Here is a 44,753-nt window from a genome sequence, read left to right on the forward strand (position 1 = left end):
AATCCTGGTCAGCGGCTTTGTCCTGTGGCCCGTCACGCCTCGCGACCTGGGGGTCGGCAACCAGATGCAGCAGGCCAACATCTACCGTCACTGGCAAGGGGGCGAAGTGATAGTCCTGGTCCGCCATGCCGAGCGTTGTGACCGCTCCGCCAACCCATGCCTGGGGCCCGCCGATGGCATTACCCAGCTCGGAAGCCACAGCGCCAGCGACCTGGGACGAGCCTTTCGCACCCTGGGCATGGCCGCCACCGATGTCATCAGCAGCCCCGCAACCCGTACCCGGCAAACGACGGAATTCATGTTCAACGGTGCGGCGCAGACCCAGGACTGGCTGGCCACCTGTGACGAGCATTTCCAGCAGACGATCAAGGCGCACAAATCACTCAAGCGCAATCTGATCCTGATAACCCACAGCGACTGCATCAGCAGCCTGGAACGCCAGCTGGGCTACCCGCACGCCCTGGCCAGCGAATACACCAGCTCGCTGTTTATCACCCTGGATCCGCAAGGCCACATGCAAGTACTGGGAACCCTGGATGCGGGCAGCTGGAAGCACGTACTTGATCAACCCCTTGAGTAACTTGTAACTATTTTTAACAACATGCCAACAGACTTTATTAGGGGAAGCGACACACTTGCCGGCTAATTAATTGACTTAACAAGTTTCTGTACTAATAAGAAACGGACAGCCGCATTTATGAAAAAACTTCTCAAACAAATGAATGCTGCCCGCTGAAACTTCGCGAACTTGGGAAAGCCAGCAGTTCCACAAAATTGACGCTTTGTCAGCAACCCCCAGCAAATAACGAAATCGCTATCGGCCAATGACTTCGAGGATACAAATGCACCGCACTTCGCCGCCTCCCGCTTATGGAACAAGCGCCCCGCCGTCCGGCTTTACCCTCGGCGCAAGTACAACCAGCACTCTCCAGCGCTGGGCACTTCCTCTGTTGCTCGTGGCCTTCGGCCTGTTCTACCTGCTACCTCTGACCAGCCACGGCCTGTGGATTCCCGACGAGACCCGCTACGCCCAGATCAGCCAGGAAATGCTGCTCAGTGGCGACTGGGTGGCGCCACACTTCATGGGCATCCGCTACTTCGAGAAGCCCATCGCCGGCTATTGGTTGATCGCCATCGGCCAGGCGGTCTTTGGCGACAACCTGTTCGGCGTGCGCATTGCCTCGGCCCTGAGCACCGGCCTGAGCGTACTGCTGGCCTACCTGATCACCCGCCGCATGTGGAACGACCCGCGCAAGAGCTTCGCCGCCGCCCTGCTTTATATGAGCTTCGGCCTGATTGCCGGGCAAGCTGGGTACTCCAACCTTGATCCGCAGTTCACCTTGTGGGTCAACCTGAGCCTGGTAGCCCTGTGGTTCGCCCTGGACGGCCGGAGCACTCGCGAACGCCTGCTGGCATGGGCCGGGCTGGGCGTCGCCTGTGGCATGGGCTTCATGACCAAGGGTTTCCTGGCCTGGCTGTTGCCCGTACTCATCGCCCTGCCCTACATGATCTGGCAACGCCGTCTGGGCGAACTGCTGCGCTACGGGCTGGTGGCCGTGCTGGTAGCGATCGGCATCAGCCTGCCCTGGGTACTGAGCATTCACGCCCACGAGCCCGACTTCTGGCGCTTCTTCTTCTGGCACGAGCACATTCGCCGCTTCGCCGCCGACAACGCCCAACATACCCGCCCCTGGTGGTTCTACCTGCCGCTGCTGGTGGCCTCCAGCCTGCCCTGGGCAGCCCTGTTGCCGGGCACATTCATGCAAGCCTGGAAAGACAAGCGTCAGGCCCCGACCGGTTTCCTGCTGCTGTGGTTCCTGCTGCCCCTGGCGTTCTTCAGCCTGAGCCGCGGCAAGCTGCCAACCTACATCATGCCGTGCCTGCTGCCGCTGGCCGTGCTCATGGGCAGCGCCCTGATCGACCGTATCAACGCCAGCCAGGGCCGGAGCATCCGCATCAACAGCCTGCTCAACCTGCTGATCGGCGTGGCGGCCATGGTGGCGCTGCTGTACATCCAGCTCACCCGGCCGGTCTACGGCCACAACGAGATGCTCGGCCTGTCCCTGGTGTTCATCATGCTGATGGGCTGGATCATCGCCAACCTGCTGCCGGCCGCCCGGCCGCTGCAGTACTGGGCGGCCCCGGCCCTGGGCATCTGGTTGCTGGTGGCCCTGCTGCCGGCGGGCATGCCGGGGTTCATCGTGCATAACCAGATGCCGGACCAGTTCATCAAGGAACATATCGAGGAGCTCAGGCAGACCAAGACGCTGCTGAGCAATGACCTGGGCGCCGCCTCGGCCCTGGCCTGGCGCCTGCAACGCCCGGAGGTGACGCTGTACAACACCGAGGGCGAATTGAAATATGGCCTGGCTTATGCTGATTCGGCGCAGCGCAAGGTAAGCATGGCCGAGGTCGGGCAGTGGGTCAGCGAGGCCCGCAAACAGGGTTCGGTGGGTGTGGTGATGCGGGTCAAGGACGTGGTGGAAAGCGAGGAAGTGGCGCTGCTGCCGCCCGGAGGCAAGCGCTATGAGGAAGGCAATATGCTGGTCCTGATCCTGCCACAAAGCCAACCCTGACCCTGGGTACCCTTGTAACGACAGCGCCGACCACGGTTGGCGCTGGCTTTTCTTCACGCTTCGATGCCCTGGATGGCTGCGACTTTTCCCACCGCCGCTCTGGAAATCCATCTATGAATCTGTTTCGCAGCGAACGCGGGGCCCTGGCCCTGCTGCTCGGCGTGTCTGCATTGATCCTGCTGCTGAGCCTGGGCTCCCGTGAACTCTGGGGGCCGGAGACCCGCTGGGCCAACATCGCCTTGCAGATGTTGCAGAGTGGCGACTATTTCGACCCTTACCTCAAGGGCGCTCCCTACTACGACAAGCCCCTGCCCTCCTATTGGCTGATTACCGCCAGCGCCTGGCTGATGGGGGGCCTGGGGCACTGGTCACTGCGCCTGTCCTCGGTGATCGCCGCATGGCTGAGCATCTGGCTGGTTTACCTGATCGGCGAGCGGCTGTTCCACAAAGGCACTGGGCTGATCGCCGGCTGGATGCTGGCCACTACCTTCTATTTCGCCTTCTGGGCGCGGGTGGCCACGGCCGACATCCTGACCGTCTGTGGCGTATTGGCTGCAGTGTGGTGGTACTGGCGCGGCCCGGAAGATACCCGCCTGGGCCGCTATACGGTGTTCTTCCTGATACTGGCGGCGACCTCGCTGCTCAAGGGGCTGATCGGCTTCGTCCTGCCGGGGCTGATCCTGTTGCCACACCTGCTGAGCCAGGGGCGCTGGAAACGCCACCTGAACCTGCGCCTGTTGCTGGCCTTGAGCATCGCCGCGCTGTTCTACATGGTGCCCTTCGTTCTCTCGCACCTGTACGGCGCTCCCAGCTACGGGGAAAGCGGCCTGAGCCTGGTGTTTCGCGAGAATGTGGTGCGTTTCTTCAACCCCTTCGACCATGTCGGGCCGATCTACACCTACCTGATCTACCTGCCGGCCTATACCTTGCCCTGGGCGCCCTGCTGGATCCTCGGCCTATGGCTGGCGGCCCGGCACTGGCGCCAGTTGCAACCCAATGAACGCTGGCTGGTGTGGGCCCTCGGGCTGCTGTTCCTGTTCTTCACCGCCAGTGGCAGCCGGCGCAGCTATTACGTTCTGCCCCTGGTGCCCTTCGCTCAGTTGCTCGGTGCCTGGTGGCTCAACCGTCGGCTGCAGCTACGCCAGGCCGCCGGCAAACCCCTTTCCCGTGGCTGGCCCATCGGCTTCTCCTGCGCGGCCCTGGTCATGCTGCTGGTGCTGGGGGTTGCCTACCCCTGGAGCAACAGCGGCGGGGGGGTGATGCAGTTCAGCGCCGATACCCGGGCCGCCGCGAGCCGGATCGCTCCCTGGAATCAATGGCGGATGGTCATGGTGGAAATCGATAACAAACTGCCGATGTACCTGCAGAACCAGGGCGCGCCCTTCTACTACGTGGCAGAAACCGCGGATTTCCCGCGTAACGGCAGCAGCGCGGACTTCATGGCCTGGCTGGACAAGACCAGTGGCCAGCACTGGGACCCACAGCGCACCCTGATCTTCGTCCAGCAGAAGCACGATGAGCCGCTGATGCTGGGGTATCTGGGCGAGGATCATCAACTGGTCCGCACCACCCCGACCAACGGTGAGCGCCTGGCCAAGAAACCGGCGCAAGGCAGCGTGGCCTTCATTCCCCGCATGCCGGGGAGCTGAATGACTGGGCTGCGCAAGCGCAGCACGGATTCACCAGGATCGGATCAGAGGTTCACCACATTGACGAAACGCGGCGTGGCGCTGTCGTCGATGCGCAGGCTGGTGAAGTCGAACAGATTGCGGTCCGCCAGTTGCGAGGGGATCACGTTCTGCAGGCCGCGGAAGATGCTTTCGGTACGCCCTGGAGTCTTGCGCTCCCATTCCTGAAGCATCTCCTTGACCACCTGGCGTTGCAGGTTCTCCTGGGAACCGCAGAGGTTGCACGGGATGATCGGGAACTGCTTGAGGTCGGAATAGGCCTGGATATCCTTCTCGCTGCAGTAGGCCAGCGGGCGGATTACCACGTTGCGCCCGTCATCGGCCAGCAGCTTGGGCGGCATGGCCTTGAGCGAGCCGTTGTAGAACATGTTGAGGAAGAAGGTCTCGACGATATCGTCGCGGTGGTGACCCAAGGCCATCTTGGTGGCGCCTATTTCGTCGGCGAAGGTGTACAGGGTGCCGCGACGCAGGCGCGAGCACAGCGAGCAGGTGGTCTTGCCTTCCGGGATCAGCTCCTTGACCACCGAATAGGTGTCCTTCTCGACAATGTGGTACTCGATCCCCAGCTCCTTGAGGTAGGCCGGCAGCACGTGCTCGGGAAAGCCTGGCTGTTTCTGGTCCATGTTCACCGCGACGATCTCGAACTTGATCGGCGCCACCTTCTGCAGGTGCAGCAGCACGTCGAGCATGGTGTAGCTGTCCTTGCCGCCGGACAGGCAGACCATGACCTTGTCGCCCTCTTCGATCATGTTGAAATCGGCGACCGCCTCGCCCGCCTGGCGGCGAAGACGTTTCTGCAGTTTGTTCTGGTTGACCGTAAGAGTGCCCATGGCTCTTGAAATCCGCGAGGTATGTGACGAAAAGCCGGACATTTTACGCAAAAACCCCAGCCCCGTGAAAGCGCCGCAGAGCAGCGGTGCCGGGGCTGCAATGACAGATGCAGCAGCGATTAGCCCGGGGGTTTACAGCGCAATTTGCTCTAAAGGTGCGCACATCTGCGGAAAACTCCTCCCTATACTGCGACATAAGGTCGCATGCACATATAGACCTATACTGACTGTGCCACTTGGCTGTAAGCGCTCCGTTGGGGGGCGATGGCAACAATAAAGGAGTGACTGACCATGATTCATCATGTCGTAGGACTCTTCACCCACCCCGATCAGGAATGGCGAGACATCCGTGGCGATGCCGAGGAAAGCATCAGCCACATGTACCTCACCCATACGCTGATCCTCGCGGCAATCCCCGCCATTTCGGCTTTTATCGGCACCACCCAGGTCGGCTGGGTCATCGGCAATCGCGCGCCGGTGATGCTGACCATGGAAAGCGCCCTGTGGATGACCATCATGTCGTACCTGGCCATGCTCGGCGGCGTGGCGGTGATGGGCGCGTTCATCCACTGGATGGCCCGGACCTATGACGCCAGCCCGAGCCTGGCACGCTGCGTGGCCTTTGCCACCTACACCGCCACACCGCTGTTCGTCGGTGGCCTGGCGGCGCTGTACCCGCACATGTGGCTGGGCATGATCGTCGGCACTGCCGCCATCTGCTACACGGTCTACCTGCTGTATGTCGGGCTGCCGACCTTCATGAATATCCCGTCGGACGAGGGGTTCCTGTTTTCCAGCTCGGTGCTGGCAGTAGGCCTGGTGGTACTGGTCGCGATCATGGCCTTCACCGTGATTGTCTGGGGCCTGGGCGTCGGCCCCGTGTACACCAACTGACGCCGCACCAATAATAATCCTCTGTCTGCCAGCACAGGCCGCCGCAAGGCGGCCTTCTTATGGGCGCGGGGTGGATGACCATTCGGCGCCTGGGCGATTCGGAATCCCCCCTGTTTGCGGCATACTCACTCCCTCTGGAGAGCCGTTAAGCATGCCCGAGCAACTCAATACCCGCGTCGAAGATTGTTTCCAACTCGCTGAATCCTTTTTCAAACGTCCTTTCAAACGCCCGGTGGTCAGCCTCAAGTTGCGTGGCCAGAAAGCCGGTGTCGCCCATTTGCACGAGAACCTGCTGCGCTTCAACCCGCAGCTGTACCGGGAAAACACCGAGGACTTCCTCAAGCAGACCGTGGCCCACGAAGTGGCACACCTGATCGCCCACCAACTGTTTGGCGAACGTATCCAGCCCCACGGTGAAGAGTGGCAACTGATCATGCGCGGGGTGTACGAACTGCCGCCCAATCGTTGTCATACCTACGACGTCAAGCGTCGTAGCGTGACCCGCTATATCTACCGCTGCCCCTGCGCCGAGAGCGATTTCCCGTTCTCCGCCCAACGCCACAAACTGGTGGCCCAGGGGCGTCGCTATCTGTGCCGGCGTTGTCGGCAAACCCTGGTCTACAGCGGGGAAACCAGGGTCGAGTGACAGTTTTAAAACACTGCCTCGGCAAACCCGCAGCTACGCGATGACCCGCTCGCGCCGCAGTGCCTCGATGCGCTCGGCGCTGTAGCCCAGTTCCTCCAGCACCTGATCGGAATGCGCCCCCAACCTGGCGCCAATATGCCGCGGCTCTGGCAGCCCCTCGGAAAACTTCAACGGGCAGGCCATCTGCGCCTGCCGGCTGCCGTCTTCACGGGGCACCTGGCTGACCAGTTGCCTGGCCTGCAACTGCGGATGTTCCAGGGCCTCGCCCAGGCTCAGCACCGGCTCGACGCAGGCATCGAAACCAGCGAACAGCTGGCACAACTCGGCGAAATCGTGTTTCTCGAATTCGACCTGCAAGGCCTGCTTCAGTGCCTGTTGCTGTTCGGGCAAGGGAGACAGCCCCTGGGCCGCCAGTTCCGGGCGGCCCAGGGCCTGACACAACTGCTGCATGAACACCGGTTCCAGACTGCCCACCGACAGCCAGCGCCCGTCTCGGCTGCGGTAGTAGTCATAAAAGCTGCCACCATTGAGCACCTGCTGCTCCATTCCGGGCTCGACCCCACAGGCCAGGTAGCCGGCACCGGCCATGGCGTTCAGGCTGAACACGCAGTCGGTCATGCTCACGTCCAGGTACTGTCCCTGGCCGCTGTGCTGGCGCGCGATCACCGCCGCCAACAGGCCGATCACCCCATGCAGCGAGCCCCCCGCGATATCCGCGGCCTGGATGCCCAGGGGTAATGGTCCCTGATCGCGGCGGCCGGTCTGGCTGGCCAGCCCGGCCAGGGCCAGGTAGTTGATGTCATGCCCGGCGCGGTCCCGGTAGGGGCCGGTCTGGCCATAGCCGGTAATGGAGACGTAGATCAGCCGCGGGTTGATCGCCTTCAAGGCCTGGTAACCCAGCCCCAGGCGCTCCATCACGCCCGGGCGGAACTGTTCGAGAACAATGTCGTAGTCCTGCACCAGTTGCCGCACCACCTCCAGCGCTTCGGGACGCTTGAGGTCCAGGGCCAGGCTGCGCTTGTTGCGGTTGAGATAAGCGTGGCTGGCGGAAACCCCGGCATCGTGGGGCGGCAACACCCGCAACAGATCCATGCGGGTCGGCGACTCGATGCGCAGGACCTCGGCGCCCATGTCCGCCAGCAGCAACGAGGCGAAGGGCCCCGGCAGCAGGGTGGAGAAATCCAGTACCTTGAGTGACGCCAACGGCCCTTGCATAGCCCTCTCCTCTTGATCGGCAGCCCACAGAGTAGGCAGCCGCGACGCCCGCAACAATCACCGCAACAGTCAGCCGGGCTGACCGTTGCGCTCAATCGCCAGCCAATAAAAAACCCGCCGAAGCGGGTTCCTTATCTAGCTCAAGGCTTACTTGATGCTCGGTGCCGGGCCTTCGGCCACACCCAGGTCATCGGTTTCACGGGTGTCGGTAATCGGCCGGCCACCGGAAGCCAGCTCGGATTGCAGCTTGTCTTCGTCCAGCTCCTTGACCCACTTGGCAACCACTACGGTAGCCACGGCGTTGCCCACCAGGTTGGTCAGGGCGCGAGCTTCGGACATGAAGCGGTCGATACCCAGGATCAGCGCCAGGCCGGCCACCGGCAGGTGACCCACGGCCGACAGGGTCGCGGCCAGGACGATGAAGCCACTGCCCGTCACACCGGCAGCGCCTTTGGAAGACAGCAGCAGCACCAGCAGCAGGGTGATCTGGTGAGTGATGTCCATGTGGGTATCAGTGGCCTGGGCGATGAACACCGCAGCCATGGTCAGGTAGATCGAAGTACCGTCGAGGTTGAACGAATAACCGGTAGGGATCACTAGGCCGACCACCGACTTCTTGGCGCCCAGGCGTTCCATCTTGATCAGCATGCGCGGCAGGGCCGATTCCGAGGAGGAAGTCCCCAGCACGATCAGCAGTTCTTCACGGATGTAGCGGATCAGCTTGATCACGCTGAAGCCGTGGGCGCGACAGATTGCCCCCAGGACCACCAGCACGAACACCACGCAGGTGATGTAGAAGCAGATCATCAGTTGACCCAGTTGCACCAGGGAACCCACACCGTAGGCACCAATGGTGAACGCCATGGCGCCCAGCGCACCCAGGGGCGCGAGCTTCATGATCATGTTGATGATGTTGAACATCACATGGGCGAAACGGTCGATGAAATCCAGCACCGGCTTGCCGTAGGCGCCCAGGCGATGCAGGGCGAAACCGAACACCACGGAGAACATCAGCACCTGCAGGATATCGCCATTGGCGAAGGCGCCGACGATGGTGGCCGGGATGATGTTGAGGATGAAGCCGACGATGCTCTGGTCATTACCGGCAGTCACGTAGGCTGCAACTTTCGAGGCGTCCAGGGTCGAAGCGTCGATGTGCATGCCGGCCCCCGGCTGCACCACGTTGACCACGATCAGGCCGATCAGCAGGGCGATGGTGGAGACGATTTCGAAGTACAGCAGCGCATAGCCGCCGGTCTTGCCCACCGACTTCATGTTCTGCATGCCGGCGATACCACTCACCACGGTACAGAAAATGATCGGAGCGATGACCATCTTGATCAGTTTGATGAAGCCGTCACCCAGGGGCTTGAGAGCCACACCGGTCTGAGGGTAGAAGTGGCCGAGCAGGATGCCGATGGCGATGGCAACGATCACCTGGAAATACAGGGATTTGTACAGTGGCTGACGAGTCGTCATTGCAAGTTTCCTCAAGAGCCCCGGCATGCACTTTCCGTCGATGCATGCGGTGCCTAAAGTGCGAACCCTCCTGCGCTGGAGGGATTTGTTGTGTCGAGCTGCGTGCTGGCAGATCTTCCGGCTCTATCGCAAAGCCCGTGCCACCTTGTGAAAAAGCCTTGCAGGCCTTTAGACATCAGGGGTGCGGGCTGATCCTTGCATCCGTTGCGCAGGCTGAAGCTGGCGGATTTCCGCCCACTCACCCTCTCTCGTCCTACAATTTGGCGGATATCCGCCTTGTTCCCTTCCTGGGGGCTGGCTAAGATCCGCCACTCAATGGACGGACCTGCCTGCATGCGCGAACGCACCATCGCCAGCCACTTTGCCCGTGCCGCCCTGGGCGGAGCACGCCGGCAAGGCTATGACTACGCGCCCCTGCTGCATCAGTTGGGCATCACCCCCGAACTGCTGAACCAACCCAAGGCCCGTATCGCCCCCGAGCAATTCACCCGTCTGTTGCAGCAACTGTGGCTGGAGCTGGATGACGAGTACCTCGGGTTCGGCCATGGCCCCAGCAAGCGCGGGACCTTCGCCATGATGTGCCACGCGCTGATCCACTGCCGTACCTTGGAAAAAGCACTCAATCGCGGCTTATTATTTTATAGCCTGTTTCCGGAAGCCCCGCGTCTGAGTCTGACGCGTGAAGGAGAAATGGCCCGGCTGAGCCTGGATGATTCCGAGCTATGGGATCCCGAGCACTTTCTCAGCGAGAGCCTGCTGGTGATCTGGCATCGCCTCGGCAGTTGGTTGATCGGCCAGCGCATCCGCCTGGAGCAGGCCTGCTTCAGCTACCCCAAGCCCGATCACGGCGCGGAATACGACCTGCTTTTCCCTTGCCCGCTGCAATTCACCCAGGAGCGCAGCAGCCTGCTGTTCCACAGTCGCTACCTGGGCATGCCACTGCTGCAGGACGAACGCACCCTCAAGCACTTTCTCGAACGCTCTCCCGCCGACCTGTTGTCGCGCCCGGATGAAGGCGACAGCCTCAGCAGCCAGCTGCGCCGCCTGCTCAGTCGCGACCGCGAGCACTGGCCCGACCTGGAAAGCGTCGCCCAGCACCTGCACGTCAGCCCGCAGACCCTGCGCCGGCATCTACGCGAAGAAGGTTCGAGCTTTCAGGAGCTGAAGGATGAGCTGCGCCGCGACATTGCCATCTACCACCTCGGCCGGGCCGACCTGTCATTGCAACAGATCGCCGAACAACTGGGTTTTTCCGAGCCCTCGGCCTTTCACCGGGCGTTCAAGAAATGGACCGGCCTGACCCCGGGCGCCTACCGCGCCCGGGAACAGTAGCCCCCTACAGGGCCGGAAAGTGAATCCGGAAGGCCGCCCCCCCCAGGGCCGAATCCCCCAGGGTCAGTTGCGCGCCGTAGCTCTCGATGATGTCCTTGACCACCGCCAGGCCGATGCCCTGCCCCGGGTGCTGGCGATCCAGGCGCTCACCGCGCTGCAGAATCCGCGCCCGCTGATCGGGTGGCACGCCGGGGCCGTCGTCTTCCACACACAACTCGGAGCCTTCCAGGGTCTCACGCACGCTGATGCGCACTGAGCTCAGGCACAGGCGATAAGCGTTCTCCAACAGGTTGCCGAGCAACTCCAGCAAAGCGCCGTGCTCGATCGGCAGGTAGCAGCGTTCCGGCAAGTCGAAGGACACCCGTACCTGCTTGTCGCGATAGACCTTGTCCAGGGTGTCGCAGAGGCTTTGCAGCACCGGCCGCAGCCGCACCTGGTGGCGCACCAGGCCGCTCTTGCGCAGGCTGGCGCGCTGCAACTGGTAACTGATCTGCTGGCTCATGCGCTCGATCTGCGCCTGCAGCACCCAGGCCTGCTCACGATCCTGGGGCCGTTGCGCCATGTCCTCGCTCACGCCCTGCAACACCGTCAACGGGGTTTTCAGGCTGTGGGCCAGGTCATCCAGGGAGTCACGATAGCGGCTGCGCTGCTCACGCTCGCTTTGCAGCAGGCGGTTCAACGAGCCCGTCAGGCGCAACAGCTCGCGCGGGTGCTCCTCACTAAGGCTCTGGCGGGTGCCGCTTTCGATCTGGTCCAGCTCCTGGCTCAAGCGTCGCAAGGCTTGCAAACCCCAGGTCAGGCCGAGCCAGAGCAGTGCCAGGAGCACCAGCAAGGCCGCGCCGAACCCCAGGTAGAGGTTTTCCCGAACGCCTTCCAGGGTTTGCTGGTACTCACGCACCGGCTGCAGCGCGACGATACTGAAGGCCGCGCTCTTGCCCCCCAGCAGCTTGATCTCGACGTCGTAGACAAAGAACTCCTGGCCGTTGGCTTCGCGGATCCTGGCGAACTCATTGCCACGCCCGTCGTACCGCGGCCGGTAGTTGATGTTCTCTTCCTGGGTCGCCCGCGAGCGCCAGACCAGGTGCCCTTCACGATCGTAGATGTAGCCCAGCAGGCGGCTGTCGGCGAGGTTGAAGCGCTCGTCGGGCAATTGCGCCGGCATCTGCAGGCGGTTGTTCTCGATCCGCGCCGCACTGATCAGGGTGGTGACATCGGAAGCCAGGCGCTGCTCGATAGAGTCCTGCAACGCCAGGCTGAACGCCCCCTGCATGGCTGGCAGCAGGGCCAGCATGAACAGCACCGCCAGGGTCGTGGCGGCCAGCATCAGGCGCAGGCGCAGCGATCGAATCATCGGCAACGCTCGTTGAACAGGTAGCCCAGGCCACGCACCGTATCGATCGGCTTGAAGCCCGACGGCCCCTCAAGCTTGCGCCGCAAGCGGCCCACCAGCACTTCGATGACATTCGGATCGCGCTCGTCGTCGTCCGGGTACAACTGCTCCATGAGCCGGTCCTTGGCCACCACTTGCTGATGATGACGCATCAGGTATTCGAGAATCCGGTACTCATAGGCCGTCAGGGCCAGGGGCTGCTCATCCAGGGAGGCCTGCTTGCGGTTCAGGTCCAGCAGCAGCGGCCCGGCAATGATGGTGGACTGGGTGAAGCCACTGGAGCGCCGCAGCAGCGCATTCAGGCGCGCATCCAGCTCTTCGAACTGGAATGGCTTGACCACATAGTCGTCCGCACCGGCCGCCAGGCCCTCGACCTTGTCCTGCCAGTTGCCACGGGCCGTGAGGATGAGGATCGGGAACGTCTTGCCACGGTTGCGCAACTGGCGGATCAGGTCCAGCCCGCCCATGCCGGGCAGGCCCAGGTCGATCACCGCCAGATCGTGGTTGAACTGCTCGGTCTGATACAGCGCCTCCTCGGCGTTGGCCACGGACTCGACGACATGACCGCTGTCGGTGAGGCGGGTTTGCAAATGATGACGCAACAGCGCCTCATCTTCGACGACCAGCAACTTCATAACGCTCTCCCAGGCAAAATTCGACATCTCCAGGGGCGCCCCTGCGCCCTGATGATTAATGCGCCAACGCCGGACCGTGCCCAAGGCACGATCCGGCGCGGTCCAGGCCAGGCCGCTTATCAGAAAGCGTAGTTGGCCGACAGGTAGGTCTGGGCGCTGCTGGTAAGGCTCAGCGAACCCTGCTTGCTGCCACCGCGCTCGCTCATCTCGGTCCCGGCATTGCTGCGCAGGTAACGGTAGCCGAGCTCCACCGAGGTGTTCTGTGAAACCTGTTGCAGGACGCCGGCCTGTACGCCCACCGCGTAACCAATGTCGCTGTCACGGCTGAAGCCCGGAGACTCCTGAGTCAGCTTGGTCAGGCCGGCCGTACCGCCGCCAAAGAGTTTGGTGCTGCTGGTCACCGGCAGGAACATATCGTAGCTGCCCAGCAGATTCTGCTGGCGCAGTTTAATGCCGTTGTGGGAGCCAGACACATAATCGTAGGTAGCGTAGTAGCGACCCTGGTCATTCTGTTGACCGGCGCGTACACCCCAGGTGTTGTCCTTGCCGATCACGCCATCGGCGTTCGGATGGCCCAGGTTGCTGTTGAGCTGGCTGGACTTGTTGATCTTGTCGCTGGTCTGGCCGAAGGACAACCCAACGAAGTTGCTGTCAGCAGCTTGAGCGGCGGCGCTGGCGCCGAAGACGGTAAAGGCCAGGAACAGTTTTTTCAATGAAGTCATAGGAAGTTTCCTTTGCGCTATTGGCTTTTTGGGTACGGGGCTAGAGTAAACAGCCCGCCCTGAACTCCCCCTGAACACACCCTTAACCTCGCCTGAACCAGATCGACTAGGCTGTGCTGACACCTTTTCAACCGGAGTTCCCCTCATGCGCATGCTCGTCGCATTGGTCCTGTTAACCCTCGGCAGCCTCAGCCAGGCCGCCATCAAGACTCAGGAAATTCCCTATCGCAGCACCGACGGCACTCAGTTGATCGGCTACTACGCCTACGACGACGCCCTACAGGGCCCGCGCCCGGGCATCGTGGTGGTGCATGAATGGTGGGGCCTCAACGACTACGCCAAGCGCCGGGCCCGGGACCTTGCCGCCCTTGGCTACAGTGCCCTGGCCATCGACATGTACGGCCAGGGCAAGCACACCGAACACCCGGCGGACGCCATGGCCTTCATGCAGGCCGCGCTGAAGGACAGTGCCGCTGCCAGTGCACGTTTCAACGCCGGCCTTGAGCTGTTGAGACAGCAACCGCAGACCGATCCGCAGAAACTCGCCGCCATCGGCTACTGCTTTGGCGGCAAGATTGTCCTGGACGCCGCGCGCCAGGGCTTGCCCCTGGCCGGCGTGGTGAGTTTCCACGGTGCCCTGGCCACCGCCACACCGGCTACCCCCGGCAGCGTCAAGGCCAAGATCCTGGTGGAACATGGGGCCCAGGACAGCATGGTGACGGCGGACAACGTCACCACCTTCAAAGCGGAAATGGACAAGGCCGGCGCCGACTACCGCTTCGTCAGCCTGGAGGGAGCCAAGCATGGCTTCAGCAATCCCGATGCCGACCGCCTGAGCCATGGCGAACACGGCGGGCCGGACATCGGCTACAACAAGGCCGCCGATGAGCGTTCCTGGGCCGACATGCAGGCATTCTTCAAAAAACTGTTTGGCTAGCCGCCGTACCTGGGTTGCCGTCAGTGCGCTGCGGCAGCCCTTTGCGCTTCACCCGACTACCCTCAAACGCAGCAACCCGGCACACTAGCGGCCATGAATGCTCTCCCCCCCCTCCCCGCTTGCTGCACCCCTCTGGACGCTGCCTGGCCGCTGCCGAACGTCCTGCCCCAAGCCCTCTGGCTAAGTACCCGGTTCGATCCCGGGCAACTTGCCGCGGATGATTTTCAGCGCAGCGGCATTGAGGCACCGCCGAGCATCCAGCGTTCGGTGGCCAAGCGTCAGGCCGAATTTCTCGCTGGACGCCTGTGTGCCCGAGCCGCCTTGCAGCAACTGCAACGACTGGACTGGGTACCGCCCATTGGCGATGACCGAGCGCCGATCTGGCCCGAACACATCTGCGGTTCGATCACCCACAGCAGCGGACGCGCCGCGGCCATCGTCGCCGACAAGCAACACTGGCGTGGCCTGGGAATGGACCTGGAACACCTGCTCAGTGCAGAACGTGCGGCCAAACTGGCGGAGCAGATCCTGACCCCGGCCGAACTGCAGCGCCGCGACCAGTTGCCGGCCGAGCTGCATGCACTGGCGGTAACCCTGACCTTCTCGATCAAGGAAAGCCTGTTCAAGGCCCTGTACCCGCTGGCGCACAAACGCTTCTATTTCGAACACGCCGAAGTCCTGGAATGGTCTGCCGAAGGGCCGGTGCGGATGCGCCTGCTGACCGATCTGTCCGAGGAATGGCAGCACGGCCGCGAACTGCAAGGGCAGTTCGCCGTGCAAGACGATCATCTGCTGAGCCTGGTGGCCATCAAGGCCTGAACCGGGGCCGCCCTCAGCGGGGTTCCTGATGCCGTGGCCAGCTCAGGCTGAAGCAGGCACCGCCCAGGTTCTTGCTCTTGCTGATCAGGGCGCGGCCCTCGTGCCAATGGATGATCCGCCGCACAATCGACAGCCCCAGCCCATGCCCGCCGGAAGCCCGGGTGCGGCTGTCATCCAGGCGCAGGAATGGGGTGAAGATCTTTTCCCAGGCATGTTCCGGTACGCCGGGACCGTCATCTTCCACATCCACCCGGCAGCGCAACTGCCCTACCTGATAGCTGACCGTCACCTGGGACTCGGCATGACGCATGGCGTTGCCCACCAGGTTCTGCAAGGCCCGGTGCAGGTAGCGCGGTTCGGCCTCGACCCACGCACCGTCACACTCGGCGGCAGACAGGCACAGGCCACGCCGGACCTTGAGATTGGCCCGCAACGGCGCCAGTTCGCTGATCACCTGGTTGATCAGCGCATCCAGGTCGATACGCTGGAAATTCAGGGCCGGCGAGCCCTGCTCCAGACGGGCGTAGGTCAGCATTTCGTCCACCAGCCGGTCGAGGTCCTGAATGTCGTTGTCCATGCCGTCCAGGTACTTCTGCCGGGCCTGATCGGTGCTCGCCGAAGCAATCATCTCCAGGCCGAAACGCAGCCGCGCCACGGGTGTGCGCAACTCATGGGACACCGCACGTACCAGCTCGCGCTGAATCGCCAGCAGGCGCTGCAAGTGCTCGGCCATGCCATTGAAGGCCGCCGCCAGGCGCCCCACCGAGTCCGCGCCACGGGCCGGCACGCGGGTTTCCAGGCTGCCCTTGGCGATCCGCGTGGCCGCCGACTCCAGGCCGCTGAGGCGCCGCTCCAGCTGGCGCACCAATAGATAGACGATCAGGCCGATCAGGCTCAGGCCCAGCACGGCAATCAGCACCAGCCATTGCGGCGGATAGGGATTCATCTGATACAGCGGGCCGATCTCCAGCACCCAGGGCGTGCCCACCAGGCCGGCGAAGACCCGGATCGAATCGCCACCCTTGCCCAGGGCCATCACCGTGTCGCCCTCGGCCACCCGGCGCCGCTGATCCTCGTCCATGTCGGCGGCGTCCAGAGTCGACAACTGCATATCGAAGCCAAACCCCTTGGCTTCCTTGAGTGCAGCCAGGCGCTGGGGTTGCTCTGCCACCGGATAACGCACCAGCTCATCCGCCAGCAGGTAGATAGTGGCCCGGGCCAACTGCTCGCTGATCTGCTGGACCTCGGCACTGAGCAGCAGCTGTTCCTTCTCGCTGACCAGGCGATAGACCCGGGCGGCGAAGGGGCCGGTCTGCTCCACCAGCGCCTGGCCGCGCAGCACCCGACCGCGCTGGCTACTGTCCAGGTCGGTCTGGCTGAAGGTCTTGAGACTCAGGGGAATGCCCAGCAAGCGCTCCCACACCGCCAGCGCCCGGCGACGCTCGATCTCGCTCATCGGCTGCAGGTTGTCCGCCATCAGCGAAAAAGTGCCGTGGGCCAGCCGCTCGCGGTACTGCTCGCTGCGCACCTGGTTCAACAGATGCAGGGCCAGGACCCCAAGCAACGCCACGAGGATCAGCGCGGCGCACATACCGCCGTAGATCCGCAGGAAGATCGAGTTCACGAGCGCATGTCGGCGGCGGCTTCGGGGACGAACAGGTAACCCTTGCTGCGAATGGTCTTGATCAGCCGCGGGTGCTCCGGGTCGTCACCGATCTTCGGGCGGATGCGCGAGATCCGCACATCGATGGAGCGGTCCTGGCCGTCATAGCCGATGCCGCGCAGGGCGGTGAAAATTTCTTCCCGGGACAGGATCCGCCCGGCATTGGCCACCAGCAGCCACAGCAGGTCGAACTCGGCACTGGTCAATTCGATCCCGGCATCGCTCAGCCAGGCCTCGCGCAGGGCATTGTCCACCACCAGCGGGCCGAACTGCAGGCGGCGGGTTTTCTCCACCGCCGGCTCCGGCGCTTCGCTACGGCGCAGCAGGGCCTGGATGCGCGCCAGCAGCAACCGCGGGCGCACCGGCTTGCAGACATAGTCGTCGGCACCCAGGTCCAGGCCCATGATCTGGTCCATGTCATCGGTACGGGCGGTGAGCATGAGGATCACTCCGTCATAACGATCCCGAACCTTGCGGCAGATGCTCAGGCCGTCTTCACCGGGCAGCATCAGGTCGAGGATCACCAGATCCGGCTGCTCGGCAATGATCCTGGCCGCGGCCCGGGCACCGTTGCCCTCGATCGCCACCTGCAGGCCATTGCTTTCGAGATATTCACGGGTCAACTCAGCCAGACGCTGGTCATCCTCGACAATCAGTACCTGCCAGGCTTCCTGTTCCACGCACGACCTCTTCTTGTTCTATTGCCAGTCCACCTTGAGCAGGAAAGCCCCCGTCTTTCTGTCATGAAAAAGGCGGATAACACGCTCTGGGAAAGGTGGCTGGTTTGCCATGGGAAAGGCCGGGAAACCCCAGCCGATCGCTGCCGATTGTAGCAACCGGCACAGGCGCCGACACAAGCGGCTAAAACGACTCGGTCAGGGCGTTTTTTTGTGATAGGGTTCGCGCCCGCAAAAATCCGCCCAAGGCAATTTTCGACGGTAAAAAACAGTGACAAACGGTTCCATCCACTGGGACTGCGGGCTGCGTGAGTTTTACCCAGTCCATACACAATTTACGCACAACCTTATCCACAGGCAGTACGTTGCAATCAGCCCCCCAAACGCATTATCTTGTAGCCCGGCGGCTAAAAATCCCTATATCTAGGGTTTTGCGCAAAAAACCAAACACAATTCAGCCAAGAAACTCAAGCCCTTTTCTTGCCCCGTTTGGTGGAACCAATCGCTGTTTCAGAAGACCAAGACCGCGCGTGCGGATGGCATCGTTTTCCACCCTGTCCAGGAGAAAGCGGTACGGGTGTTGCAGCAACAAGACTGTCACCCACCAGGAATAAGGTGCCGAGCCCCGGCTCGGCACCCATGACTTCGGCATGGAAGCGGCGCCTATAGCCCCCTTCCTGAACTGTCCCGAAGTCGTTATGCCCGGCCTCTGCCGGCTGTAGTGCTTCAGGACGGAACGGTGGGCACCCAAACGGTGCCCAAACAAACATAGAGAACGTGGAGACACCCATGCAAACCGACACAACTCGCGAGAACTCGCAGGCCAATGCGCCGCAGGCCGCCGATTCCACTCAGGATCTGTCTGCTACCGCACCTGGCCAATTGCGCGTGATCAAGCGTAACGGCACTGTCGTTCCTTATACCGATGACAAGATCACCGTCGCGATCACCAAAGCGTTCCTCGCAGTTGAAGGCGGCACCGCCGCTGCCTCGTCGCGAATCCACGACACCGTGGCGCGCCTGACCGAACAGGTCACCGCAACCTTCAAGCGTCGCATGCCTTCGGGCGGCACCATCCACATCGAAGAGATCCAGGACCAGGTCGAACTGGCCCTGATGCGCGCCGGCGAGCAGAAAGTCGCCCGCGACTACGTGATCTACCGTGACTCCCGCGCCAAGGAACGGGCTACCCGCTCCACCAGCGAAGAGCCGGTACAAGCCCACCCTTCGATCCGCATCACCCGCACCGATGGCAGCTTCGCGCCCCTGGACATGGGCCGCCTGAACACCATCGTCAGCGAAGCCTGCGAAGGCCTGGAAGAAGTCGACGGCGACCTGATCCAGCGCGAAACCCTGAAGAACCTCTACGACGGCGTGGCACTCAAAGACGTCAACACCGCCCTGGTGATGACTGCCCGCACCCTGGTCGAGCGCGAGCCGAACTACTCGTTCGTGACTGCCCGCCTGCTGATGGACACCCTGCGTGCCGAAGGCCTGGGCTTCCTCGAAGTAGCCGAAAGCGCCACCCACCACGAAATGGCCGACCTGTACGCCAAGGCGCTGCCGGCCTACGTCGCCAAGGGTATCGAGTTCGAATTGCTGAACCCGGTACTGGCCGAGTTCGATCTGGAAAAACTCGGCAAGGCGATCAACCACGAGCGCGACCAGCAGTTCACCTACCTGGGCCTGCAGACCCTGTACGACCGCTACTTCATCCACAAGGATGGCGTGCGTTTCGAACTGCCACAGATCTTCTTCATGCGCGTGGCCATGGGCCTGGCAATCGAAGAGAAACAGCGTGAAGACCGCGCCATCGAGTTCTACAACCTGTTGTCGTCCTTCGACTACATGGCTTCGACCCCGACCCTGTTCAACGCCGGCACCCTGCGTCCACAGCTGTCGAGCTGCTACCTGACCACCGTTCCGGACGATCTGTCGGGCATCTACGGCGCCATCCACGACAACGCCATGCTGTCGAAATTCGCCGGCGGCCTGGGCAACGACTGGACTCCGGTACGCGCACTGGGCTCCTACATCAAGGGCACCAACGGCAAGTCCCAGGGCGTCGTGCCCTTCCTGAAAGTGGTCAACGACACCGCGGTAGCCGTGAACCAGGGTGGCAAGCGCAAGGGCGCTGTCTGTGCCTACCTGGAAACCTGGCACATGGACATCGAAGAGTTCATCGAGCTGCGCAAGAACACCGGTGATGACCGCCGTCGTACCCACGACATGAACACCGCCAACTGGATCCCCGACCTGTTCATGAAGCGCGTCTTCGACGACGGCAAGTGGACCCTGTTCTCGCCATCGGAAGTGCCTGATCTGCACGACCTGACCGGCAAGGCCTTCGAAGAGCGCTACGAGTACTACGAAGCCCTGACCGAGTACAACAAGATCAAGCTGTTCAAGACCGTCCAGGCCAAAGACCTGTGGCGCAAGATGCTGTCCATGCTCTTCGAGACCGGCCACCCATGGCTGACCTTCAAGGACCCGTGCAACCTGCGCAGCCCGCAGCAGCACGTGGGCGTGGTCCACAGCTCGAACCTGTGCACCGAGATCACCCTGAACACCAACAAGGACGAGATCGCAGTCTGCAACCTGGGCTCGATCAACCTGCCGAACCACATCGTCGACGGCAAGCTGGATACCGCCAAGCTGCAACGCACCGTGAACACTGCCGTGCGCATGCTCGACAACGTGATCGACATCAACTACTACTCGGTGCCGCAAGCGAAGAACTCCAACTTCAAGCACCGTCCGGTCGGCCTGGGCATCATGGGCTTCCAGGATGCGCTGTACCTGCAGCACATCGCCTACGGCTCCGATGCAGCCGTCGAGTTCGCCGACAAGTCCATGGAAGCGGTCAGCTACTACGCAATCCAGGCTTCCTGCGACCTGGCCGACGAGCGCGGCGCCTACGAGACCTTCCAGGGTTCGCTGTGGTCCAAGGGCATCCTGCCGCTGGATTCGCAACAGATCCTGATCGAAGCCCGTGGCCAGAAGTACATCGATGTGGACCTCAACGAATCCCTGGACTGGGCACCGGTTCGCGCCCGTGTACAGAAAGGCATTCGTAACTCCAACATCATGGCCATCGCACCGACCGCCACCATCGCCAACATCACCGGCGTGTCGCAGTCGATCGAACCGACCTATCAGAACCTCTATGTGAAATCCAACCTGTCGGGCGAATTCACCGTGATCAACCCGTACCTGGTTCGCGACCTGAAGGCTCGCGGTCTGTGGGACTCGGTCATGATCAACGACCTGAAGTACTACGACGGTTCGGTACAGCAGATCGAGCGCATCCCGCAGGAGCTCAAGGAGCTCTACGCGACTGCCTTCGAAGTGGAAACCAAGTGGATCGTCGACGCCGCCAGCCGTCGCCAGAAGTGGATCGACCAGGCTCAGTCGCTGAACCTGTACATCGCCGGCGCTTCGGGCAAGAAGCTGGACGTGACCTACCGCATGGCTTGGTACCGTGGCCTGAAAACCACCTACTACCTCCGCGCCCTGGCCGCCACCAGCACCGAGAAGTCCACAATCAACACCGGCAAGCTGAACGCTGTTTCCAGCGGCGGCAACCACGGTGACGACTCGGTCCTCGCGGCTCCAGCCGGTCCAGCTCCTGTACCTAAGGCTTGCGCCATCGACGAGCCGGATTGCGAAGCTTGCCAATAAGCTGAGCCGACAGGTGCCTGCGGGCACCTGCCCCAACCCCCGATAGACCTCCGGTTTATCGGGGGTTTTCTTTTGCCCGCAACAAAGCTGCAGGAGCCTGCCTGCCAGCGAAGAGGCCCGAAGCCTTGCACTGCACCGAGAGCGCCTTCGCTGGCAAGCCAGCCCCTGCGGCAGCGGTTCTTGCAGAGCGAACAGCACTATCGAACAGGCACAAAAAAGCCCCTCGAGGAGGGGCTTTTCGTAAAGCGTTTCAGCCAACCAGCATCAGGTCATCTGGATGATGGTCTGCATGATGGTGCTCTGGGTGGAGATGGTCTTGGCGTTCGCCTGATAGTTGCTCTGGGCCTTGATCAGGTTTACCAGTTCGTTGGTCAGGTTGACGTTGGACTCTTCCAGGGAGTTGGACTGGATCGCTCCCAGGGTGCCGGTCTTCGGTGCGTCATAACCAGGAATACCGGACGAGTAGGTCTCTTTCCACTGAGTGCCACCTACCGGCTGCAGGCCCTGCTCGTTGGTGAAGCTGGCCAGGGAGATCTGACCGATCGGCTTGGTCTGCTCGTTGCTGAAGTTGGCCAGCATCACACCGGTGCCATCGATGGTCAGGCTGCTGATCTGGCCAGTGGAGTAGCCGTTCTGCGCGATCACCGAGCGGGTGCTTTCGCCAAACACCGAACCGGTTTTGGTCATGTCGATGCTGACACCGTTAGGTGCAGGCTTGGCGCCATTGGGAGTGAACACGCCGTTAGTGACGGTACCCGGGGTCCAGGCCGCAGCCGACATGACAATGCTGTTACCGGTAATGGTATACGGCGTGGTCCCAGGCGCAGCTGGCGGGGTCATGCTGCTGAGCTTGCCCGACGAGTCGAACTTCATGGTGATCGGCGACTGGTTGGCCATGGTGAATGCAGTACCGTCCGGGTTGCGACCATCAATCAGCGTGTAGGTTTGCCACTCATTGGCGTTCGGCGTCTTGATCATGTACTGATCCATGACGTGCTTGTTGCCCTGGGTGTCATACACAGGCGTGCTGAACTGCTTGGTGTAGGTGGTGTTGTCGGTCGGATTGAACACATAGGCCGGAGTGGTCGCACCCACATCGATCGGCGTCGAATCGGAGTTCAGGTTGATCGTCGAGGAGATCGAGTCGGTTGGCTTTGGCGCCAGGTTCGAAGTATCGATCCGCAGGTCGGTCAGCACACCGTTGATGATCTTGCCGTTGGCATCGACCGCATAACCTTGCAGGCGGGCAGTGCCGTCACTGTTGGTGATGTAGCCTTCCTTGTCGGTCTTGAAGGTACCGGCGCGGGTGTAGGTCAGGGAGCCGTTGGTGCTCAGCACGAAGAAGCCCTGGCCCTGGATGCCCATGTCCAGCACATTACCGGTGTTGTTGATATCACCGTTGGTGAACTGCTGGGAAACGTTGGCCAGGCGCACACCGTTACCAATCACCTGGGTACCGCTGCCCAGCTTGGTGGCCGAATAGACGTCGGCGAATTCCGCACGGGAGGATTTGAAGCCGGTGGTAGCGACGTTGGCGATGTTGTTGCCGGTAACGTCCAGCTGTTTGTTGGCAGCGTAGAGACCGCTAAGGCCGATATTGAAAGACATATTCCACTCCTTGTGCCGGTTAGTCGGCTCTAGATACCAATGGTTTGTACTTTGGACAGGGCAATCGGGCTGCTCATGCCGGCGAGGTTCAACATCAACTCGCCGCCGGTTTGGCTAATGGTCACGCTATTGACCGTGGCCGGCAGGTAGGTGATCAGATCAGTGCCCTTGCCATCGATGGTGGTGCTGGCCTTGAAGGTGTAGTTGCCCGGATCCGCCTTGGTGCCGTCAGTCTTGGTGCCGTCCCAGACAAAGCTGGCGTTGCCGGCCTTCTGGCTGCCCATGTCGATGGTCTTGACGGTATTGCCGTCCTTGTCGGTGACGGTCACGGTGACCGAGTTCACGCTGGATGGCACGGTGACCGAACCGGTCATGCTCTTGCTGGTGTCGACCTGGGTGGTGCCGGTCTGCACGATGACCGAGCGCCCCACCAGCGACGAAGCCTGCAAGGCCTGGGAAGACTTGTAGTTACCCGTGATCGCATTCACCGAGGAGTTGAGGGTGGTGATGCCTTCCAGGGTGGAGAACTGCGCCAACTGGGCAACGAACGCACTGTTGTCCTGCGGATCCAGCGGGTTCTGGTTGTTCAGCTGGGTTACCAGCAGCTTGAGGAATGCGTCCTTGCCCAGGCTCTGTTTGCCGGTGGCGCTGTTGGTCGCCGCGGCCAGGCCGTCGGCGCTGGTATTGCTCGTCGTTTTCGACGAATTCGCCAGGATATCCTTGAGGGATGGGGCGTTGGTGGTATCAGTAACGCTCATGGTCTTCGCCCCTTATCACTGACCCAGGGTCAGGACCTTCTGCATCATGGTTTTGGCGGTGTTCATCATTTCAGCGTTGGTCTGGAACGAACGACTGGCAGAAATCATGTCGGCCATTTCTTCCACCACGTTGACGTTGGGGTAGTAGACATAACCCTTGGCATCAGCGGCGGGATGGTTCGGCTCGTAACGAGCTTCGAGGTTGCTCTGGTCTTCGACCACACCCAGTACCTGCACGCCCTGGCCGGCAGCGTCCTGGTTCTGGAACAGCGAGTCGCTGCCGCCGCTTTGCGCCCCCTGGAACATGGTGGCAAACACCGGGTGACGAGCGCGGTAGGTCTGGTCGATGCTCGACGAGACGCTCTCGGCGTTGGCGATGTTACTGGCGACGGTGTTCAGACGGGTGGTCTGGGCGCTCATGCCACTACCGGCAATATTGAAAACACTGGCGAGGGACATGGATTACTCTCCGCGCAGGGCTGCTACCAGCCCTTTGAATTTGCTGTTGAGCAGCGTGAAGCTAGCCTGGAAATCCACCGAGTTCTGCGCGTAGCTCGATTGCTCCAGCTGGGCGTCCACGGTGTTCTGGTCGATCGAAGGTTGCATCGGGGTGCGATACAGCAGCGACTCATCACCACTGCTCAAGCCCTGGGCTTCGATATGCCGGTTGTTGGTCATGTTCAACGCGAAGGTACCGTTCTGGGCCTTCTGATTCTGCTCGGCAAGCACAGCAGAGAAGTCCAGGTCCCGAGCCTTGTAGTTCGGGGTATCGGCGTTGGCGATGTTGTTGGCCAGAACTTCGGCACGCTTGGCGCGAAAGCCAAGGGCCTGTTCGTGGATACCGAGCGCTTTATCGAAGCTGATGCTCATGGCGGAAACCTTTGGGTGACCTGATTTTTCGTAACTCGGATATAGCAAGCTGCGTGCCAAGTCATCAAACCCCGTATTTCAAGGGTTTGCCGGCGACGGCAAGGCGGCAATGCCAGAAAAGCGGCAATGGATTTCCGCGAAACACCGGCAAAGCGGCAACCACCCTGCCGCTTTCAGCCGGCGCGCCAGATAATTGCAGGCACAAAAAAGGAGGCCCAATGGCCTCCTTTTTCGGTACGACGATCTGCTGGCTACTTGGCCTGGTAGATGATGCCCGGACTGCATTGCACCATCTGATAATGATCCGGCAGCCCATTGAGGGCTTCGGAAGCCCCCAGGAACAGGTAGCCGCCAGGCTTCAGGGTGCTATGAATGCGCATCAGGATGTCCTTCTTGACCTCCGCCGAGAAGTAGATCAACACATTGCGACAGAACACGATGTCGAACTTGCCGAGACTTGCGTAGCTGTCCAGCAAGTTGAACGAGCGGAACTCCACGCGGCTCTTGATCGGCGCCTTGACCACCCAGCGCCCCGGCCCCTTGGGGTCGAAGTAACGCTGCAGGCGCTCGGCCGACAGGCCACGCCCAATTGCCAGGCTGTCATATTCACCGGTCTTGCAGTTGTTCAGCATGGTCCCGGACAGATCAGTGGCAACGATCTGCACCCCCATCTTCAACTGCCCCATGTTGCTACGCTCGAACTCATCGATGGACATCGACAGCGAGTAGGGCTCCTGCCCCGACGAACAGGCCGCAGACCAGATGCGCAAGCGCTGGTTGGGACTGGCCTTGATGGCTTCGGGAAGCACCTTGTTCTTCAACACCTCGAATGGGTAGGTGTCGCGAAACCACAAGGTTTCGTTGGTCGTCATGGCATCCACGACCATCTCGCGCAAACCACTGCGGGGCTGGGTCTGAATCCGCTGGACCAGCTCACCCAAGGTTTTTATCCCTTGCTGCTCCATCAGTTTGTTGAGACGGCTCGAGACTAGATATTGCTTATTTTCCCCGAGCAAAATACCACAGGCTTTTTCCAGGAAGACCCGGAACTGTTCAAAATCCAAATTACCCGTAGACAATGCTGCCGCCTCTTAAATCTTATGTCCGCCAGGGCGAGTGCCCTTAGCTGTGATCTGCTGCTTTGATCCGGTCGACTACCCGGGATGCCAGGTCATCAGGGCGGAACTTGGCAAGGAAGTCATCGGCACCGACCTTCTTCACCATCGCCTGATTGAACACCCCTGACAACGAAGTATGCAGGATGATATGCAGCTTTTGCATGCGTGGATCATTACGTATCTCGGCCGTGAGGGTGTAACCGTCCATTTCGGGCATTTCGATGTCGGAAATCATCATGAGGAATTCCTCTTCCGGCTTCTTGCCCTCGTCCACCAGCTTGCGCAAGTAATCCAACGCTTGCCGGCCATCATTCAATGCCACTACCTCGACACCTACGGTTTGCAGGCACCGGGTGACCTGCTTGCGTGCCACCGACGAGTCATCGACGGTCAGCACCCGCAGGGAAACAGCCTTGTGCTGGGTTTCGACATCCACCACTCCTGCCGAGATCGCCTCCGAGGTCGGCGCGACTTCCGCCAGGATCTTCTCCACGTCGATGATTTCCACCAACTGGTTGTCCACCCGAGTGACCGCCGTCAGGTAGTGATCACGTCCGGTCCCCTTGGGCGGCGGATGGATCTCTTCCCAGTTCATGTTGACGATGCGCTCCACCGAGCGCACCAGGAACCCCTGGGTCTTGGTGTTGTACTCAGTGATGATGACGAACGGATTGCTCTGGTCCTGCAGGCCACCAGAACCCGTGGCCATTGCCAGATCCAGGATCGGAATGGTTGCCCCTCGTATATTCGCGACACCGCACACCACAGGACTGGATTTGGGCATCAGGGTCAGCTTAGGGCATTGCAGCACCTCGCGAACCTTGAATACGTTGATCCCGTAGAGCTGTCCACCGTCCAGACGGAACAGCAACAACTCTAGTCGATTCTGCCCAACCAATTGCGTGCGCTGGTTCACCGAATCCATTACACCAGCCATGCCCAGACTCCCCAAAGCTTTAAGATCCGACGCACGCTCATTGCTAAACGGCACGGCGCTTGCTTTTTAACTGTTATGAACGCCAAAACGACATTTTTCCGACGCCTGACATCCCGCTACCGCACTTTGCTGTGCGGGCTGTCGGCTCTGTGCATTTTAAACCCCGGCAACCCTGCCGTTGCTGATTCGGTCACCCTGCCTGATCTTCTTATCGGCGTCACTCAAGGGTTTCTTGAATTCACGGTAGAAGACTACCTGGCCACCAGTCAAACGGAAGGTCGCTATGAAATCCAGGTCAACCAGCTGGACCCGCGCATGCGCATGCCCAATTGCGACAAGGAATTGACAGCCAACCTGGAAAGTCCGGCCCAACCGCTGGGGCGGGTCACCGTCAAAGTGCGCTGCGAAGGCGCCTCGCCATGGACGGTATTCGTGCCGGCGCAGGTCAAGCTGTTTCGCGAGGTGGTCACCACTGCACGCCCGCTCAAGCGCGCCGGCATCATCGAACCGGAAGACGTGGTGCTGCGCGAACGGGACATCAGCCAGAACAATCAGGGCTACCTCACCTCAGTGGACCAAGCCATTGGTCAGAAACTTGTCCGACCAATGGTCGCCGACCAGCTCGTTACCCTGGCCCATCTGGAGCAGGCGGAAGTCGTGCGCAAGGGCGATCAAGTGGTGATATCGGCACGCAGCGGCACGTTGAATGTACGGATGCCGGGCGAGGCGCTGTCCAACGGCGGCATGAGCGAACAGATCCGGGTCAAGAATCTCAATTCGCAACGAGTGATCAAGGCCCGCATCACGGCGCCAGGGCAAGTGGAAGTGGCCATGTAGATAGCTGGCGCTCAACCCGTGCGTTCCCTAAACTGTGGCCGATAAAGGGTCGCAGATACCTGACCTGGTTTGTCGACAATCGAGCCTAAAGTTTTTCAGGGTATGGCCGAAAACATGGCAAGCGTCCAAATACCCAGAGGTTTACTTCATCATGGTCATCGACTTCAGCCGTTTAAACAGCTCCCCTTCACTGACAGGCAGTACGCGTACCAGCACCAGCAAGGAAACCGGTGATGCCGGCAAATCCACGCCGCTGACAACCGCCGCCGAGACCAGCAAAAGCGGGGAATCGGTACACCTGAGCAATGAGGCTCAACAGTTGCAGAAAGTCACTGACAAGCTGCGTGATCAGCCTGCCGTCGACAAAGCCCGGGTGGCCGAGTTGAAGCAAGCGATTGCCGATGGCAGCTATAAGGTCGACAGCAACCGCGTAGCCAGCAAACTGCTTAACTTCGAAGCCCAGCGCTAGCCCCAGGCTTGCGCCAGGCTTTTGGACGCTTAATCCCCAAGGCCAGCCATGCACGACACCAACCTACTGCAATTGATCAACGATGACCTTGCTCCAGCGCAACACTTGCTGGAGCTGCTACGCGCCGAGTCTATCGCCCTCCACGGCCGCGACATGCCGCTGCTGGAAGATATCCTGGCGCAGAAGCAAGCCTTGGTCATCTTGCTGGAACAGCATGGCCGTAAGCGCACGCAAATTCTTGCCAGCCTGAACCTGCCGACCAACCGCGAGGGGCTCGAGCAACTGGCCAGCCACTCCAGCCTGGGCGCGCAATTGCTCGAACAGAGCAATGTCCTGACCCAATTGCTTGCCGAGTGCCAAGCTGCCAACGAGCTCAATGGTCGCTCGATCCAGATCCAACAGGCCACCACCGCCAACCAGCTGAAAATCCTCAATGGTGGCGAACCTCCTGCCCTATACGACGCCCGCGGCTCTACCTCAATGCTTGCGAAGCCACGCCCACTCAGTCAGGCTTAAACCCAAAAAATGAGCGCGCGCTACCAAGCCGTGAAACATGCTGGCAAAATGCTGGCTCCTGCGTGTAGTTGTATTTTGTCTGGAGATTGATGAACCGTGTTCAACGCCTCAAATGCGGAAGATACTCCGCAGCCACCCAAGGTGCTCACCACTGCGTTGGAGATCTCTTCCAACCTGCGGTTGCTGCAAGAGAGCCATGACCCGCTGATCATCACTTTCCACGAGCGTAGCCAGCGCTTCCAAAGCTATCTGGTGGAAGTGGACCGCGATAGCAACATGATCGCCCTCGACGAAATGATTCCCCGCGACGGTGAACGCTTCCTGCTCGCAGGTGAACCGTTTCGCGTTGAAGGCTTTCATGAAGGCGTACGCATCGCCTGGGAAAGCAACGGCTTGCCCACCCTCGACGAATCCAACGGCGGCCGCTGCTATCGCACCACCCTGCCGGACGAAGTGGTCTACCACCAGCGCCGCAACGCCTTTCGTGCCGCCCTGAAGCTAGCACAACTGGTAGACATCGAACTGAGCGGCGAAAAACTCAAATCGCCCCTCAGCGGCAAGCTGCTGGACATTTCCGCCACCGGCTGCAAATTGCGTTTCGACGGCGATATTTCCTCACGCCTGCAACTGGGCCAGGTTTACGAGCGCTTTATCGCCGCCCTGCCCTTCGGCAGCATGACGGCCCCGGTGGAACTGCGTTACCTGCACCACGAAGAACGCATCGACACCACCTTTGCCGGCGTACGCTTCCACAACATGAGCGGCCTGGTACAGCGCCAGGTCGAACGCTTCGTCTATCAACTGCAGCGTGAAGCGCGGCGCTTCGATAAAGACGACCTCTGACTCAAAGGCATCAATGAAAACGGGCAGTGCCTTGCGGCAACTGCCCGTTTTTTTTGCGCCTAAGGCCTGGCCCCGCTGAGGTGTTCCCGGGCGCATTCCTCGGCAGGCGGTTCATCCGCAGCCTGCGGGGTATCCGCTGCAGGTTCATCAGGCGCAGCTTCCGGCGCGGGCGCGCTCTGCATCTGGTCCTGAACCACCTGTTCGTCAACCCGCGGGTCCAGAGCCGCCACCAACGGTGAACTGGACATGCTGTCCGGCATCGCCACGTGATGCAGTGGCGCATCGTCGACCTGATGCAGATTGGTCACGGCCTTCGGCCGAATCCGCCAGACCAGCACCAGGGCAAAGAAACTGAAGAAGGCGTAGAGCATTTGGCTACCGAACAACTTCATCAGCACCCCTGCCGCCAAAGGACCAATACTCGCACCCACGCCATAGGTCACCAGCAGCATCGCCGTCAGCGAGACCCGTCGATCCCCTTCCACATGGTCATTGGAGAACGCCACCGCCAGTGGATAGAGACAGAACTGCACCAGGGAACACAGGAAGCCCAGAACAAACAGGACCTCCAGCGGCACCGAAGGCAGGATCGCCAGGGGCAGGGCCACCACCGCCAGGAACAAGGCGAAACAGCGGATCAGCAGCGCCCGGTCATAGCGGTCGGACAGCCAGCCCAGCGGCCACTGCACCACCAGCCCGGCGAAAATGCAGCTACCCATGAACAGACCCACCTGCTCGGTGCTCAAGCCCTGTTGCGAGGCATAGAGCGGCGCCAGACCGTAGAACGAACCGACGATCAGCCCCGAACCCAGTACCGTGCTCAGCGATTGCGGTACACGCTTGATAAAGAAGCGCGGCTCCATGGGTGCAGGGCGCAAGGGTGCCGGGTGAATGCGCCGGGTCATGGCCACCGGCACCAGGCACAGGGCAAAGCACAGCGCCACCAGCATCAGCAGCTCCAGGCCCAGGGCCGGGTGCATGACCAGTATCAACTGCCCCAGCACCAGGCCCAGGTAAGAGGCAATCATGTAGCCGCTGAACACCAGCCCGCGCTGCTTGGCGTCGGCCTGCTCATTGAGCCAGCTTTCGATGACCATGTACTGGCACATCATCCCCAGGCCCACGATCATCCGCAGCACCAGCCAGGCCGGCAACCAGTCCACCAGGCCGTGGCCCAGCACCGCCGCGCCGACAATCCCGGCACAGGTGGCGTAGGCACGGATATGCCCGACCCGGGCAATCAGTCGGTGCCCCAGCTTGCCCCCCAAAACCAGGCCGAAATAGTTGGCCGCCATCAAGGCCCCCACCCATAGCCCGTCGACATGATCGGCGGCCAGGCGCAGGGCCAGATAAGTGCTGAGCAGGCCAGAGCCGATCAGCATCATCAGCGACGCGAAATAAAGCGCTCGAAAGGATTTCCAGATTTGGCGCATCGGCGTTCCGAGCGGCTCCTTGAATGAGGTACCGAGCCCCGGCAAACCAGGGCCCGACCAGCGACGGTTCGGTTATGCCTGGGCCGCTAACACACGCCGTTCCCAGGGAGTAATTTCATCAAAGAAACTGGTCAACTCCATGGTCTTCGAAGCGATGTAGCCTTCGATGAACTCGTTGCCGAACAGTTCCCTGGCCAACTGGCTACGTTTCAGACGCTCCAGGGCCGCATGCAAGGTACAGGGCAACGAAAGATTGTCCGGCACTTCGAACTCACCCTGGATGGCAGCGGTTGGCTCCAACTCGTTCTCGATGCCATGCAAACCTGCTGCCAGGCTCGCGGCGATCGCCAGATAAGGATTGGCGTCCGCCCCCGGCAGGCGATTTTCCACCCGTCGCGCCACCGGTGAACTGGCCGGAATCCGCAGGCCAGCGGCCCGGTTGTCGTGGGACCAACACGCATTGTTCGGCGAAGCGTAAGGATGACACAAGCGCTGATAGGAGTTCACATTGGGGGCGAACAAGGCGGTGAAGTCGGCGAGGCCGGCCTGCAGGCCGCCAATGAAATGCCGGAACATCGCCGTAGGTTGCCCGGCGTCGTCACTGAAAACGTTACGGCCGTTACCCATCTCCACCAGGCTCTGGTGTATATGCATCGAGCTGCCCGGCGTGTGAGCCAAGGGCTTGGCCATGCAGACCACGATCAGGCCGTGCTTGAGCGCCACCTCCTTGAGCAGGTGCTTGAACAGGAAGGTCTGGTCCGCCAACAACAGCGGGTCACCGTGCAACAGGTTGATTTCGAACTGGCTGACGCCCATCTCGTGCATGAAGGTATCGCGGGGCAGGCCCAGGGCGGCCATGCCTTCGTAGACCTCCTTGAAGAATGGTCGCAGACCATTGTTGGAACTCACGCTGAACGCCGAATAGCCTTCCTCCCGTCGCCCATCCAGACCGACCGGCGGCCGGAAGGGCTGCGCTGGATCGTCATTGGCCGCGAACACGAAGAACTCGAGTTCGGTGGCCACCACCGGCGCCAGGCCCAGGGCGGCATAACGGGCGATTACCTGCTTGAGCTGCCCACGAGTGGAGAGCCGCGAACTCTCGCCGCTGAGCTCATCGGCGTCACAGATGGCCAGCGCTCTGGGCGTTTCGCTCCAGGGCAGGCGGTGGATCTGCCGGGGGTCGGCATTGAGCGCCAGGTCGCCGTCGTCGCTGCCGTAGAAACGTGCTGGCGGATAACCGCCCATGATGCATTGCAGCAGCACCCCCCGCGCCATCTGCAAGCGCCGCCCTTCGAGGAACCCCTCGGCGGTCATTACCTTGCCCCGCGGCACGCCATTGAGATCCGCGGTGACACATTCGATCTCATCAATGCCCGTCAATCGCTCGGCGAGTGAACTGTGGCCATCGGTTGTCATGACTCAATCCTTGTTGTTATACGAGCCGCGAACGGCGACCCGTACAAAATACGCACCACCCGTTCAGGATTTCAAGCAGGCGCGAGTAAAATCCCCGGCCCTGCCCCCACTGGCGGGGCAAGCAGGCCGCCAGCCTTGTTACAGGTCCATGGTGTCCATCAATCAGGACAAGGGAGTAGGCTCGGCACGTCGCCTACGCCAACTTGAGGGAGCGCCCATGCTGGGAAGCCTTGCCGATATTGATTTGCGGATGCTGCGGGTGTTCTGCGCCATCGTTGATGCCGGCGGGTTCACCGCAGCCCAGGCACGGCTCAACACCAGCCTGTCGCGACTGAGCGTGGTGGTCCGCGACCTTGAGGAGCGCCTGGGCTACTCCCTGTGCAGGCGCGGTAGCAGCGGATTTCAGCTGACCGATCAGGGCCAGGAGCTGTTCGAGGCAGCACAGTTGCTGTTCGCCGACATCGAGCGCTTTCGCCAGCACGCCAACCGCCTCGGCCCCATCACCCGCGAGCAGTTGCAGATCGGCAGTGTCGACAGCCTGATCAGCCTGCCCTATGCCCCCCTGTCCCTGGCCCTGGGCCATCTGCGCCGGCGCCTGCCCCAGGTACGGCCGAACCTGCACCTGATGCGCCCCGACGAACTGGAACAGGCCGTGCTCGACGAACGCCTGCACCTGGCCATCGGCGCTTTCCACCATCAACTGTCGGGGTTGCACTATCAGCACCTGTTCGAGGAGGAACAGAACCTCTACTGCGCCCACGGCCATCCGCTGTTCCCGCGCACCGACGAAACACTGACCCTGGAAGAGATCTGCGCCGCCGACTATGTGAGCCGGGGCTACATGGCAGAGCACCAGCGCCCCCATGACCTGCACTTCAACCAGAGCGTCAGCGCCTACGCCATGGAGGCCATCGCCACGCTGATTTTCTCCGGCACCTACCTGGGTTACCTGCCCAGCCACTATGCGGCGGCCTGGGTGGCCAAGGGCCAACTGCGCGCCTTGCTACCCGAGCGCCTGGCCTACCGCTCGCACTTTCACTGCATCACCCGCCAGGGCCAGGAACCCAAGGTCGCACTGGCAACCTTTCTGGAATGCCTGGCCCTGGCCGGGCGGCAACTGGGCGAGGCACACCTTCAACCACTCGCGGCTCAGGGCAAGTAGAGCTTGAACAACCCGCCGCCCAATGGGCCGCCGTTGCTGATCCGGGTGTGGCCGCACACGCCATTGCGCTGATGCAATTCGGCAATGCGCCCGGCAAAGTACAGGCCCAGCCCGGTGCTGCCGCTGCTTTGATTGATGCCCTGCACATAGTCGGCCTGACGCTCGATCATCCCTTGGGGATAGCCTTCGCCATCGTCGTTGATGGACAGCACCACCTGCCCTTCCTCATCACTGACGCTGATCAGCAGGGCATGACGTGCATGGCGAATGGAATTGTTGATGCAATTGGCCAATACCGAGGCGATCAGCTCACGATCGAAGAACCCCAGGGGGCTCAGCGGATCGACTTCATAGGCGGCGGAAATGCCACGGCTCTTGAACACGTCCTGGTGGCTCACCAGTTGCGCTTCGATGAAGTCATCCAGTTCGTGGTAGGCCGGCTGCAACGGCAGCTGGTTGATCCCCAGCTTGTACAGCCCCAGCAGTTGCACCAGCATGCCGTTGAGGTGGGCGAACTGATAGTCGATCACCCCCTGCTCTGGCGCATTCTGCTGCTCGGGCAAGCGCGCCAGCCACTGGGCGTGAGCCTGCATCAGCATGGCCAGGGAGTTCTTCATGTCATGTACGGTGGAGGCGATCACCGTGGAAAAGTCGAGCGCCTGTTGCTTTTCGATCATTGGCCAAACGCCTTGCTTCGCAGCTTCTGATAGCGCGGATAACGCGCGTCGGTATCGGGCATCATGCCCACCAATTTAAGGCACGCCCGGCATTCTTCCAGGAGTGCCGCGTCCGGATTGGCGTCGGCGCCGTGCAGCAGCGACTGGGCCATGTTCAGGGCAATACTGATGTTCTTCGGTTGCATGGCCAGGGCCTTGCGGAACAACTCCCGCGCTTCCGCGAGGTTGCCGCCCTTGTAGCTGCGCACGCCCTGACGGTTGATATCGGCGGCGGCATTGGAAGAACTGAGGATAGTCGGGTCGTCGGTCAGCTTGGCGATGTTCTGCATGACCTTCGGATCATCACCATAGATCTCCGCACAGTTCTTGAGCATCGAAGCACCGGCACTGGCCTGCCCCAGCATCTGCAGTTGCTTGGCCACCAGCAGCGCCGCTTCGGGGCTCATGAACTGCTCCATGCCGTCCAGGCGCAGCAACGCCTGCTCGGTGAGTTTTTCCGCGGTCTCGGCATCATTGAGCAACAGACTCGTGGCCTTCATCAGCCGCGCGCGAATCTGCAGGCCCGGGTCAGTGGGATTCTCCTTGGCCACCGCACTCAGGGTCTGGTTGATTTCCAGCCGGGTGCGCGTGTCCAGGCCCCTCTCGCTGCCCTTGCTGATCAGGGCATGGGCCAGCCCGAGGTTGTTTTCCGGGTCCTTGAAACGCGACTGCGCGCCCTGGGACACCGCTTGGCGATAGGCCCGGGAGGCGCTGTCAAAGTCTTCGTTGGCCATGGCCAGCTTGCCCAGCAATGCCTGGCGCCGCACGGCCAGGGGAGAAAGGCGCACCGCCTCTTCCAGCACGTTCTGGGCCCGCTGGGTATCGCCTTCGGCTACCAGCACCTCTGCCAGCCCGTCGTAGAGGCCCGGCATCATCGGAAAGGCCTTCAAGGCCTTTTCATAAACCGCCTTGGCCTCGCCAACCTGCCCGCGCTTGAACAGCAGGCGCCCCAACCCGACGTAGGCCCAGGGCAGCGGCCGGTCCGCCAGGATGCTGTTGTACAGGCGCTCCAGGGCCTCGTTCTGATGCATGTCGCGCAGGGCATCGGCGCGGTAGCGCAGGCACAACGGCGCATAACGCGGGTCCTGCTTGCACAGGGCGATGCAGGCGTTGAGCACCTCCACCGGCTTGCCCCGGTCAAGGGCCTGGAGAATGGGTTTGAGCAACGTCTTGCGCTGCTGCAGGCGCTCCAGGCGCTGGGCCAGACCGGAGCGGTTGAAAGGCTTGGTCAGGTAGGCATCGGGCTCATGCTCCAGGGCACTGAGCACCATGGCCTGGCTGCTCTCGGCGGTGACCATGAGGAACACGCTCTCATGGCTGATGAGCTTTTCCAGCATCAGGTCTTCGAGCACCTGCTGGCCGTTTTTCTTGCCGTCGCCCAGGTGATAGTCCTGGAGGATGAAGTCGTAGCGCTTCTGCGCGCACATGCGCAGGGCCTGCTCGCCAGTGTCGGCGGTGTCTACATCCTTGACGCCCAGCTCACGCAGCATCGAACGCACCGAACTGCGGAAGTCCGAGAAATCATCGACGATCAAAAAGCTCTTTTGGTGGTACGCCAGCATCGAAGATTCCAGGCAAGTAAGAAGATCAATCCAAAGACAGCAGGACCCACCCGGCTTCGCAGCCTGTTTTTGGCGCGCAGATAATAGCTGCTGGCCACGGGCTATCAAGCACTTTCCGGTCGGACTGTGATCCAGGCCGCCACTTGGGAACACAATTGTCCACTGAGGTTATCGGCCGGATTACGCATTCCCTTATAGCCGACGGGCGGCATTTCACCGCGGATTGCACAAGTCTCGACCAGCCCGTGTACTCGGCCGTAAAAGAGGCCCGTTTGCACGCTGAAACCTTGGATTCTGAAACATCACCTGATAGCGTGCTGCGCCTCACAGCCTCGATCGTTTCTGGCCGGAAATGCCCCTGCATCGCAGAGGGTCTGCCGCGCAATAAAGGGTCCATCAGTCGCAAGCGTCTCAGGCTTGCGACCCGGGTGTCGAAGGATCGGCATGACACCCCACGGAGGTACCAACGACGAGGAAGTGCCGGTCTGCCAGGCAGTGCATCACGTGATGCGCAGGTCATTATCAAATGGAGTTAACGATGGCGCATAACAGCAGTGCGATAACCGGCATTGAACTGGAACAGTTCATGGACCGCCTGGAGGCGCAACAGCAAGAACAGGAAACCGATGCCCTGCTGGCTCAGTTGCAGGCACAACCGCTGCAGGCCGACTCCCTGGCGTCCATCGACCGCCTGCACACCCTGTGGATGCAGGCCGGTGATTCAGCGGCAGCCCGGGCCGTCATCGATCGGGATGGCGACGCTCTTGTACAAGCCGCCCCAGAGTCGGCCCGCGCCGAGCTGATGATGAACCTGGCTATCCTGCGCCTGCGGGTCGCCAACTACCTCGATGACGAGCCAACCCTGATCGAAGTGCTCGGACAGCTCGAACAGATGGCCACGCAAACCCTGGATTTCAATGTCGAGCATTACCGCCGCTATCGGATCTTCGACGATCTGGAACGCGCTAGTTGTGAAATAGCACTGAAAACCATCGAAGTGCGCTACGCCCTGACCTTGGGCAACCCTGCCCGCGCGGCCCTGCGTGCCTGGGATGCCGCCGATCAGTATCAGCGCCGCGCCCGAGTCCTGGCCTACCACGACCGCAATGAAGAGGCCCGTAGTGCAGCCCTGGAGGCGGTCAACGCCGTACGTACCGCCGGCCCGGACCAGGATATCGATGAAGGCGACTGGCTGTGGTTGGGCAACTCGCTGATCGAGATCATTCCGCTGCGCCTGGCACTGTTCGAGCAACCCATCGCGCAACTGACCGCTGGCCGCTCCCAGCCCCAGCGCCGCGAATGGGAAGTGCGCACTGCACGCTTGGCGGCCCGCGCCCTGCACGCCCAGGGCGACCTGGCCGGCGCCCTGAAGATCTGCAATGCCGCGGCCCTGAGCCTGGATTCCGACGGAGGCAACAACTTCATCGAATACGAATTGCCCTGGCTGATGGAAGCTGGCCGCATCGACGAAGCCGGATTTCGCGCATTCATCGATGTCTATGACCGGCAAACCGAGCTATGGCCAGCCACCGCCCGCCTGGTACTCGATCGCCTGCAGGACCCTGATGAGCGCAGTGCCTGGTGGCCGATTTGCGTGATGCGTGCCTGTATCACCGAGGAAGTGCTGCAGAGCTTCCTGCAAGCACTGCCAAGTATCGAAACCAGCGAGTCTGCCACCACGCCACTGCTGGCCGCCCTCTCCCTGGCCATGGAGGACCTGCAAGCTGGCGACGCGCTGTATACCGAAGCTCGTGCAGAAGCGGTGCGTCGTGCGCCCGATCACCCCTGGATCACCCGCCTGGCAGCCGTGCATGACGCTGAGCACGGCCTGATCGATGCGGCCACTGAAGTCAGCCTGCTGCAAACCGCCATCCAGGCAGGCCGCATGCAAGACAACCGCAGTGCGTTTTCGCTGTTTGCCGCTCGGATCAACAGCCAGGGGATTATCGAGGCACTCAAAGCGCCCAAGCCCGTCCTGTCCTGCGGCAAGCACGCCTACAACTACGCACTGGGCATTGAAGACCTGGCCGAAGCAGAAGCCGACAAACTGCCCCCGGACGCCCGGGACCAGGCCTATGCGTTGCTGCGCGAAGCCCAGAGAGATGCCTACGAGCAGGGCCAGGCCCATATGGAGCGCTATTTCGCCAGCGGCAGCGGCCACCCGTACGATGCCTGCGCGCACCTGTATTCCATGCTCTGCAACAACCTGGCGATCAACTACCGCTACTACAACCCGATTCGCTACGAAGACGCCATCGAACTGCATACACGGGGCATCGCCGCCAGCCCGTTCGCCGAACACTACAACGGGCTGCTCAGTGCGCGTATCAGCCTGGAGGATCTGCCCGGCATTATCGATGCTGCGGAACAGCTTTGGCATTATTCGGCCGAGTTCGGCTACAGCCGCCACAACCCGGATGAATACGTAGCCTCGGTGGCGTACGCCCTGTACAAGCTCGATCGCGACAATGAGATCCTCATCTGGCTCGAACGCCTGCTCAAGTGGCAGGAAGAGCAAGGCGTCAGCGATCAGCAACTGGACAGCTCGGCGCTGTTTGCCCGGATCCAGGTCGCACGCTACCTGGCCCATGCCCATCCGGACAACGCCGACAGCCTCTGGCAGCGTTACCAGCCGGCGGTACTGTCCCTGAACGAGGTCTCGGTCATGTCCGCCTCGGTGGACTTCCTCAAGGCCCGGGGGCGCGCCGCCGAAGCCATTGACTACTGCGCACGCACCCTGGCCCTGTGTGCCCCGGACGATGACTACGACATCCGGTGCCGTGCCCGGATCGAGCAAATCCTGAGCGAGCTGCAAGCCCCGGCTCAACCGGCCGGCAAGAAAAACTGGTGGCAGATATGGAAGTAAGCGCCGACAAGCGCAGCCCCAGCTACGCCCCGCGCAACCTGCTCAATGCCGATGAACAGAAACGCGGTATCACCCAGCGCAGCCAGCAGCGCAGGGACGAGCAAGCAGTGCAGGGTTGGCTGTTGAACCACTTCTATCGCCATCTGGTAGGCAACTTCGAACCGGCACGACGCATCCAGTCCCTGGATGACGCCTGTACGGCCCTGGGTAGCGACTCGGTGCCGGCCTGGGTGAACGGCTATTTCGAGCGCGCTGCCAAGGCGCAATCCGAAGACCCCGCCAAAGCCCTGGCGCCCCTGGTCTGGATCGACCCGCAGGAGCCGCAGCTGCTGCACCAGGAAGCCCAACTGGTGGAGTTCCTGACCTCACGCAAAGGCACGGCTCTTGAGGGCAAGCTGGATCGCATCACTTGCCCGCAAGCGCTGGCATTGTGGGAAAGGGAGCATGCACAAATGGCGGCCCGGGTCGACCAGGGATGGCGCCAGAGCTCTGCCCAAGCCCTGACCGTGACCCTTACCTGTGCCGAGCACACCTGGGTCGAACTGCGCCCGCAAAGCCCGCTGTTGCGGGCCGAGATGGCTTTTGAAAGCTACGTGATGCGCCATTGCCTCGGGCAGTTCGCCGACCGTCGGGCCCTGACCGGCGGCTACGGCGAGCGTTACGCCGAAGCGGTGGAACAACAGGGCATGCGCGTGTTCAGCCTGCGCGATGCTCAAGGCCAACCCCACATCACCGTCAGCCTGATCATCCAGGACGACGGTGCACTGACGGTGGAGCAGGTCAAAGGCAAGCAGAACCGCCCGCCCGTCGAACGTTATTTCCACGACCTGCTGCGCTTTCTCAACACCCTGGGTACCGACCAACAGACCCCGGCCGACTGCATTGCCATCGGCATAGTACGTACCGAGGCGGGTTGGCTGCGTATCGAAGAAGTCAGCGACCCTCAAACCCAGACCCGTCTGGTGGCCCGTTACCCACAGTTGTTCCGACGGCTGGAAGCCCCTTCGGCCATGGTCGAATGGCTGGTCGCGGCACGCCAGTCCGACCTGCTGCTGGAGGTCGCGCCCCAGGCGCCGACCGTCAAGTACGCCACCCGCCACATCTTCAAGAAAACCCCCTTGCCACCACGTCAGGCCGAGGACCCGCAGTATCGGACCGAAGGCGTGCCCTGGTCAGATATGTCCCCATCCCTGGCCGAAGAAATCAGCACATGGCAAAACAGAAGCAGGTAATACGCAGATGATGACGGTAATTGTCGTGCTATTCGGCGCCTGGCTGGGCTGGCGTCACTTTCGCCGCCCGTCGGGAACATCCCTGGTGGTATTCACACCACGTAAGCGTTGGGCACTGACACTGGCGCAACCCATGGTCGATGCCACCGGAATGACCGGTTTCTACGACCCCGATACCACCCACTTCATGGATCAGGCGAAAAGCACCCTGCGGGCCTCGTTGCTGCACCAGATCGGTTTTCGCAGCAACGCCACCGACGACGAAGTCTGCGCCCACCTCAATGGCACCCTGGAGCGCCAGTGGTTTCGTATTGACCTGCATGGCCTGAATCCCAGCGACGACCCGCGAGCAGCCATGGCCTTCGCCTGCGTGCGCAGCGCATTTTTTGTCCGTTGCGCCATGTTGATGAGCTGGCTCGAACCTGAAACAGGGTGGCGCATCATGCTGCTCAACGCCCAGCGGGCCCAGGACTGCTTCAACGATTGGGAAGACTTCGGCAAGGCCTTCATGCTGGGCCGCCAGCAATGGATAGCCGCATTCAGGGCCGATTCGCTGGGAACTTCATTCAATGAAGCGAAGCTGAGCCAGTTGCTTGCACCCGGCAGCGGAGTGTGGGCAAGCGTCGACTGGAAGGGATTGCCGGCACTCTGTCCGGTAGCGGATTGATATTTCTGGCCCTGGCGACAAACAGCCAGATCAGCAAAACAACGTGAATCCTTGCAGGCCATCAAAAACACTCACTGTGGCCCTATTCACAAGCACGTAGCCCCACGCTGGTCAGGCTGTCACCAATACAAGAAAAAGAGCCCGTTGTTTAACGTGCCCCTCGGATAGACGAAAACAAAAAAGCCCCGCCCGAGGATCGCCCGGTGGGGCTTTTCTTTATTCTTTCGCTCCGGGGTCCAAGAACAGATCAACCGCGCAGGGATCAGCCCAGAAAGATACGAATTATATGGTGTCCCAGGGCAGGTTCGAACTGCCAACCTTCCCCTTAGGAGGGGGATGCTCTATCCAATTGAGCTACTGAGACAAAACAGCGAGCGCCATTGCGGCACGGCTTGGAGGACGGCGTGCATGTTAACGGCCAAGGCCGCATTTGTCATGTGATCCATAGGGCTTTTTGCAGGAAGCATCAGGCTCGCCCCGTGGCTTCGATGCCGCGTCGTGCAAATTGCATCACTGCAAAAAGCCATCATTGCAAAATGCAATTCAAGAGACTTTAAAAATCAGCTCAACATATTGTTTTTAAAGACTTTATCGCCAGGTAAACTCTTGGCACGCAGGCTGCTTATTCAGTGGATAAACACTGAGGAGATGCCGCCCATGAATAGCGCTCTGTTGCTCTTGAATGCGATTGCCATTGCCGTATTGGCGGCCTTTCACTTTCAACCTGCAGATGACGCTGCCCCTGGCGGGTCATCCTTCGCCCATTACCAGCAACGCCTGGCACCCCAGCTGGCAGTCATGAACACCCAGATTGAGCCTGGCTCAGTGACCCGGGTTACCCAGGGAAAAGCCTCGCAACAGCCAGGCGCCGCACCCACTGAACGCTGGGTATTTTGAGACCGAGACTACAGGAGCCATTTATGTCCACCGCCGCCAAAAGCCTGCTTGTTCTGACGCTACTCAGCGCCATTGCCGCTGTGTTCCTGCCTGAAGAACCTCTGGGCAGCGCGCCACTGATCATCAGCGGCTCACTGTTCGGCCTGTTTCTGCTGGCACTGCTGGCTGGCCGCAAGATCAAGTTCGACCCTGTATTGCGCTGATACCGTGCTCTTGCAATATGCCTAAGAGGCGCCTCAAGGTAACCTGCAATTCGGCAGAATTATCCAGGCGAACCACTCCCTCCTCATCCAGCCAGCCGGCATGGGCAAACTGTTCATTACGCTGCAGGCGCTCTTCTATCTCCGGCAGGCTTTCCCTGGCCCGACGCAGCAAGCGACGGCGTAATACTTCGTTATCAACCGTCAGAACTATCGGAATCAGATCGGGATACCGAGCTCGCGCCCTGGATAGATAGCCTCTGGACCCGTTGACCAGGACATTGCGCCCCTGCGCCAACCAGCTATCGATCACCACGGGAATCCCATAACCCAGGCCATTGGCCTGCCAGAACAAAGCGAAATCCCCCCGGCCTACTCGTCCCGCGAACTCCTCGGCGGTGACCTCAATCGCCTCCTCTCCCACCGACTCGGCAGAGCGCGTGATCACCCTTCTTGCCACTTCACAGCCCAACGCACTTAAAGGCTGCCGGGCCGCATCAATCAGGCTATCCTTGCCGGCCCCTGAAGGCCCCATCAAGTAGATCAACCTACCCGGCATGGGTGGCTGCTCCGCAGAGCACAACTAGTAAATCGGCCATTTGCCACTATCCTCTGACAGGTAGGGATTACACTTTCACCCGCATAGCATGCACCTTCGTCGGTGCACTGACACTCCCGCAGGATGGGAGAATGCGGCCAGCAACGCGGACCCGACGAACTTTTCAAACCAGTCCGCATTTCTGATAATTGGTGCTGGCATAACGCCTTTATCCAGTTCAATATTTGTCACAGAATTGACGCCAAGGATCTGGCAATTTTGAGGCATGATGCGGGCCTCTTAACAATTCAGGTTGAACATTTGGCATTCAGGCTTGTCCTAAAAGACAGCCCGCGGCCAATTCCGAGAACCGCTCCCCCTGAACTAACCGGTTAAATATATGCGCCCATTGAAACAGGCAATTTATTCCAGCCGTACGGCTGACAAGTTCGTCGTACGTCTACCCGACGGGATGCGTGAACGCATTGCCGAGGTGGCTCGCAATCATCACCGCAGCATGAACTCCGAAATCATCGCGCGCCTGGAACAGAGTCTTATTCAGGAAGGCGCCTTGGGTGAAGAGCTGAGCATGCGCCTGGACAGCCCCGAACTGTCCTTGCATGAGCGCGAACTGCTTCAACGTTTCCGCCAACTCTCACATCGCCAGCAAAACGCTTTGGTTTCGCTGATCGCCCATGACGCTGAAATGGCCGCAGACGCCACCTGATTGCATCTCGCAAGCTCAAGCCAGCCTAGTCGCTGGCTTTTTTTTGCCCCGCCAAAAGCAGCGAAGCGCCATTTAGGCGCTTCGTCGGTAACCAACAGGGAAGAACGGCTCAAAGCAGGAAAATGGTCGCCAGGCCGAGAAAGATGAAAAAGCCGCCACTGTCAGTCATGGCGGTGATCATCACGCTAGCGCCCATCGCCGGATCACGCCCCAGGCGCGCCAGGGTCATGGGGATCAGAACCCCCATCAGCGCCGCCAGCAGCAGGTTCAAGGTCATGGCAGCGGTCATGACCACCCCCAGCGACCAGCTCCCGTAGAGCATGTACGCCACGACACCGATCACCCCACCCCAGACCAGGCCATTGATCAGGGCTACGGCCAGCTCTTTACGCATCAAGCGCGAGGTGTTGCCAGTGCTCACCTGGTCCAGGGCCATTGCCCGGACAATCATGGTGATAGTCTGATTACCCGAGTTGCCACCGATACCCGCAACGATGGGCATCAGGGCCGCCAAAGCCACCAGCTTTTCAATCGAGCCCTCGAACAACCCAATCACCCGGGACGCGACAAACGCGGTAATCAGATTGATCGCCAGCCAGGCCCAACGGTTGCGCAGGGATTTCCAGACCGAGGCGAAGATGTCTTCCTCTTCCCGCAGACCGGCCATGTTGAGGACTTCGGTCTCACTTTCTTCACGAATCAGGTCGACCATTTCGTCGATGGTCAAACGGCCGATCAACTTGTCGTTCTTGTCGACCACAGGGGCCGAAATCAGGTCATAACGCTCAAACGCCTGAGCCGCGTCGTAGGCGTCTTCATCCGGGTGAAAACTCACCGGATCACTGGCCATGACCTCGGCGACCTGCTTGTCCGGGTCATTGACCAGCAGACGCTTGATCGGCAGCACCCCTTTGAGCACGCCGTCGTAGTCCACCACGAACAGTTTGTCGGTGTGGCTTGGCAATTCTTTCAGGCGACGCAGATAACGCAGGACCACTTCCAGGCTGACATCCTCGCGGATGGTCACCATCTCGAAGTCCATCAGCGCACCGACCTGCTCCTCGTCATAGGACAGCGCGGAGCGAACGCGCTCACGCTGCTGGCCGTCGAGAGCCTCCATCAGCTCATGGACGACGTCTCGCGGCAGCTCGGGGGCCAGGTCAGCAAGTTCGTCAGCGTCCATCTCCTTGGCGGCAGCCAGGAGCTCGTGATCGTCCATGTCGGCGATCAGGGTTTCACGTACGGAATCGGATACTTCGAGGAGGATGTCGCCGTCACGCTCGGCCTTGACCAACTGCCAGACGGTCAGACGCTCTTCCAGAGGCAAGGCTTCAAGGATGTAGGCGACGTCAGCAGAGTGCAGATCATCGAGCTTGCGTTGCAACTCGACGAGGTTCTGCCGATGGACCAGGTTCTCGACCCGGTCATGATGATGGCCTTCCTGACGGTGCGTCAGGTCTTCAACTACTCGCTGGCGCTGCAGCAGTTCAACGACTTGAGCCAGGCGGTCTTGCAGGCTTTCCTGCGTTTTCTTTACTTCTACTTCGGTCATAGGCGAACTCCACTCCCAGCAGAGGAGCACGCCGGAAGGATCAATCAGTCAGTTCATGATTGTTAAAACGGGATACTGAGTAACTACTGGGTAAGTCCATGGAGGTATTCCACAAGCCCCGGCGGGGCTGACGGGCGCAATCATACACCGCTTGACGGTTTTAAACGTTAAAAAATCGCGGCAAGAACAAGCGCTTGCGGCATAAAGCTGAGCAACGTCCGAATCTATGAGACTGCGACGCCTCGACAGAAAAAGAAAACACACAGCACAGGAAAAAAGTCGGAGAGACAGGCTCACAGGCATTGCATTCGACTTCCGCCGGGCAAAGCCGTTCCAGCCCAGGAGGGCAAAAGAGATAAAGGAGGATAAAAAGGCAGAAAGCAAAAAGCCCGCATCTTTCGATGCGGGCTTCCTGATGTATGGTGCACTCGACAGGATTCGAACCTGTGACCGCTCGGTTCGTAGCCGAGTACTCTATCCAGCTGAGCTACGAGTGCATTTTGTGTTTTTAGACCAGACCACAACTGGTTGAAGCCAAGTTAACTACATAACTGTAACTAACTCTTAAATGGTGCACTCGACAGGATTCGAACCTGTGACCGCTCGGTTCGTAGCCGAGTACTCTATCCAGCTGAGCTACGAGTG

40 protein-coding genes and 2 tRNA genes (1 of these 42 only partly in view) are annotated in these 44,753 nt (G+C 61.0%); 20 read left to right on the forward strand and 22 right to left on the reverse strand.

Annotation, left to right across the window (positions count from 1 at the left end; translation table 11 throughout):
• The 3 genes from ACUXVH_RS27620 to ACUXVH_RS27630 all read left to right on the forward strand — a co-directional run.
• A protein-coding gene (locus tag ACUXVH_RS27620) for a lipopolysaccharide core heptose(II)-phosphate phosphatase PmrG (protein WP_065365414.1) crosses the window boundary here: on the forward strand, positions 1-580 show its 3' portion. The gene continues 86 nt to the left of window position 1, outside the view; the window shows 580 of its 666 coding nt (coding positions 87-666); the start codon falls outside the window, past its left edge; it ends in the stop codon at positions 578-580.
• Positions 581-824: 244 nt separating this feature from the next.
• Positions 825-2,576: a lipid IV(A) 4-amino-4-deoxy-L-arabinosyltransferase gene (arnT, locus tag ACUXVH_RS27625; RefSeq protein ID WP_065365413.1), complete on the forward strand. Its 1,752-nt coding sequence runs from the start codon at positions 825-827 to the stop codon at positions 2,574-2,576.
• A 113-nt stretch (positions 2,577-2,689) separates the two neighbouring features.
• A complete protein-coding gene (locus ACUXVH_RS27630; protein WP_065365412.1) occupies positions 2,690-4,225 on the forward strand; it encodes an ArnT family glycosyltransferase in 1,536 nt (511 codons plus the stop codon).
• 44 nt (positions 4,226-4,269) lie between these two features.
• Here ACUXVH_RS27630 and ttcA read toward each other — a convergent pair whose 3' ends face one another.
• Positions 4,270-5,094: a tRNA 2-thiocytidine(32) synthetase TtcA gene (ttcA, locus tag ACUXVH_RS27635; protein WP_011062726.1), complete on the reverse strand. Its 825-nt coding sequence runs from the start codon at positions 5,092-5,094 to the stop codon at positions 4,270-4,272.
• A 291-nt stretch (positions 5,095-5,385) separates the two neighbouring features.
• On the opposite strand from ttcA, the gene ACUXVH_RS27640 reads away from it, so the two are divergent.
• Positions 5,386-5,988: a Yip1 family protein gene (locus tag ACUXVH_RS27640; protein WP_011062727.1), complete on the forward strand. Its 603-nt coding sequence runs from the start codon at positions 5,386-5,388 to the stop codon at positions 5,986-5,988.
• 151 nt (positions 5,989-6,139) lie between these two features.
• Entirely contained in the window at positions 6,140-6,634 is a 495-nt protein-coding gene (locus ACUXVH_RS27645) for a SprT family zinc-dependent metalloprotease (RefSeq protein WP_011062728.1), read from the forward strand.
• 33 nt (positions 6,635-6,667) lie between these two features.
• Here ACUXVH_RS27645 and ACUXVH_RS27650 read toward each other — a convergent pair whose 3' ends face one another.
• A complete protein-coding gene (locus ACUXVH_RS27650; RefSeq protein WP_019094596.1) occupies positions 6,668-7,849 on the reverse strand; it encodes a CaiB/BaiF CoA transferase family protein in 1,182 nt (393 codons plus the stop codon).
• 147 nt (positions 7,850-7,996) lie between these two features.
• Positions 7,997-9,328 (reverse strand): dicarboxylate/amino acid:cation symporter, encoded by a 1,332-nt coding sequence (locus tag ACUXVH_RS27655; RefSeq protein WP_011062730.1) that lies wholly within the window; start codon positions 9,326-9,328, stop codon positions 7,997-7,999.
• Positions 9,329-9,661: 333 nt separating this feature from the next.
• Between ACUXVH_RS27655 and ACUXVH_RS27660 the strand changes: the two genes are divergently transcribed.
• Complete coding sequence (locus ACUXVH_RS27660) at positions 9,662-10,660, forward strand: AraC family transcriptional regulator (protein ID WP_065365411.1); 999 nt, start codon at positions 9,662-9,664, stop codon at positions 10,658-10,660.
• Between the two features lie 4 nt (positions 10,661-10,664).
• On the opposite strand, the gene ACUXVH_RS27665 is transcribed toward ACUXVH_RS27660, so the two are convergent.
• The 3 genes from ACUXVH_RS27665 to ACUXVH_RS27675 form a co-directional block, all read right to left on the reverse strand.
• The gene (locus ACUXVH_RS27665) at positions 10,665-12,011 is read right to left on the reverse strand and encodes an ATP-binding protein (RefSeq protein WP_011062732.1); all 1,347 of its coding nucleotides are present in this window, start codon (positions 12,009-12,011) and stop codon (positions 10,665-10,667) included.
• On the reverse strand, positions 12,008-12,685 hold the full coding sequence (locus tag ACUXVH_RS27670) for a response regulator (protein ID WP_011062733.1): 678 nt from the start codon (positions 12,683-12,685) through the stop codon (positions 12,008-12,010). The genes ACUXVH_RS27665 and ACUXVH_RS27670 overlap by 4 nt, the downstream gene beginning before the upstream one ends.
• A 119-nt stretch (positions 12,686-12,804) precedes the next feature.
• On the reverse strand, positions 12,805-13,407 hold the full coding sequence (locus ACUXVH_RS27675) for an outer membrane beta-barrel protein (protein ID WP_011062734.1): 603 nt from the start codon (positions 13,405-13,407) through the stop codon (positions 12,805-12,807).
• A 145-nt stretch (positions 13,408-13,552) separates the two neighbouring features.
• Here ACUXVH_RS27675 and ACUXVH_RS27680 point away from each other — a divergent pair, with 145 nt between their 5' ends.
• Both ACUXVH_RS27680 and ACUXVH_RS27685 read left to right on the forward strand, forming a co-directional pair.
• Positions 13,553-14,344: a dienelactone hydrolase family protein gene (locus ACUXVH_RS27680; RefSeq protein ID WP_053159795.1), complete on the forward strand. Its 792-nt coding sequence runs from the start codon at positions 13,553-13,555 to the stop codon at positions 14,342-14,344.
• A gap of 93 nt (positions 14,345-14,437) precedes the next feature.
• Entirely contained in the window at positions 14,438-15,163 is a 726-nt protein-coding gene (locus ACUXVH_RS27685) for a 4'-phosphopantetheinyl transferase family protein (RefSeq protein ID WP_065365410.1), read from the forward strand.
• Positions 15,164-15,176: 13 nt separating this feature from the next.
• Here ACUXVH_RS27685 and ACUXVH_RS27690 read toward each other — a convergent pair whose 3' ends face one another.
• Entirely contained in the window at positions 15,177-16,787 is a 1,611-nt protein-coding gene (locus ACUXVH_RS27690) for an ATP-binding protein (protein ID WP_011062737.1), read from the reverse strand.
• Positions 16,784-17,506, reverse strand: coding sequence for a response regulator (locus ACUXVH_RS27695; RefSeq protein WP_011062738.1), 723 nt, complete (start codon positions 17,504-17,506; stop codon positions 16,784-16,786). The genes ACUXVH_RS27690 and ACUXVH_RS27695 overlap by 4 nt, the downstream gene beginning before the upstream one ends.
• A gap of 786 nt (positions 17,507-18,292) precedes the next feature.
• Here ACUXVH_RS27695 and ACUXVH_RS27700 point away from each other — a divergent pair.
• Complete coding sequence (locus ACUXVH_RS27700; protein WP_015636664.1) at positions 18,293-21,184, forward strand: ribonucleoside-diphosphate reductase subunit alpha; 2,892 nt, start codon at positions 18,293-18,295, stop codon at positions 21,182-21,184.
• A gap of 264 nt (positions 21,185-21,448) precedes the next feature.
• Here the strand turns inward: ACUXVH_RS27700 and flgE are convergent, their stop codons facing one another.
• The 6 genes from flgE to ACUXVH_RS27730 all read right to left on the reverse strand — a co-directional run bounded on the left by flgE (position 21,449) and on the right by ACUXVH_RS27730 (position 26,475).
• Positions 21,449-22,792: a flagellar hook protein FlgE gene (flgE, locus tag ACUXVH_RS27705; RefSeq protein WP_011062740.1), complete on the reverse strand. Its 1,344-nt coding sequence runs from the start codon at positions 22,790-22,792 to the stop codon at positions 21,449-21,451.
• Between the two features lie 29 nt (positions 22,793-22,821).
• A complete protein-coding gene (gene flgD, locus ACUXVH_RS27710; protein ID WP_011062741.1) occupies positions 22,822-23,550 on the reverse strand; it encodes a flagellar hook assembly protein FlgD in 729 nt (242 codons plus the stop codon).
• 15 nt (positions 23,551-23,565) lie between these two features.
• Complete coding sequence (flgC, locus tag ACUXVH_RS27715; RefSeq protein ID WP_011062742.1) at positions 23,566-24,009, reverse strand: flagellar basal body rod protein FlgC; 444 nt, start codon at positions 24,007-24,009, stop codon at positions 23,566-23,568.
• A gap of 3 nt (positions 24,010-24,012) precedes the next feature.
• Positions 24,013-24,420 (reverse strand): flagellar basal body rod protein FlgB, encoded by a 408-nt coding sequence (flgB, locus tag ACUXVH_RS27720; RefSeq protein ID WP_011062743.1) that lies wholly within the window; start codon positions 24,418-24,420, stop codon positions 24,013-24,015.
• A 251-nt stretch (positions 24,421-24,671) separates the two neighbouring features.
• On the reverse strand, positions 24,672-25,499 hold the full coding sequence (gene cheR / locus ACUXVH_RS27725) for a protein-glutamate O-methyltransferase CheR (RefSeq protein WP_011062744.1): 828 nt from the start codon (positions 25,497-25,499) through the stop codon (positions 24,672-24,674).
• A 43-nt stretch (positions 25,500-25,542) separates the two neighbouring features.
• The gene (locus tag ACUXVH_RS27730; RefSeq protein ID WP_011062745.1) at positions 25,543-26,475 is read right to left on the reverse strand and encodes a chemotaxis protein CheV; all 933 of its coding nucleotides are present in this window, start codon (positions 26,473-26,475) and stop codon (positions 25,543-25,545) included.
• A gap of 75 nt (positions 26,476-26,550) precedes the next feature.
• Here ACUXVH_RS27730 and flgA point away from each other — a divergent pair, with 75 nt between their 5' ends.
• The 4 genes from flgA (at position 26,551) to ACUXVH_RS27750 (ending at position 29,140) form a co-directional block, all read left to right on the forward strand.
• Positions 26,551-27,312, forward strand: coding sequence for a flagellar basal body P-ring formation chaperone FlgA (gene flgA, locus ACUXVH_RS27735; protein WP_011062746.1), 762 nt, complete (start codon positions 26,551-26,553; stop codon positions 27,310-27,312).
• A gap of 151 nt (positions 27,313-27,463) precedes the next feature.
• Positions 27,464-27,781 carry a flagellar biosynthesis anti-sigma factor FlgM gene (gene flgM, locus ACUXVH_RS27740; RefSeq protein WP_011062747.1) on the forward strand — a complete coding sequence of 106 codons (318 nt, stop codon included), beginning with the start codon at positions 27,464-27,466 and terminating at the stop codon, positions 27,779-27,781.
• A gap of 48 nt (positions 27,782-27,829) precedes the next feature.
• A complete protein-coding gene (locus ACUXVH_RS27745; protein ID WP_011062748.1) occupies positions 27,830-28,297 on the forward strand; it encodes a flagella synthesis protein FlgN in 468 nt (155 codons plus the stop codon).
• Positions 28,298-28,393: 96 nt separating this feature from the next.
• The gene (locus ACUXVH_RS27750) at positions 28,394-29,140 is read left to right on the forward strand and encodes a flagellar brake protein (protein ID WP_011062749.1); all 747 of its coding nucleotides are present in this window, start codon (positions 28,394-28,396) and stop codon (positions 29,138-29,140) included.
• Positions 29,141-29,199: 59 nt separating this feature from the next.
• Here ACUXVH_RS27750 and ACUXVH_RS27755 read toward each other — a convergent pair whose 3' ends face one another.
• Together ACUXVH_RS27755 and ACUXVH_RS27760 are read right to left on the reverse strand one after the other, a co-directional pair.
• The gene (locus ACUXVH_RS27755) at positions 29,200-30,573 is read right to left on the reverse strand and encodes an MFS transporter (RefSeq protein WP_019092800.1); all 1,374 of its coding nucleotides are present in this window, start codon (positions 30,571-30,573) and stop codon (positions 29,200-29,202) included.
• A 72-nt stretch (positions 30,574-30,645) separates the two neighbouring features.
• A complete protein-coding gene (locus ACUXVH_RS27760) occupies positions 30,646-31,887 on the reverse strand; it encodes a glutamine synthetase family protein (RefSeq protein ID WP_169892267.1) in 1,242 nt (413 codons plus the stop codon).
• A 319-nt stretch (positions 31,888-32,206) separates the two neighbouring features.
• Here ACUXVH_RS27760 and ACUXVH_RS27765 point away from each other — a divergent pair, with 319 nt between their 5' ends.
• Complete coding sequence (locus ACUXVH_RS27765; RefSeq protein WP_065365409.1) at positions 32,207-33,151, forward strand: LysR family transcriptional regulator; 945 nt, start codon at positions 32,207-32,209, stop codon at positions 33,149-33,151.
• Here the strand turns inward: ACUXVH_RS27765 and ACUXVH_RS27770 are convergent.
• Complete coding sequence (locus ACUXVH_RS27770; protein ID WP_011062753.1) at positions 33,139-33,828, reverse strand: sensor histidine kinase; 690 nt, start codon at positions 33,826-33,828, stop codon at positions 33,139-33,141. The genes ACUXVH_RS27765 and ACUXVH_RS27770 overlap by 13 nt on opposite strands.
• Positions 33,825-35,429, reverse strand: a complete 1,605-nt coding sequence (locus tag ACUXVH_RS27775) for a tetratricopeptide repeat-containing response regulator (RefSeq protein WP_065365408.1) — start codon at positions 35,427-35,429, stop codon at positions 33,825-33,827. The genes ACUXVH_RS27770 and ACUXVH_RS27775 overlap by 4 nt, the downstream gene beginning before the upstream one ends.
• A 538-nt stretch (positions 35,430-35,967) precedes the next feature.
• Between ACUXVH_RS27775 and ACUXVH_RS27780 the strand changes: the two genes are divergently transcribed.
• Genes ACUXVH_RS27780 through ACUXVH_RS27790 form a run of 3 tightly spaced genes read left to right on the forward strand, consistent with a single transcriptional unit; the run spans position 35,968 to position 40,194 of the window.
• Positions 35,968-38,295 (forward strand): hypothetical protein, encoded by a 2,328-nt coding sequence (locus ACUXVH_RS27780; RefSeq protein WP_065365407.1) that lies wholly within the window; start codon positions 35,968-35,970, stop codon positions 38,293-38,295.
• Complete coding sequence (locus ACUXVH_RS27785; RefSeq protein ID WP_053159805.1) at positions 38,286-39,527, forward strand: hypothetical protein; 1,242 nt, start codon at positions 38,286-38,288, stop codon at positions 39,525-39,527. The genes ACUXVH_RS27780 and ACUXVH_RS27785 overlap by 10 nt, the downstream gene beginning before the upstream one ends.
• Positions 39,528-39,534: 7 nt before the next feature.
• A complete protein-coding gene (locus ACUXVH_RS27790) occupies positions 39,535-40,194 on the forward strand; it encodes a DUF1266 domain-containing protein (protein ID WP_015636673.1) in 660 nt (219 codons plus the stop codon).
• A 287-nt stretch (positions 40,195-40,481) separates the two neighbouring features.
• Here the strand turns inward: ACUXVH_RS27790 and ACUXVH_RS27795 are convergent.
• Positions 40,482-40,558, reverse strand: a tRNA-Arg gene (locus ACUXVH_RS27795).
• 134 nt (positions 40,559-40,692) lie between these two features.
• Between ACUXVH_RS27795 and ACUXVH_RS27800 the strand changes: the two genes are divergently transcribed.
• Together ACUXVH_RS27800 and ACUXVH_RS27805 are read left to right on the forward strand one after the other, a co-directional pair.
• Complete coding sequence (locus ACUXVH_RS27800) at positions 40,693-41,091, forward strand: hypothetical protein (protein ID WP_255313444.1); 399 nt, start codon at positions 40,693-40,695, stop codon at positions 41,089-41,091.
• A 23-nt stretch (positions 41,092-41,114) separates the two neighbouring features.
• Entirely contained in the window at positions 41,115-41,294 is a 180-nt protein-coding gene (locus tag ACUXVH_RS27805) for a PA3371 family protein (RefSeq protein WP_041119533.1), read from the forward strand.
• Here the strand turns inward: ACUXVH_RS27805 and phnN are convergent.
• Entirely contained in the window at positions 41,269-41,850 is a 582-nt protein-coding gene (gene phnN, locus ACUXVH_RS27810) for a phosphonate metabolism protein/1,5-bisphosphokinase (PRPP-forming) PhnN (RefSeq protein WP_015636675.1), read from the reverse strand. The genes ACUXVH_RS27805 and phnN overlap by 26 nt on opposite strands.
• 379 nt (positions 41,851-42,229) lie before the next feature.
• Here phnN and ACUXVH_RS27815 point away from each other — a divergent pair, with 379 nt between their 5' ends.
• On the forward strand, positions 42,230-42,556 hold the full coding sequence (locus ACUXVH_RS27815; protein WP_003204761.1) for an Arc family DNA-binding protein: 327 nt from the start codon (positions 42,230-42,232) through the stop codon (positions 42,554-42,556).
• A 109-nt stretch (positions 42,557-42,665) separates the two neighbouring features.
• Here the strand turns inward: ACUXVH_RS27815 and mgtE are convergent, their stop codons facing one another.
• Both mgtE and ACUXVH_RS27825 read right to left on the reverse strand, forming a co-directional pair.
• Positions 42,666-44,108, reverse strand: coding sequence for a magnesium transporter (gene mgtE, locus ACUXVH_RS27820; protein WP_011062760.1), 1,443 nt, complete (start codon positions 44,106-44,108; stop codon positions 42,666-42,668).
• Positions 44,109-44,528: 420 nt separating this feature from the next.
• A tRNA-Arg gene (locus ACUXVH_RS27825) sits at positions 44,529-44,605 on the reverse strand.
• Positions 44,606-44,753 lie beyond the last annotated feature (148 nt).

The sequence above is a fragment of the Pseudomonas sp. 8(2025) genome (assembly GCF_052665325.1).

Coding starts and splice junctions, on each gene's coding strand:
- ACUXVH_RS27770 (WP_011062753.1), bottom strand. CDS start 33,828: ATGATCGAAAAGCAACAGGCGCTCGACTTTTCCACGGTGATCGCCTCC.
- ACUXVH_RS27780 (WP_065365407.1), top strand. CDS start 35,968: ATGGCGCATAACAGCAGTGCGATAACCGGCATTGAACTGGAACAGTTC.
- ACUXVH_RS27805 (WP_041119533.1), top strand. CDS start 41,115: ATGTCCACCGCCGCCAAAAGCCTGCTTGTTCTGACGCTACTCAGCGCC.
- flgM (WP_011062747.1), top strand. CDS start 27,464: ATGGTCATCGACTTCAGCCGTTTAAACAGCTCCCCTTCACTGACAGGC.
- flgC (WP_011062742.1), bottom strand. CDS start 24,009: ATGTCCCTCGCCAGTGTTTTCAATATTGCCGGTAGTGGCATGAGCGCC.
- ACUXVH_RS27815 (WP_003204761.1), top strand. CDS start 42,230: ATGCGCCCATTGAAACAGGCAATTTATTCCAGCCGTACGGCTGACAAG.
- ACUXVH_RS27745 (WP_011062748.1), top strand. CDS start 27,830: ATGCACGACACCAACCTACTGCAATTGATCAACGATGACCTTGCTCCA.
- flgA (WP_011062746.1), top strand. CDS start 26,551: ATGAACGCCAAAACGACATTTTTCCGACGCCTGACATCCCGCTACCGC.
- ACUXVH_RS27685 (WP_065365410.1), top strand. CDS start 14,438: ATGAATGCTCTCCCCCCCCTCCCCGCTTGCTGCACCCCTCTGGACGCT.
- ACUXVH_RS27790 (WP_015636673.1), top strand. CDS start 39,535: ATGATGACGGTAATTGTCGTGCTATTCGGCGCCTGGCTGGGCTGGCGT.
- ACUXVH_RS27765 (WP_065365409.1), top strand. CDS start 32,207: ATGCTGGGAAGCCTTGCCGATATTGATTTGCGGATGCTGCGGGTGTTC.
- ttcA (WP_011062726.1), bottom strand. CDS start 5,094: ATGGGCACTCTTACGGTCAACCAGAACAAACTGCAGAAACGTCTTCGC.
- ACUXVH_RS27660 (WP_065365411.1), top strand. CDS start 9,662: ATGCGCGAACGCACCATCGCCAGCCACTTTGCCCGTGCCGCCCTGGGC.
- flgE (WP_011062740.1), bottom strand. CDS start 22,792: ATGTCTTTCAATATCGGCCTTAGCGGTCTCTACGCTGCCAACAAACAG.
- ACUXVH_RS27655 (WP_011062730.1), bottom strand. CDS start 9,328: ATGACGACTCGTCAGCCACTGTACAAATCCCTGTATTTCCAGGTGATC.
- flgD (WP_011062741.1), bottom strand. CDS start 23,550: ATGAGCGTTACTGATACCACCAACGCCCCATCCCTCAAGGATATCCTG.
- mgtE (WP_011062760.1), bottom strand. CDS start 44,108: ATGACCGAAGTAGAAGTAAAGAAAACGCAGGAAAGCCTGCAAGACCGC.
- ACUXVH_RS27760 (WP_169892267.1), bottom strand. CDS start 31,887: ATGACCGCCGAGGGGTTCCTCGAAGGGCGGCGCTTGCAGATGGCGCGG.
- ACUXVH_RS27675 (WP_011062734.1), bottom strand. CDS start 13,407: ATGACTTCATTGAAAAAACTGTTCCTGGCCTTTACCGTCTTCGGCGCC.
- ACUXVH_RS27650 (WP_019094596.1), bottom strand. CDS start 7,849: ATGCAAGGGCCGTTGGCGTCACTCAAGGTACTGGATTTCTCCACCCTG.
- ACUXVH_RS27640 (WP_011062727.1), top strand. CDS start 5,386: ATGATTCATCATGTCGTAGGACTCTTCACCCACCCCGATCAGGAATGG.
- ACUXVH_RS27665 (WP_011062732.1), bottom strand. CDS start 12,011: ATGATTCGATCGCTGCGCCTGCGCCTGATGCTGGCCGCCACGACCCTG.
- ACUXVH_RS27785 (WP_053159805.1), top strand. CDS start 38,286: ATGGAAGTAAGCGCCGACAAGCGCAGCCCCAGCTACGCCCCGCGCAAC.
- ACUXVH_RS27645 (WP_011062728.1), top strand. CDS start 6,140: ATGCCCGAGCAACTCAATACCCGCGTCGAAGATTGTTTCCAACTCGCT.
- phnN (WP_015636675.1), bottom strand. CDS start 41,850: ATGCCGGGTAGGTTGATCTACTTGATGGGGCCTTCAGGGGCCGGCAAG.
- arnT (WP_065365413.1), top strand. CDS start 825: ATGACTTCGAGGATACAAATGCACCGCACTTCGCCGCCTCCCGCTTAT.
- ACUXVH_RS27630 (WP_065365412.1), top strand. CDS start 2,690: ATGAATCTGTTTCGCAGCGAACGCGGGGCCCTGGCCCTGCTGCTCGGC.
- ACUXVH_RS27680 (WP_053159795.1), top strand. CDS start 13,553: ATGCGCATGCTCGTCGCATTGGTCCTGTTAACCCTCGGCAGCCTCAGC.
- ACUXVH_RS27775 (WP_065365408.1), bottom strand. CDS start 35,429: ATGCTGGCGTACCACCAAAAGAGCTTTTTGATCGTCGATGATTTCTCG.
- ACUXVH_RS27700 (WP_015636664.1), top strand. CDS start 18,293: ATGCAAACCGACACAACTCGCGAGAACTCGCAGGCCAATGCGCCGCAG.
- ACUXVH_RS27755 (WP_019092800.1), bottom strand. CDS start 30,573: ATGCGCCAAATCTGGAAATCCTTTCGAGCGCTTTATTTCGCGTCGCTG.
- flgB (WP_011062743.1), bottom strand. CDS start 24,420: ATGAGCATCAGCTTCGATAAAGCGCTCGGTATCCACGAACAGGCCCTT.
- ACUXVH_RS27730 (WP_011062745.1), bottom strand. CDS start 26,475: ATGGCTGGTGTAATGGATTCGGTGAACCAGCGCACGCAATTGGTTGGG.
- ACUXVH_RS27670 (WP_011062733.1), bottom strand. CDS start 12,685: ATGAAGTTGCTGGTCGTCGAAGATGAGGCGCTGTTGCGTCATCATTTG.